This window comes from Pseudomonas sp. PD9R (assembly GCF_019200975.1).
GTDB lineage: Bacteria > Pseudomonadota > Gammaproteobacteria > Pseudomonadales > Pseudomonadaceae > Aquipseudomonas.
In genome coordinates, this window is the sequence record NZ_JAHTMR010000005.1 from 309,288 (window position 1) to 366,958 (window position 57,671).

At 58.6% G+C, this 57,671-nt stretch carries 47 protein-coding genes and 1 other RNA gene (2 of these 48 cut by a window edge); 33 read left to right on the top strand and 15 right to left on the bottom strand.

Features of this window, described 5'->3' with window-relative positions:
* A protein-coding gene (locus KUF73_RS13440) for an NADP(H)-dependent aldo-keto reductase (protein WP_218438508.1) crosses the window boundary here: on the bottom strand, positions 1-902 show its 5' portion. Its footprint begins 139 nt before the window's first position; 902 of the gene's 1,041 nt are visible here — the first part of the coding sequence; it begins with the start codon at positions 900-902; the stop codon falls past the left edge of the window.
* 245 nt (positions 903-1,147) lie between these two features.
* Here KUF73_RS13440 and rplM point away from each other — a divergent pair, with 245 nt between their 5' ends.
* The 7 genes from rplM to KUF73_RS13475 all read left to right on the top strand — a co-directional run bounded on the left by rplM (position 1,148) and on the right by KUF73_RS13475 (position 6,036).
* Entirely contained in the window at positions 1,148-1,576 is a 429-nt protein-coding gene (gene rplM, locus KUF73_RS13445; protein WP_007905295.1) for a 50S ribosomal protein L13, read from the top strand.
* A 14-nt stretch (positions 1,577-1,590) separates the two neighbouring features.
* Positions 1,591-1,983, top strand: a complete 393-nt coding sequence (gene rpsI, locus KUF73_RS13450) for a 30S ribosomal protein S9 (protein ID WP_003205364.1) — start codon at positions 1,591-1,593, stop codon at positions 1,981-1,983.
* Between the two features lie 268 nt (positions 1,984-2,251).
* On the top strand, positions 2,252-2,845 hold the full coding sequence (gene petA, locus KUF73_RS13455) for a ubiquinol-cytochrome c reductase iron-sulfur subunit (RefSeq protein ID WP_218438509.1): 594 nt from the start codon (positions 2,252-2,254) through the stop codon (positions 2,843-2,845).
* A complete protein-coding gene (locus KUF73_RS13460) occupies positions 2,845-4,056 on the top strand; it encodes a cytochrome bc complex cytochrome b subunit (protein WP_218438510.1) in 1,212 nt (403 codons plus the stop codon). Before petA ends, KUF73_RS13460 begins: the two co-directional genes overlap by 1 nt.
* Positions 4,056-4,838 (top strand): cytochrome c1, encoded by a 783-nt coding sequence (locus tag KUF73_RS13465; protein ID WP_218438511.1) that lies wholly within the window; start codon positions 4,056-4,058, stop codon positions 4,836-4,838. The genes KUF73_RS13460 and KUF73_RS13465 overlap by 1 nt, the downstream gene beginning before the upstream one ends.
* 150 nt (positions 4,839-4,988) lie before the next feature.
* Entirely contained in the window at positions 4,989-5,606 is a 618-nt protein-coding gene (locus tag KUF73_RS13470; RefSeq protein WP_218438512.1) for a glutathione S-transferase N-terminal domain-containing protein, read from the top strand.
* 16 nt (positions 5,607-5,622) lie between these two features.
* Positions 5,623-6,036 (top strand): ClpXP protease specificity-enhancing factor, encoded by a 414-nt coding sequence (locus tag KUF73_RS13475; RefSeq protein WP_218438513.1) that lies wholly within the window; start codon positions 5,623-5,625, stop codon positions 6,034-6,036.
* Positions 6,037-6,188: 152 nt separating this feature from the next.
* Here the strand turns inward: KUF73_RS13475 and KUF73_RS13480 are convergent, their stop codons facing one another.
* From KUF73_RS13480 to KUF73_RS13495, 4 genes are all read right to left on the bottom strand, one after another.
* Positions 6,189-6,767, bottom strand: coding sequence for a BON domain-containing protein (locus KUF73_RS13480; RefSeq protein WP_056853208.1), 579 nt, complete (start codon positions 6,765-6,767; stop codon positions 6,189-6,191).
* Positions 6,764-7,357, bottom strand: coding sequence for a phosphoheptose isomerase (locus KUF73_RS13485; protein WP_218438514.1), 594 nt, complete (start codon positions 7,355-7,357; stop codon positions 6,764-6,766). The genes KUF73_RS13480 and KUF73_RS13485 overlap by 4 nt, the downstream gene beginning before the upstream one ends.
* 101 nt (positions 7,358-7,458) lie before the next feature.
* Complete coding sequence (locus KUF73_RS13490; RefSeq protein WP_019582357.1) at positions 7,459-7,821, bottom strand: YraN family protein; 363 nt, start codon at positions 7,819-7,821, stop codon at positions 7,459-7,461.
* Positions 7,821-9,632 carry a penicillin-binding protein activator gene (locus tag KUF73_RS13495; RefSeq protein ID WP_218438515.1) on the bottom strand — a complete coding sequence of 604 codons (1,812 nt, stop codon included), beginning with the start codon at positions 9,630-9,632 and terminating at the stop codon, positions 7,821-7,823. Before KUF73_RS13495 ends, KUF73_RS13490 begins: the two co-directional genes overlap by 1 nt.
* 209 nt (positions 9,633-9,841) lie before the next feature.
* Here KUF73_RS13495 and rsmI point away from each other — a divergent pair, with 209 nt between their 5' ends.
* The 18 genes from rsmI (at position 9,842) to lpxC (ending at position 29,322) form a co-directional block, all read left to right on the top strand.
* Entirely contained in the window at positions 9,842-10,714 is an 873-nt protein-coding gene (rsmI, locus tag KUF73_RS13500) for a 16S rRNA (cytidine(1402)-2'-O)-methyltransferase (protein WP_218438516.1), read from the top strand.
* 75 nt (positions 10,715-10,789) lie between these two features.
* Positions 10,790-11,143, top strand: an RNA gene (gene rnpB / locus KUF73_RS13505) — RNase P RNA component class A.
* Between the two features lie 355 nt (positions 11,144-11,498).
* The gene (gene mraZ, locus KUF73_RS13510; protein WP_218438517.1) at positions 11,499-11,954 is read left to right on the top strand and encodes a division/cell wall cluster transcriptional repressor MraZ; all 456 of its coding nucleotides are present in this window, start codon (positions 11,499-11,501) and stop codon (positions 11,952-11,954) included.
* Positions 11,951-12,898, top strand: coding sequence for a 16S rRNA (cytosine(1402)-N(4))-methyltransferase RsmH (rsmH, locus tag KUF73_RS13515; protein ID WP_371135465.1), 948 nt, complete (start codon positions 11,951-11,953; stop codon positions 12,896-12,898). The genes mraZ and rsmH overlap by 4 nt, the downstream gene beginning before the upstream one ends.
* Positions 12,895-13,188, top strand: a complete 294-nt coding sequence (gene ftsL, locus KUF73_RS13520) for a cell division protein FtsL (protein WP_046041919.1) — start codon at positions 12,895-12,897, stop codon at positions 13,186-13,188. Before rsmH ends, ftsL begins: the two co-directional genes overlap by 4 nt.
* Positions 13,188-14,927 (top strand): penicillin-binding protein 2, encoded by a 1,740-nt coding sequence (locus KUF73_RS13525; RefSeq protein ID WP_218438560.1) that lies wholly within the window; start codon positions 13,188-13,190, stop codon positions 14,925-14,927. The genes ftsL and KUF73_RS13525 overlap by 1 nt, the downstream gene beginning before the upstream one ends.
* Positions 14,927-16,390 carry a UDP-N-acetylmuramoyl-L-alanyl-D-glutamate--2,6-diaminopimelate ligase gene (locus tag KUF73_RS13530; protein WP_218438518.1) on the top strand — a complete coding sequence of 488 codons (1,464 nt, stop codon included), beginning with the start codon at positions 14,927-14,929 and terminating at the stop codon, positions 16,388-16,390. The genes KUF73_RS13525 and KUF73_RS13530 overlap by 1 nt, the downstream gene beginning before the upstream one ends.
* A complete protein-coding gene (gene murF / locus KUF73_RS13535) occupies positions 16,383-17,750 on the top strand; it encodes a UDP-N-acetylmuramoyl-tripeptide--D-alanyl-D-alanine ligase (RefSeq protein WP_218438519.1) in 1,368 nt (455 codons plus the stop codon). Before KUF73_RS13530 ends, murF begins: the two co-directional genes overlap by 8 nt.
* The gene (gene mraY, locus KUF73_RS13540) at positions 17,750-18,832 is read left to right on the top strand and encodes a phospho-N-acetylmuramoyl-pentapeptide-transferase (protein ID WP_016773275.1); all 1,083 of its coding nucleotides are present in this window, start codon (positions 17,750-17,752) and stop codon (positions 18,830-18,832) included. Before murF ends, mraY begins: the two co-directional genes overlap by 1 nt.
* Positions 18,833-18,838: 6 nt before the next feature.
* Positions 18,839-20,185 carry a UDP-N-acetylmuramoyl-L-alanine--D-glutamate ligase gene (murD, locus tag KUF73_RS13545; protein ID WP_218438520.1) on the top strand — a complete coding sequence of 449 codons (1,347 nt, stop codon included), beginning with the start codon at positions 18,839-18,841 and terminating at the stop codon, positions 20,183-20,185.
* Complete coding sequence (gene ftsW / locus KUF73_RS13550) at positions 20,182-21,399, top strand: putative lipid II flippase FtsW (protein ID WP_371135466.1); 1,218 nt, start codon at positions 20,182-20,184, stop codon at positions 21,397-21,399. Before murD ends, ftsW begins: the two co-directional genes overlap by 4 nt.
* Entirely contained in the window at positions 21,389-22,459 is a 1,071-nt protein-coding gene (gene murG, locus KUF73_RS13555; RefSeq protein WP_218438521.1) for an undecaprenyldiphospho-muramoylpentapeptide beta-N-acetylglucosaminyltransferase, read from the top strand. Before ftsW ends, murG begins: the two co-directional genes overlap by 11 nt.
* Entirely contained in the window at positions 22,452-23,912 is a 1,461-nt protein-coding gene (murC, locus tag KUF73_RS13560) for a UDP-N-acetylmuramate--L-alanine ligase (protein ID WP_218438522.1), read from the top strand. The genes murG and murC overlap by 8 nt, the downstream gene beginning before the upstream one ends.
* Complete coding sequence (locus tag KUF73_RS13565; protein ID WP_218438523.1) at positions 23,909-24,889, top strand: D-alanine--D-alanine ligase; 981 nt, start codon at positions 23,909-23,911, stop codon at positions 24,887-24,889. The genes murC and KUF73_RS13565 overlap by 4 nt, the downstream gene beginning before the upstream one ends.
* 4 nt (positions 24,890-24,893) lie before the next feature.
* Positions 24,894-25,763 carry a cell division protein FtsQ/DivIB gene (locus KUF73_RS13570; RefSeq protein ID WP_218438524.1) on the top strand — a complete coding sequence of 290 codons (870 nt, stop codon included), beginning with the start codon at positions 24,894-24,896 and terminating at the stop codon, positions 25,761-25,763.
* Positions 25,764-25,778: 15 nt separating this feature from the next.
* Positions 25,779-27,038: a cell division protein FtsA gene (gene ftsA / locus KUF73_RS13575; RefSeq protein ID WP_218438525.1), complete on the top strand. Its 1,260-nt coding sequence runs from the start codon at positions 25,779-25,781 to the stop codon at positions 27,036-27,038.
* A 69-nt stretch (positions 27,039-27,107) separates the two neighbouring features.
* The gene (ftsZ, locus tag KUF73_RS13580; protein WP_218438526.1) at positions 27,108-28,298 is read left to right on the top strand and encodes a cell division protein FtsZ; all 1,191 of its coding nucleotides are present in this window, start codon (positions 27,108-27,110) and stop codon (positions 28,296-28,298) included.
* A gap of 112 nt (positions 28,299-28,410) precedes the next feature.
* Positions 28,411-29,322, top strand: a complete 912-nt coding sequence (lpxC, locus tag KUF73_RS13585; RefSeq protein ID WP_008060300.1) for a UDP-3-O-acyl-N-acetylglucosamine deacetylase — start codon at positions 28,411-28,413, stop codon at positions 29,320-29,322.
* Between the two features lie 155 nt (positions 29,323-29,477).
* Here the strand turns inward: lpxC and KUF73_RS13590 are convergent, their stop codons facing one another.
* The 7 genes from KUF73_RS13590 to KUF73_RS13620 form a co-directional block, all read right to left on the bottom strand.
* A complete protein-coding gene (locus tag KUF73_RS13590; protein WP_218438562.1) occupies positions 29,478-30,980 on the bottom strand; it encodes a sensor domain-containing diguanylate cyclase in 1,503 nt (500 codons plus the stop codon).
* Positions 30,981-31,179: 199 nt separating this feature from the next.
* A complete protein-coding gene (locus KUF73_RS13595; protein WP_218438527.1) occupies positions 31,180-31,404 on the bottom strand; it encodes a hypothetical protein in 225 nt (74 codons plus the stop codon).
* Between the two features lie 205 nt (positions 31,405-31,609).
* Complete coding sequence (locus tag KUF73_RS13600) at positions 31,610-32,974, bottom strand: heavy metal sensor histidine kinase (protein ID WP_218438528.1); 1,365 nt, start codon at positions 32,972-32,974, stop codon at positions 31,610-31,612.
* The gene (locus tag KUF73_RS13605) at positions 32,964-33,641 is read right to left on the bottom strand and encodes a heavy metal response regulator transcription factor (protein WP_218438529.1); all 678 of its coding nucleotides are present in this window, start codon (positions 33,639-33,641) and stop codon (positions 32,964-32,966) included. Before KUF73_RS13605 ends, KUF73_RS13600 begins: the two co-directional genes overlap by 11 nt.
* Before the next feature lie 9 nt (positions 33,642-33,650).
* Positions 33,651-36,752 (bottom strand): multidrug efflux RND transporter permease subunit, encoded by a 3,102-nt coding sequence (locus KUF73_RS13610; RefSeq protein WP_218438530.1) that lies wholly within the window; start codon positions 36,750-36,752, stop codon positions 33,651-33,653.
* On the bottom strand, positions 36,749-37,909 hold the full coding sequence (locus KUF73_RS13615; protein ID WP_218438531.1) for an efflux RND transporter periplasmic adaptor subunit: 1,161 nt from the start codon (positions 37,907-37,909) through the stop codon (positions 36,749-36,751). The genes KUF73_RS13610 and KUF73_RS13615 overlap by 4 nt, the downstream gene beginning before the upstream one ends.
* 297 nt (positions 37,910-38,206) lie before the next feature.
* Positions 38,207-39,175 carry a LysR family transcriptional regulator gene (locus tag KUF73_RS13620; RefSeq protein WP_218438532.1) on the bottom strand — a complete coding sequence of 323 codons (969 nt, stop codon included), beginning with the start codon at positions 39,173-39,175 and terminating at the stop codon, positions 38,207-38,209.
* A gap of 294 nt (positions 39,176-39,469) precedes the next feature.
* On the opposite strand from KUF73_RS13620, the gene KUF73_RS13625 reads away from it, so the two are divergent.
* The 4 genes from KUF73_RS13625 to KUF73_RS13640 all read left to right on the top strand — a co-directional run bounded on the left by KUF73_RS13625 (position 39,470) and on the right by KUF73_RS13640 (position 44,371).
* A complete protein-coding gene (locus tag KUF73_RS13625) occupies positions 39,470-40,969 on the top strand; it encodes an efflux transporter outer membrane subunit (RefSeq protein WP_218438533.1) in 1,500 nt (499 codons plus the stop codon).
* Between the two features lie 139 nt (positions 40,970-41,108).
* Complete coding sequence (locus KUF73_RS13630) at positions 41,109-43,319, top strand: FUSC family protein (protein WP_218438534.1); 2,211 nt, start codon at positions 41,109-41,111, stop codon at positions 43,317-43,319.
* On the top strand, positions 43,309-43,509 hold the full coding sequence (locus KUF73_RS13635; protein ID WP_218438535.1) for a DUF1656 domain-containing protein: 201 nt from the start codon (positions 43,309-43,311) through the stop codon (positions 43,507-43,509). Before KUF73_RS13630 ends, KUF73_RS13635 begins: the two co-directional genes overlap by 11 nt.
* A 10-nt stretch (positions 43,510-43,519) precedes the next feature.
* The gene (locus tag KUF73_RS13640) at positions 43,520-44,371 is read left to right on the top strand and encodes an HlyD family secretion protein (RefSeq protein WP_218438536.1); all 852 of its coding nucleotides are present in this window, start codon (positions 43,520-43,522) and stop codon (positions 44,369-44,371) included.
* 85 nt (positions 44,372-44,456) lie between these two features.
* Here KUF73_RS13640 and KUF73_RS13645 read toward each other — a convergent pair whose 3' ends face one another.
* The 3 genes from KUF73_RS13645 to KUF73_RS13655 all read right to left on the bottom strand — a co-directional run bounded on the left by KUF73_RS13645 (position 44,457) and on the right by KUF73_RS13655 (position 46,311).
* Positions 44,457-44,852, bottom strand: coding sequence for a DUF4440 domain-containing protein (locus KUF73_RS13645; protein WP_218438537.1), 396 nt, complete (start codon positions 44,850-44,852; stop codon positions 44,457-44,459).
* Between the two features lie 135 nt (positions 44,853-44,987).
* Positions 44,988-45,812 (bottom strand): SDR family oxidoreductase, encoded by an 825-nt coding sequence (locus tag KUF73_RS13650; RefSeq protein WP_218438538.1) that lies wholly within the window; start codon positions 45,810-45,812, stop codon positions 44,988-44,990.
* 34 nt (positions 45,813-45,846) lie between these two features.
* The gene (locus KUF73_RS13655; RefSeq protein WP_218438539.1) at positions 45,847-46,311 is read right to left on the bottom strand and encodes a multidrug transporter; all 465 of its coding nucleotides are present in this window, start codon (positions 46,309-46,311) and stop codon (positions 45,847-45,849) included.
* 176 nt (positions 46,312-46,487) lie between these two features.
* On the opposite strand from KUF73_RS13655, the gene KUF73_RS13660 reads away from it, so the two are divergent.
* The 4 genes from KUF73_RS13660 to KUF73_RS13675 all read left to right on the top strand — a co-directional run.
* Positions 46,488-49,277 (top strand): RHS repeat domain-containing protein, encoded by a 2,790-nt coding sequence (locus KUF73_RS13660; protein ID WP_218438540.1) that lies wholly within the window; start codon positions 46,488-46,490, stop codon positions 49,275-49,277.
* 120 nt (positions 49,278-49,397) lie between these two features.
* On the top strand, positions 49,398-52,262 hold the full coding sequence (locus KUF73_RS13665; protein WP_218438541.1) for an RHS repeat-associated core domain-containing protein: 2,865 nt from the start codon (positions 49,398-49,400) through the stop codon (positions 52,260-52,262).
* A gap of 360 nt (positions 52,263-52,622) precedes the next feature.
* Positions 52,623-55,352, top strand: a complete 2,730-nt coding sequence (locus KUF73_RS13670; RefSeq protein ID WP_218438542.1) for an RHS repeat-associated core domain-containing protein — start codon at positions 52,623-52,625, stop codon at positions 55,350-55,352.
* Between the two features lie 367 nt (positions 55,353-55,719).
* A protein-coding gene (locus KUF73_RS13675; RefSeq protein ID WP_218438543.1) for an RHS repeat domain-containing protein crosses the window boundary here: on the top strand, positions 55,720-57,671 show its 5' portion. Its footprint extends 826 nt past the window's final position; the window shows 1,952 of its 2,778 coding nt (coding positions 1-1,952); its start codon is at positions 55,720-55,722; the stop codon falls past the right edge of the window.

Consider the following 57,671-nt stretch of genomic DNA (forward strand, 5'->3'; position numbering starts at 1 on the left):
AACGGCTGCTGCGTGACGAAGGCCAGCGCCATCTGTGCCGGGTCCAGACCGTGCTCACGGGCTAAAGCGACATAACGGCTGCAGGCTGCTTCCGACTGCGGGTTGAAATAACGACTGAAGCGACTGTAGAGGCTCAGGCGACCCTTCGGTGGGCGTGCGCCCCCTTCGTATTTGCCCGACAGGAAGCCGAACGCCAGCGGCGAATAGGCCAGCAGGCCGCACTGTTCACGAATGGCGATTTCCGCCAGACCCACTTCGAAGCTGCGGTTGAGCAGGTTGTAGGGGTTCTGGATCGACACTGCACGCGGCCAGCCGCGCGCTTCTGCCAAAGCGAGGAAGCGCATGGTGCCCCATGGTGTTTCATTGGACAGGCCGATGTGGCGGATCTTGCCAGCCTTGACCTGCTCGTCCAGCGCTTCGAGGGTGTCTTCGAGTGGCGTCAGATTGGCTTCCGTCTGGTGCTTGTAGCCCAGCTGGCCAAAAAAGTTGGTGCTGCGTTCCGGCCAGTGCAGCTGGTACAAGTCGATGTAATCGGTCTGCAGGCGCTTGAGGCTGGCATCCACGGCTTCGGTGATGTGCTGGCGGTTGTGCCTCAGGTTTTTATCGCGAATGTAATCGATGGTGTTGCCGGGGCCGGCGATCTTGCTGGCCAGGATCCAGTCGGCACGATCGCCACGGCTTTTGAAGTAATTGCCGATATAACGTTCGGTAGTGGCGTAGGTTTCGGCCTTGGGCGGCACTGGGTACATCTCGGCGGTATCGATGAAATTGATCCCGGCGCTCTTGGCCCGCTCAATCTGGGCGAAGGCTTCAGCTTCGCTGTTTTGCTCACCCCAGGTCATGGTTCCGAGGCAGATGGCACTCACGTTGAGATTGGTCCGGCCTAGCTGGCGATAGTCCATCGGGTGCTCCTTGGGCAAAACAATCATAAAAGCAGGTTGAAATATTTTTCGCAATCTGCATAATTGCGCACCTCTTTCTGCAGTGGAAGTGATGCGCCGCCGCCGAAGAATCTTGCCGTTGAACGGACGCGCCGACCCGAGCCCCCGAAAGCGTCTGTATCCGGCTGCCTTTGACTTGTCAAAGTACGCACTATTCAGTAAGATCCGCCGTCTAATTTACAGGGCGGCCCCTGAGGCTATAAAGAATGAAAACTTTTACTGCTAAACCGGAAACAGTACAGCGCGACTGGTTTGTCGTCGACGCTGCAGGTCAGACCCTGGGTCGTCTGGCCACCGAAATCGCGAGCCGTCTGCGTGGCAAGCATAAAGCTGAGTACACTCCTCACGTTGACACTGGCGATTACATCGTCGTTATCAATGCCGAGCAGATTCGTGTAACCGGTGCTAAAACCACCGACAAAATCTACTACTCCCACTCCGGTTTCCCGGGCGGCATCAAGTCGATCAACTTTGAAAAGCTGATCGCTAAAGCCCCTGAGCGCGTGATCGAGACCGCGGTTAAAGGCATGCTGCCTAAGAACCCACTGGGTCGCGACATGTATCGTAAGCTGAAAGTCTATGCGGGCGCTGTACACCCTCATACTGCTCAGCAGCCCCAAGAACTGAAGTTTTAACGGAATAGTTCATTATGTCGGCGACTCAAAATTACGGCACTGGCCGTCGCAAGACCGCAACCGCACGCGTTTTCCTGCGTCCGGGTACTGGTAACATCTCCATCAACAACCGTTCGCTGGATAATTTCTTCGGCCGCGAAACTGCCCGCATGGTAGTTCGTCAGCCGCTGGAATTGACTGAGACTGTCGAGAAGTTCGACATCTACGTCACCGTGATCGGCGGTGGTGTAAGTGGTCAAGCTGGCGCAATCCGCCACGGCATCACTCGCGCTCTGATGGATTACGACGAAACCCTGCGTGGCGCTCTGCGCAAAGCTGGCTTCGTAACCCGCGATGCCCGTGAAGTTGAACGTAAGAAAGTTGGTCTGCGTAAAGCGCGTAAGCGTCCGCAGTACTCGAAGCGTTAATTCGCTTCCACGTTCAAAAAAGAACGCCCAGTCTCCTCACGGAGCTGGGCGTTTTTTTATGCGTGCGATTTCTCAAAGAATTGCGCTGTGACAACTTGCCACATCCGTAGAGCCCCTATACTACAAGGCTTGGGAGTGGGGCCCTTGGGTAATTACCTTGTCAGAATTGGGGCTTTTCATTACCATTCGGCAAAATTTTTATAAGTACATAGATTTACTTAGTAGATGCCTGATTTAACAGGCCACAAAGCTGATGGGAGAGGACTGAATGAGCAATGACGGCGTGAATGCAGGCCGGCGTCGCTTCTTGGTAGCAGCCACATCCGTGGTGGGTGCTGCAGGAGCGGTGGGGGCTGCGGTCCCGTTCGTGGGGTCATGGTTTCCCAGTGCCAAGGCGAAAGCCGCAGGTGCACCGGTGAAAGTGAATGTCAGCAAAATCGAGCCAGGCCAGCAGATGATTGCTGAGTGGCGCGGCCAGCCGGTGTTCATCGTCCGCCGTACGCCGGAAATCCTGGGGAATCTGAAGAAGATCGAGGGTCAGCTGTCCGACCCGACCTCCAAGAACTCGACTCAACCGACGTATGTCGATCCGGAAAACCGTTCGATCAAACCTGAGATTCTGCTGCTGATTGGTATCTGCACGCACTTGGGTTGCTCGCCGACCTTCCGTCCCGAAGTCGCCCCCGCAGATCTGGGCAAGGACTGGGTAGGTGGCTATTTCTGCCCTTGCCACGGCTCCCACTACGACCTGGCTGGTCGCGTCTACAAGTCGCAACCTGCGCCTTTGAACCTGCCAGTTCCCCCGCATTCCTATGAGACCGATGAGATTATTGTCATTGGCGTCGATACGGAGAAAGCGTGATGAGCAAGTTCATGGATTGGGTTGATGCGCGCTTTCCCGCCACCAAGATGTGGGAAGACCATCTCAGCAAGTACTACGCCCCGAAGAACTTCAACTTCTTCTATTTCTTTGGATCCCTGGCATTGCTCGTTCTGGTCAACCAGATCATTACCGGTGTCTGGCTGACCATGAGCTACACCCCATCGGCGGAGGAAGCGTTTGCCTCCGTAGAGGGCATCATGCGTGATGTCAGTTATGGGCCGATCTTGCGTTTGTTGCATGCTGTCGGTGCGTCGATGTTCTTCATTGTTGTTTACCTGCACATGTTCCGTGGACTGCTCTACGGTTCCTACCAGAAACCACGCGAGTTGGTGTGGGTCTTCGGTATGTTGATCTACCTGGCGCTGATGGCTGAAGCCTTCATGGGCTACCTGCTGCCGTGGGGCCAGATGTCCTACTGGGGTGCCCAGGTGATCATCTCGCTGTTCGGTGCGATCCCGGTCATTGGTAACGACCTGACCCAGTGGATCCGTGGTGACTACCTGATTTCCGGAATCACCCTGAACCGCTTCTTCGCCCTGCACGTGGTTGCCTTGCCGATCGTGATCCTCGGTCTGGTGGTGCTGCACGTTCTGGCGCTGCACGAAGTGGGATCGAACAACCCGGACGGCGTGGACATCAAGAAACACAAAGACGAAAACGGCGTACCGCTGGACGGCATTGCCTTCCACCCGTACTACACCGTGAAAGATATCGTCGGCGTGGTGGTGTTCCTGTTCATCTTCTGCTCGATCGTATTCTTCTTCCCGGAAATGGGTGGTTATTTCCTCGAAAAGCCGAACTTTGAAGTGGCGAACGCCTTCAAGACCCCAGAGCACATCGCTCCGGTCTGGTACTTCACCCCGTTCTACGCGATCTTGCGTGCGATTCCGGACAAGCTCCTTGGCGTTGTGGCCATGGGTGCTTCGATTGCCTTTCTGTTCGTTCTGCCCTGGCTTGACCGTAGTCCGGTCAAGTCCATGCGCTACAAGGGTTGGCTGAGCAAGATCTGGCTCTGGGTATTCTGCATCTCGTTCGTGATTCTTGGCTGGTTGGGTGTCATGGCGCCTACGCCTGAGCGGACGCTGCTGTCGCAGGTATGTACCTTCCTGTACTTCGCCTACTTCATTCTGATGCCGTTCTACACCAGGCTCGAGAAGACCAAACCGGTTCCGGAAAGGGTGACTGGCTGATGAAAAAACTATTTGCTGTATTGATGCTTGCAGCGTTGCCAGTGTTCGCTTTCGCAGCGGAGCACGGTGGCCCTGAGCTGGAAAAAGTCGACATCGACGTTTCCGATAAAGCGGCCATGCAGGATGGTGCGCGTACGTTCGCAAACTATTGCATGGGTTGCCATAGCGCCAAGTTCCAGCGTTACGAGCGTGTTGCCGATGACCTGGGTATCCCTCATGAACTGATGCTCGAGAAGCTGGTGTTCACAGGTGCCAAAATCGGCGATCACATGAGCATCGGCATGCAGCCGGTTGACGCCAAGACCTGGTTCGGTGCGGCACCGCCCGACCTGACCCTGGTCGCTCGCGTTCGCGGTACCGACTGGCTCTATGGTTACCTGAAGTCGTTCTACGAAGATCCGTCGCGCCCTTGGGGTGTGAACAACAAGGTCTTCCCGAACGTCGGCATGCCGAACGTCCTGGCGGGCCTGCAAGGTCGTCAGGTTATCGGTTGCAAGCAGGTTCAGATCGTTGAAGACGGAAAGAAGCAATATGACCCGCTGACCGGTACGCCGCTGACTCATGAAGCGTGCGATCAGATGACTATTGTGCCGAAAACAGGTGCGCTGACCGAAGAGCAGTTCGATGAGAAGGTCAAGAATCTGGTAACCTTCCTGGCTTACTCGGCTAACCCGGTTAAGCTGCAACATCAGCGCATTGGTACTTACGTATTGCTGTACCTGGCGTTCTTCTTCGTATTCGCCTACTTGCTTAAGCGCGAATACTGGAAAGATGTGCACTGATAAAGCTACAAGCTATTGCTGTTAATCGCGCGCGCCCAAGGGCGCCTCTGAAAATGTAACGAGTCTGGTAACCCAGGCGTTACGGGAGGCGCCCTCTGGGCGCGCTCGTTTTTCCGCTTTCGATAATTTCTACAAGCGAGGAGGACCGCCATGGGCGTGACCAATCGGTTGGCCTGTTACTCCGACCCCGCCGACCACTATTCCCACCGAGTGCGAATCGTACTGGCAGAGAAGGGTGTCAGCGCCGAGATCATCTACGTGGAAGCTGGCCGCCACCCGCCTAAACTGATCGAAGTGAACCCTTATGGCAGCTTGCCCACCCTGGTCGATCGTGACCTGGCGTTGTGGGAGTCTACGGTGGTGATGGAATATCTGGATGAGCGTTACCCGCATCCGCCACTACTACCGGTTTATCCGGTGGCGCGTGCCAACAGCCGTCTGCTGATTCATCGTATTCAGCGTGACTGGTGCGGGCTGGTGGATCTGATCCTGGATTCTCGGTCCAAGGAAGCGGCTCGTGCCGTGGCACGTAAAGAGCTGCGCGAAAGTCTGACCGGCGTGTCGCCGCTGTTCGCCGACAAGCCGTTTTTCCTCAGCGAGGAACAAAGCCTGGTGGATTGCTGCCTATTGCCAATACTCTGGCGATTGCCGATTCTGGGTATAGAACTGCCGCGGCCAGCCAAGCCGCTGCTTGATTACATGGAGCGCCAGTTTGCGCGTGAGGCTTTCCAGGCGAGTCTGTCTGGTGTCGAACGCGATATGCGCTAAGGCTTAAGGAGCCGCTATGAACTCCAGTCGACCTTATCTGGTCCGCGCGCTCTATGAGTGGATTGTGGACAACGATTGCACCCCGCACATGCTGGTCAATTCCGAGTATCCATCGGTACAGGTGCCGCAAGGTTTTGCCAGCGACGGACAGATTGTCCTCAACGTTTCGCCACAAGCCGTGCGTCATTTGCACATGGACAACGAGGCGGTCAGTTTTGAAGGCCGCTTCGGTGGTGTGCCGCACACGCTGTATGTGCCTATCGCATCGATCCTGGGTATCTACGCCCGTGAGAACGGTCAGGGCATGGTCTTCGATCTGGAATCGCCAGGGGAAGACGAGGAAGAGATCGAACCGGATGACGATCTGCCGCCACCAGGCAGCGAGCCGCCGCGTCCCAGCGGTCGGCCTAGTTTGAAAGTGGTGAAGTAATAAAAAAGGCGATCCGAAAGGATCGCCTTTTTTATTGCTGCGTAGGAGCTGCCGCAGGCTGCGATCTTTTGATCTTGCTTTTCAAGATCAAAAGATCGCAGCCTCGTTTCACTCGACAGCTCCTACAGTTCCTACAGCTCGATGGCGAAGTGTCAGTCGATGTATTCGAACAACTTCACAATCTTCTGCACGCCGGAAACGCCTTGAACCAGATTGGTCGCCTGAGCGGCTTCCTGTTTGGTCAGCAGGCCCAGCAGGTAAACGATGCCATTCTCGGTGACAACCTTGATGCGCGAACCCGGGATGTTCGGGTCGGTAAGCATCTGGGTCTTGATCTTGGAGGTCAGCCAGGTGTCGTTCTGGCGGGCAAGGAAGCCGGAGGGTGGCAGGATTTGCAGTTCGTTATGCACCGTCTTCACCCGCTGCACGGCGGCAGCGGCCTGTTCGGCCTTGGCCTTGAGGTCGGCGCGCGGGGTTTGCCCGGCGAGCAGTACGACACCGTTGAAGCTGGTGACGACGATGTGCGAGTCGTTGTCCAGGGCCGGATCAGCCTTGGCGATGTTTACGCCGACCTTGGTGTCAATCAGGGAGTCATCGATCTTGCTGCCGAAGGTGCGAGTGCCGCGGTCATCTTCAATCGGCGCTTCACGGCTGGCATTCACCACCGAGGTGCAGCCGCTGATGCCGAGGCACAGGGTCAGGGCCAGTAGGCCAAGGCGATTAGGGGTCATTCTTCACTCCCGAACAGTTGGCTGTCGATCAAATCGCAAAGGCAATGGATCGCCAGCAGGTGGACTTCTTGAATACGTGCGGTGACGTTGGCCGGTACGCGAATCTCGACGTCTTCGGGCAATAGCAGTGACGCCATGCCGCCGCCATCGCGACCGGTCAATGCTACGACAATCATTTCGCGATCATGTGCGGCCTGGATGGCTTGAATAATGTTTGCCGAGTTGCCGCTGGTAGAAATCGCCAGCAGTACGTCGCCCGGCTGGCCGAGGGCGCGGATCTGCTTGGAGAAGATTTCGTTGTAGCTGTAGTCGTTGGCGATCGAGGTGAGCGTCGAGCTGTCGGTGGTCAGCGCAATGGCTGGCAGGCTTGGGCGCTCGCGCTCGAATCGGTTGAGCAGCTCGGACGAGAAGTGCTGGGCATCGCCAGCAGAGCCGCCATTGCCGCAAGACAGCATTTTGCCTTCGTTGAGCAGGGCGTTGACCATCACCTGGCTGGCTTGCTCGATGTGCGGTGCAAGTACTTCCATCGCCTGTTGCTTGGTGTCGATACTGGCCTGAAAAAGCTGGCGAATTCGGGATTGCATGTCCATCTGTGTGACCTTAATGAGCGCGGCTGTCCGGCACGTAAATGTGCAGCCCGCAAAGCAAAGAGCAAAAGTGTTGGGTGTTGTCCGGTTCGGGGCGCAAGCAATCAGCTGTCAAAGGCATTCTGCAACCAGTTCAACTGATCGAGGTTGCTGTCGATGGCAACCACGTCGAAGCGGCAAGGGGAATTGGCCCAGCGCGACTCGCGCTGAAGAAAATACTGCGCGGCAAAAATCAGTTTCTGCCGTTTGCGCTCATCGATGCTATCGAGCGCGCCACCCCATTGAGTGTTTTTTCTGTAGCGAACTTCAACGAATACTACTGTATCGCCATCAAGCATGACCAGATCAAGCTCGCCGCGTTTACACAACCAGTTCTGCGCCAGCAGGCGCAGACCCTGTTGTTGAAGATGCTCGAGCGCATGGCGCTCGGCATCTTTGCCGCTTTGCTGGCGAGACCTGTCAGGCATTAGCGCGGGGTGTCCGGCAGACGCTGAACCTGGCCGTTGACGAATTGTGCCCACGGCAACTGACGCACGACGCGCTGATTTTGCGTCATGCCCAAGCTACCCGATTGACCTTCGACACGGCTGTCCGGCAGGGCCTTGAGTTGCCCCAGGCGCGGCGCCAGACGATAGGCGTCGACGCCCATGGCGTACAGGCGGCCAAGGCTGCCGGCCGCTTGTGGCCATTGCGCGGTCACTTGACGGCGCAGCGGATCGTTCGCATCCAGCAACCATGGGGTCTCGCAGAAGCGTATGCCGTTCATGTCGTTGTACTGATTCACATCGCCGCTGGCGCTGAAAACATGGGACGTGGCGTAAACCGGAACGTCACCGGCGTATTGGAAGTTCAGCGTCGGTTTGATCTGTTGAGCCTGTTGCGGCGTGGCGGCCAGGAAGATGAATTCAATGTCCTGACGACGAGAAGGCTGGGCTGCGACCTGTGAGCCTACGGTGCTTTGCAGGCTCTTGGCGCGACCTTCGCTTTGGCGCAGCTGGAACATGTCGGCAATCTGCTGGGCCAGTTGAACCGGCTGGTCAACGCGTTCGGTGGCGACAATGCTGCCACCGTTGGCTTGCCAGTCCTGGCTGAACGCCTTCAGTACGCGGTCGCCCCATTCGCCTTTCGGTACCATGATCGCGGCGCGGTGCAGGCCGTCGGCGCGAGCGCGGCGGGACACTTCACGAGCTTCGTCTTCCGCAGCAAGGCCAAACTGGAACAGTTGGGCCGGGCCTTGTTCGCCTTCGCTGTAGTTCAGCGCCAGGGTAGTGATCGGCAGTTGCGGGCGAGTGCTGAGCTGTTTGACCAGTGGCTTCTCTAGCGGGCCGACGACCAGTTGCACGCCATCGGCCTGGGCCTTGCGATAGAACTCGTCGAGGGACGTCAGTTTCGAGCTGTCATAGAACTCGATGGCTGGCGGTTTCTGCCCGGCCTGCTGTGCCTGGTAGTGAGCGGCCATGAAGCCTTCGCGCAATGCTTTGCCGACCGAGGCCAGCGGGCCGTCTTGCGGCAGCAGCAGGGCGATTTTGCCCAGGGGCTGGCTGGCCAGTTCCTTGAGGTTAGTCAGGGGCAGTGGCAACTGGATGGCAGCCGGGTGTTTTGGATTCTGTTTGCGCCAGTTGTCGATCGCGGCCTGCTGTTGTTCCAGGGTGCCGGCGGTTTTCACTGCAAGCGCCAGTGCCATCCAGCCGCCGAGGTCATCGGTGGTGGTCGGCTGCAATTGATCGGTCGGAAGCGAAGCGATCAGGGTCCAGATTGCTTCGTGATTCTTGCGGGCGGCGTCACCGCTCAGCATTGGCGCGATAAAAATTCGTTCCCGTGCGGCGGCCAGGGTCTGGCCATCGGCTTCCAGGGCGCGGGCGTGGACGGTGCCGGTGCGAACCTGCTGCTCGGCAGGCATTTCGCCCAACCGCTGCAGGCTCGGATGGCTCAAAGCCGTCAGCGCCGCTTTGGGCTGATTACGGGTCATGGCCAGTTCAGCTGTCAGCGTGCTGGCGAAGATCTGCTGGCCTGGCTTGAGTTGCTCAACCGGCACTTGTTGCAGAATCTGCGCGGACTGGCCGGGGTTCCCCTGGTGGTAGGCCAGGTCCGCTGCGCTCAGGCGCAACAGAGCGGCTTTTTCCGGATCCTTGCTTTGAGTGGCCTGTTCGAGCAATTGCTCGATACTGGCATCCGGGGTCCGTGGAAGGTCGCCAAGGCCGGAGGAGGGCGAGCTGGCGCAAGCCGCCAGCAAGGCAGCAAGGCAGAGGGCAGTGAACAGCCGCAGGCAAGCGATCATGTAAGCGTTCCTGATACTCGATCAAATTAGCGTGGAATTGTACCCAAGCACTGGCCGGGGCGCGATGTTACTGGCGTGAATCGATCAATTTAGCTCGTACAAATGTTGCGCCATGGCGTAAAAGGCCTCAAAAGCGTGTGTTCCATACGCGTATCGCAAACGTCGCTACGCGTTACAATGGCGGCTTTATTGATCATGAGGTGTGCGCTTTGACTGCTCCAGGTGCTTTGAATTCCGATGCTGGCTCGCTTTATGTGGTGGCGACGCCCATCGGCAACCTGGACGACATCAGTGCGCGTGCGCTGAAAATTCTGCGTGAAGTCGCCCTGGTCGCCGCCGAAGACACCCGTCACTCCCAGCGCTTGATGCAGCATTTCGGTATTGCAACGCCGTTGGCCGCTTGCCATGAACACAACGAGCGCGATGAGGGTAGTCGCTTTATTACCCGGCTGCTGGCAGGCGACGATGTGGCGCTGATCTCTGATGCGGGTACGCCGCTGATTTCCGATCCGGGTTATCACCTGGTGCGCCAGGCTCGTGCGGCAGGGATCAAAGTGGTACCGGTGCCGGGTGCCTGTGCCTTGATTGCAGCGCTGTCGGCGGCGGGGTTACCGTCGGACCGTTTTATCTTCGAAGGCTTTCTTCCGGCCAAGGCAGTGGGTCGCCGCGCACGTCTTGAACTCATAAAGGAAGAACCGCGCACGCTGATTTTCTACGAGGCGCCGCACCGTATCCTCGAATGCCTGCAGGACATGGAGTTGGTGTTCGGTCCTGAGCGTTTGGCGTTGCTGGCGCGGGAGCTGACCAAGACCTTTGAAACGCTCAAGGGTTTGCCGCTGGCCGAGTTGCGCGAGTTCGTCGAGTCGGACAGTAATCAGCAGCGTGGGGAGTGCGTGGTGCTGGTGGCGGGATGGACGGCTCCCGAAAGTGAAGACGCTGTCAGCAGCGAGGCAATGCGCATCCTCAATCTCTTGCTTGAAGAAATGCCGCTCAAGCGTGCCGCGGCATTGGCGGCGCAAATTACCGGTGAGCGCAAGAATGTTCTCTATCAGGTCGCGCTGGATAAACAGAAGGGCGAGTAAAACCCGACGTGCTGGCGCTGCTAGAGGCTTTTAGCGCTTGTTCTTCGGGCGCTCTGCCGTTAACCTTCGCGGCGGAGAGTCGATCGGACAGTCGCTGCCCTCTATGAAAATTAGGGGGGGGAGGAAAGTCCGGGCTCCATAGGGCGAAGTGCCAGGTAATGCCTGGGAGGCGTGAGCCTACGGAAAGTGCCACAGAAAATAACCGCCTAAGCGCTTCGGCGCCGGTAAGGGTGAAAAGGTGCGGTAAGAGCGCACCGCACGTCTGGCAACAGTTCGTGGCTAGGTAAACCCCACTTGGAGCAAGACCAAATAGGGTCCCAAGGCGTGGCCCGCGCTGGGACCGGGTAGGTTGCTAAAGATGTCCAGTGATGGCCATCGTAGACGAATGACTGTTCAAGACAGAACCCGGCTTACAGATCGACTCTCCACCTTTTTCTCCCCTCTGCTTAAATCATTGAGCAGGGTGCTGGTGATAGCAATTTCCCTCCTTTCAGAATCGTCAGCAGAAGCACTTTCGTAATACCGAAAAAATCTTACTCTTAATAAATTACTTTAACTTCCGAACGCAGCCATCTGTGCTGATTCAAGTTATCGGGCAGTTTCATCTGCCGGATTCTCGTTACCCCTCCCTTTATGCTCCTAAATCTCAGTTCTGTAAGGGTTTTCCTTTAATCCGCGCCTTGACGGTGTGGTGGGCGCATTCCTATAGTGTGCGCAAGTGGCGGAAAGTGGCATGAAGTGGGTTTTTTGAACTCAAAACGCTAGAATTTGGAGAAACGCTGACGTGTTTCGCGGAGCCAACGCTATCAGTCTCGATGCAAAGGGCCGTCTCGCCATGCCGAGCCGGTACCGTGACGAGCTCGTTTCGCGTAGTTCCGGTCAGTTAATCGTCACAATTGATGCCGTTGATCCGTGTTTGTGTGTTTACCCCCTCGATGAGTGGGAAATTATTGAAACCAAACTGCGCGCACTGCCTTCGCTTCGCGAAGAGAACCGCCGCCTGCAACGCTTACTGATTGGTAATGCCGTCGACCTCGAGCTCGATGGCAGTGGTCGTTTTCTGGTTCCGCCGCGTCTTCGTGATTATGCCAAGTTGGATAAGCACGCGATGTTGGTAGGCCAACTGAACAAGTTCCAGCTTTGGGACGAGGATGCCTGGAATGCGGTTTCTGCCGCTGACCTGGCTGCTATTCAACAACCGGGCGCGATGCCTGATGAACTGCGTGATTTGATCCTGTGACTATTGATAGCGGCTTTAACCACATCACCGTACTGCTTGACGAAGCCGTCGAGGCTCTCGCCGTACGTCCTGATGGCTGCTATCTGGACGGCACGTTCGGGCGCGGCGGGCATAGCCGGTTGATACTCAGTCAGCTCGGTCCCGATGGTCGGCTGCTTGGATTCGATAAAGATCCTCAAGCGATTGCCACCGGGCAGACGCTAGCGGCCGAAGACGGCCGCTTTGTCGTTGTGCAGCGCAGCTTTGCCGAGCTCGGTTCGGAAGTTGCCGAGCGCGGCATGAACGGCAAGGTCAGCGGCGTTTTGCTCGACCTGGGCGTGTCCTCGCCACAGCTCGACGACCCTGAACGTGGCTTCAGTTTTCTCAACGACGGTCCGCTGGACATGCGCATGGACCCGTCCCGCGGGATCAGCGCTGCCGAATTCGTAAACACCGCGCCGGTTGAAGAAATCGCCCGGGTTTTCAAGGAATACGGCGAGGAGCGTTTTTCCGGTCGCATGGCCCGTGCCGTGGCTGAACGTCGCGACATCAAGCCATTCGAGCGCACCGCCGACCTGGCCGAAGTCCTGAAAGTCGCCAACCCGGCGTGGGAAAAGGGCAAGAACCCTGCAACCCGTGCGTTCCAAGGGCTGCGCATACACGTCAATAACGAACTGGGCGATCTGGAAACCGGTCTCGAAGCCGCGCTGGAATCCCTGGAAGTCGGCGGTCGTCTGGTCGTTATCAGCTTCCATTCGCTGGAAGACCGCATCGTCAAACTGTTCATGCGCAAACTGGTGAAAGGCGAGGCCGACAACCTGCCGCGTAACCTGCCAGTACGTCACGTCGCCTTCGAACCCAAAATCAAAGTCCATGGCAAAGCGCAGTCCGCCTCCGAGGCCGAACTCAAAGCCAACCCACGTTCCCGTAGCGCCATCATGCGCGTGGCGGAGAAGCTGCGGTGAGCAAGCTTTTCGCCAAGCCACTTCCCGGCGGAAGCTTTTTCATGCTGCTGTTGTTTATCGGTGTGCTCGTATCGGCCATCGGCGTGTCCTACAGCGCGCACTGGAATCGCCAGTTGCTGAACTCGCTGTACAACGAGTTGAGCGTGCGCGACAAAGCGCAAGCCGAGTGGGGCCGTTTGATTCTTGAACAGAGCACCTGGACTGCCCACAGCCGTATCGAAGTGCTGGCAACCGAACAACTGAAAATGCACATTCCTGGTGCTGCCGACGTGAAGATGGTGGCGCCATGATGAAACTCGAAGGTGCACTGTTCCCGTGGCGTTTCCGCGTGGTGCTGGGTTTGCTCGGCGTCATGGTCGCCGCGATTTGTTGGCGCATCATCGACCTGCAGGTCGTCGACCGTGACTTCCTTAAAGGTCAGGGTGATGCGCGCAGTGTTCGTCATATTCCAATTCCGGCTCACCGTGGTCTGATCACCGACCGTAACGGCGAGCCGCTGGCCGTCAGTACGCCGGTCACCACCCTGTGGGCCAACGCCAAGGAAATGCAGCTGGCGAAAGAGAAGTGGCCGGCACTGGCCGCCGCGTTGGGCCAAGATCCCAAGGCCTTGGCGGAACGCCTTGAGGCTCAAGCCAATAAAGAATTCATTTACCTGGTGCGCGGGCTGACGCCTGAGCAGGGTCAGGCTGTGCTCGACCTGAAAGTACCGGGTGTCTACGGCATCGAAGAATTTCGTCGTTTCTATCCAGCCGGTGAAGTCACCGCCCATATGGTCGGCTTTACCGACATCGATGATCACGGTCGGGAAGGTGTCGAACTGGCTTATGACGAATGGCTGGCCGGAGTCGCCGGCAAGCGCCAGGTCATCAAGGACCGGCGCGGCAGGTTGATCAAGGATGTCCAGGTCACCAAAAACGCCAAGGCCGGAAAGCCCTTGGCGTTGTCCATTGACCTGCGCCTGCAATACCTGGCCAACCGTGAACTGCGCAACGCGATCATCGAGAACGGCGCCAAGGCCGGCAGCCTGGTGATCATGGACGTGAAGACCGGCGAGATCCTCGCCATGGTCAACCAGCCGACCTACAACCCGAACAACCGCCGCAACCTGCAACCGGCGATGATGCGTAACCGCGCGATGATCGACGTGTTCGAGCCGGGTTCGACGATGAAGGCGATCTCGATGAGCGCCGCCATCGAAACCGGCCGCTGGAAACCGAGTGACACCGTCGAGGTGTATCCGGGCAGCTTGCAGATTGGCAAGTACACCATCAAGGACGTATCGAAAACCGAAGGCCCAGTGCTCGACCTGACCGGAATTCTGATCAATTCCAGTAACGTCGGCATGAGTAAGGTCGCGTTCGATATCGGCGGCGAGACGATTTTCCGTCTGGCGCAGAAAGTCGGTCTTGGCCAGGATACCGGCCTGGGCTTCCCGGGCGAGCGCGTCGGCAACCTGCCGAACTACCGCGAGTGGCGCAAGGCTGAAACTGCCACGTTGTCCTATGGCTACGGTATTTCCGTGACGGCGATCCAGTTGGTCCACGCGTTCTCGGCCCTCGCCAACAACGGCCGAATCGCACCATTGACCCTGATCAAAACCGACAAGGCCCCGCAGACCACTCAGGTACTGCCGGAAGCCGTCGCGAAAACCATGCAAGGCATGCTGCAACAAGTGATCGAAGCGCCGCGCGGCGTGTTCCGTGCGCAAGTGCCGGCGTATCACGTGGCCGGCAAGTCCGGTACGGCGCGTAAAACTTCGGTCGGTACCAAAGGCTACGCCGAGAACTCGTACCGCTCGCTGTTCGCCGGTTTCGGCCCGATGAGCGATCCGCGTTACGCCATCGTGGTAGTGATCGACGAGCCGACCAAGGCCGGTTACTTCGGTGGTCTGGTTTCGGCGCCGGTGTTCTCCCGCGTGATGTCCGGCACCCTGCGCCTGATGAACGTCACCCCGGATAACTTGCCGCCGACACAACAAGCCAACGCCACCCCGGTCGTTCCGCTGAAAGCCAATGGAGGGCGCGGCTGATGTCATTAAGTCTGAACAAAATTTTCCCCCACGCCGGCCACGATCTGTTGATCCGTGAATTGGCGCTAGACAGTCGCAACGTGCGCGCGGGTGATCTGTTCCTCGCCGTGCCCGGCGGTAAATTCGATGGCCGTGCACATATTGCCGATGCGCTTGCGCGCGGTGCTGCTGCTGTTGCTTATGAAGTGGAAGGCGCGACCGTGCTGCCAATCACCGACGTGCCGTTGATTCCGGTCAAGGGCCTGGCGGCACAATTGTCGGACATCGCCGGGCGCTTTTACGGCGAACCGAGCCATCACCTGAACCTGATCGGCGTGACTGGCACCAATGGCAAAACCAGCGTGACCCAATTGGTGGCCCAGGCACTGGACCTGCTCGGCCAGCATTGCGGCATCGTTGGCACCCTGGGCTCCGGTTTCTACGGTGCTTTGCAAAGCGGCCTGCACACCACGCCAAACCCGATTGCCGTACAAGCCACCCTGGGCGACCTGAAAAAGGCCGGTGCCAAAGCAGTGGCGATGGAAGTTTCGTCCCACGGTCTGGACCAGGGTCGGGTTACCGCGCTCGCATTCGACGTGGCGGTGATGACCAACCTGTCCCGCGATCACCTGGATTACCACGGCACCATGCAGGCCTATGGCGAAGCCAAGGCCAAGCTGTTTGCCTGGAATGATTTGAAGTGCCGTGTGGTCAATCTCGACGACGAATTCGGTCGGCAACTCGCTGCCCAAAAACGTGAGTCGCGGCTGATCACCTACAGCCTGCTCGACAGCAGTGCCTACCTGTATTGCCGTGAATCGCAATTCGACGACGAAGGCGTGCGCGCCACATTGGTTACGCCGCAAGGCGAGCACCATTTGCGCAGCACCTTGCTCGGCCGTTTCAACCTGAGCAACGTGCTGGCGGCAGTAGGCGCTTTGCTCGGCCTGGATTATGCGCTGGACGAAATTCTCAAGGTGCTGCCGAAACTCGAAGGCCCGGCCGGTCGCATGCAGCGCCTGGGCGGCGGCACTCAGCCGCTGGTGGTGGTCGATTACGCCCACACCCCGGATGCCCTGGAAAAAGTGCTGACAGCCCTGCGTCCACACGTCAAAGGCCGTTTGCTCTGCCTGTTCGGCTGTGGCGGCGACCGCGATCGCGGCAAGCGCCCACTGATGGCGGAAGTGGTCGAGCGTCTGGCCGATGGCGTACTGGTCACCGACGACAATCCGCGCACCGAAGACCCTGCAGTGATATTCGACGACATCCGCGCCGGGTTCACGGCTGTGGATAAGGTGACGTTCGTTGCGGGCCGTGGCCAGGCGATTGCCCAGTTGATCGCCGGCGCTTCGGCGGATGACGTGATCGTGCTGGCCGGTAAAGGTCACGAGGACTATCAGGAAATCAACGGCGAGCGCCACGCTTTCTCCGATCTGGTCGAGGCTGATCATGCCTTGACCGCGTGGGAGGTGGCCCATGCTTAAAGCCTTGAAACTGAGCGAACTGGCCGGCGCATTGAATGCACGCCTGATCAGCACTGATGCCAGCTTCGACGGTGTCAGTATCGACAGTCGCGCTATCAAACCGGGCCAGTTGTTCATTGCCCTGACCGGTCCGCGCTTCGATGGTCATGACTATCTCCATGATGTAGCGGCCAAAGGCGCCGTGGCGGCGTTGGTCGAGCGCGAAGTGGCCGACAGCACATTGCCGCAATTGCTGGTCAGCGATACCCGTCAGGCCCTCGGTCAACTGGGCGCGCTGAACCGTGCTGCCTACACCTCTCCTGTTGCAGCAATCACTGGCTCCAGCGGCAAAACCACGGTCAAGGAAATGCTCGCAAGCATCCTGCGCACGCGCGGTCCGGTGCTGGCGACCCGCGGCAACCTGAACAATGACCTGGGCGTGCCGCTGACCCTGCTCGAACTGGCGCCGGAGCACACCGCTGCGGTGATCGAGTTGGGTGCTTCGCGCCTCGGCGAAATCGCCTATACCGTTGGCATGACCAAGCCGCACGTGGCCATTCTGAATAATGCCGGGACCGCCCATGTTGGGGAGTTCGGCGGTCCGGAAAAAATCGTCGAAGCCAAAGGCGAGATTATTGAAGGGCTGGATGCCGATGGCGTCGCCGTTCTCAATCTTGACGACAAAGCGTTTGAAATCTGGAAGACCCGTGCTGCCGGTCGCAAGGTGCTGACGTTTGCCCTGAGCAACAGCAGCGCCGATTTCTATGCCAGCGACCTGGCCACCGATGCTCGCGGTTGCCCAGCGTTCAACCTGCACACGCCTGAAGGTATGGAGCGTGTTCAGTTGAACCTGCTCGGCACTCATAACGTTGCGAACGCCATGGCCGCGGCGGCGGCCGCTCATGCTCTGGGCGTGTCGCTGTTCGGCATCGCCACTGGTCTGGGCGCGGTACAGCCGGTCAAGGGCCGCACCGTCGCGCAACTGGCCAGCAATGGCATGCGCGTAATTGATGACACTTACAACGCGAACCCCACCTCCATGTGCGCTGCCGTTGATATACTCGCCGGCTTTTCCGGTCGCACCGTTCTGGTGCTCGGGGATATCGGCGAGTTGGGCGATTGGGCGGAGCAGGGGCACCGCGACGTGGGCGAGTACGCCCGTGGCAAGGTTTCCGCGCTGTACGCCGTCGGACCCATGATGGTCCACGCCGTCAATGCGTTTGGCCCACAGGCCTTTCACTTCAGCACACAGGCTGAGCTGATCGAGGCGCTGGGTGCCGAGCAAGATACAAACACCACCATTTTGATCAAAGGCTCGCGCAGCGCTGCGATGGAAAACATCGTCGCCGCTTTGTGCGGGACCCGTTTGGAGAAACACTAATGCTGCTGCTGCTAGCGGAGTATCTGCAACAGTTCTACAAAGGCTTCGCGGTCTTCCAGTACCTGACCCTGCGCGGGATTCTCGGTGTGCTGACCGCGCTGGTTTTGTCGCTGTGCTATGGCCCGTGGATGATCCGCACCCTGCAGAACCGCCAGATCGGTCAGTCTGTTCGTAACGACGGCCCGCAATCGCACCTGTCCAAGTCCGGCACCCCGACCATGGGCGGCGCACTGATTCTTTCGTCGATTGGCGTCAGCACTTTGCTGTGGGCTGACCTGAGCAATCGTTATGTCTGGGTCGTGCTGCTGGTGACCTTGCTGTTCGGCGCCATCGGCTGGGTTGACGACTACCGCAAAGTGATCGAGAAGAACTCCCGTGGCTTGCCGAGTCGCTGGAAGTACTTCTGGCAGTCGGTGTTCGGCCTGGGCGCAGCGATCTTCCTTTATATGACTGCCGCGACGCCGGTGGAAACCACCCTGATCCTGCCGATGCTCAAGGATTACAGCATTCCATTGGGCGCTGGGTTCATCGTACTGACCTACTTCGTCATCGTCGGTTCGAGCAACGCAGTCAACCTGACTGACGGCCTCGATGGTCTGGCAATCATGCCGACCGTGATGGTCGGCGGTGGCCTGGGCATCTTCTGCTACCTGTCGGGTAACGTGAAGTTCGCCGAATACCTGTTGATTCCTTACGTGCCAGGCGCGGGTGAATTGATCGTGTTCTGCGGCGCGCTGATCGGTGCGGGCCTGGGCTTCCTGTGGTTCAACACCTATCCGGCGCAAGTCTTCATGGGTGACGTCGGTGCATTGGCGCTGGGTGCGGCGCTGGGCACCATCGCGGTGATCGTCCGTCAGGAAATCGTTCTGTTCATCATGGGCGGCGTGTTCGTGATGGAAACCCTGTCAGTCGTCATACAGGTCGCTTCTTTTAAGCTGACCGGTCGCCGCGTATTCCGCATGGCGCCGATACACCACCACTTTGAACTCAAGGGCTGGCCCGAGCCACGTGTGATCGTCCGTTTCTGGATCATCACCGTGATTCTCGTGCTGGTCGGCCTTGCCACCCTGAAGCTGAGGTAGAAACTCGTGTCTCTGATCGCTTCTGACCACTTCCGCATCGTTGTCGGCCTCGGCAAGAGCGGCATGTCCCTGGTTCGCTTCCTGGCGAACCGGGGCGTGTCATTTGCTGTGGCCGATACGCGGGAAAATCCACCGGAACTGGCCACGCTCAAGCGTGACTATCCGCACGTGGAAGTGCGTTGTGGCGAGTTGGACGTCGAATTCCTGTGCCGTGCCGACGAGCTCTACGTGAGCCCCGGCCTGGCGCTGGCGACCCCGGCCCTGCAGGCTGCCGCTGCCCGTGGCGTGAAGTTGTCCGGTGACATCGAGTTGTTCGCGCGTAATGCGAAAGCGCCGATCGTGGCCATCAGCGGTTCCAACGCGAAGAGCACCGTGACCACGCTGGTCGGCGAGATGGCGGCTGCGGCCGGCAAGCGTGTCGCCGTCGGCGGCAACCTCGGCACCCCGGCGCTGGACCTGCTACGCGACGATGTCGAGTTGTACGTGATGGAGTTGTCGAGTTTCCAACTGGAAACCACCGATCAACTCAACGCCGAAGTGGCCACCGTGCTCAACATCAGCGAAGACCACATGGATCGCTACAGCGGTCTGCCGGCCTATCACCTGGCCAAGCACCGGATTTTCCGCGGTGCCAAACAGTTCGTGGTCAACCGTCAGGATGCCCTGAGTCGTCCGCTGATGGGCGAAGGCCAGCCATGCTGGACCTTCGGCCTGACCAAACCGGATTTCAAGGCGTTCGGTATCCGCGAAGAAAACGGCGAGAAGTATCTGGCGTTCGAATTCCAGAACCTGATGCCGGTACGCGAGCTGAAAGTTCGTGGCGCGCATAACCAGTCCAATGCCCTGGCGGCACTGGCCCTCGGTCATGCGGTGGGCTTGCCGTTCGACGCCATGCTGTCGAGCCTGCGCACCTTCGCAGGCCTTGAGCATCGTTGCCAGTGGGTCCGCGATCTCGATGGCGTCGGCTATTACAACGATTCCAAAGCCACCAACGTCGGCGCCGCACTCGCTGCCATCGAAGGGCTGGGTGCGGACATCGACGGCAAAGTCGTGCTGATCGCCGGTGGCGATGGCAAAGGTGCCGAGTTCAAGGACCTGCGCGATCCGGTGGCGGCAAACTGCCGCGCCGTGATCCTGATGGGCCGCGACTCCGACAAGATTGGCGAAGCCATCGGCGACGCCGTGCAGCTGATCCGTGTTGGTTCGCTGGTGGAAGCCGTGGAACAATGCCGCGCCGCTGCCCAGCCGGGCGACGTCGTGCTGCTGTCGCCGGCCTGCGCCAGTTTCGACATGTTCAAGAATTACGAAGACCGTGGTCACCAGTTCGTCCGCGCTGTGGAGGATCTGGCATGAGCCTGTTGAACATCATCAAGCCTTATCCATCACCGCTCATTACCGGGCGCGGTATTGACCTCGACTTCCCTATGCTCGCCGGTTGCCTGGCACTGCTCGGCCTGGGGCTGATCATGATTGCCTCGGCATCGACCGAAGTGGGTGCCGTGCAGTCAGGCAGCGCCCTGTACTACATGATTCGACACCTTATCTACATCGTGCTGGGCCTGGGTGCCTGCATCGTCACCATGATGATTCCGATCGCGACCTGGCAACGCTTGGGCTGGTTGATGCTGATCGGTGCGTTCGGTTTGCTGGTGATGGTGATCGTCCCGGGGATCGGCCGCGAAGTGAACGGCTCGATGCGCTGGATCGGCTTCAGTTTCTTCAACGTTCAGCCTTCGGAAATTGCCAAGGTGTTCGTGGTGATTTATCTCGCCGGTTATCTGGTGCGTCGCCAAAAAGAAGTGCGCGAAAGCTGGATGGGCTTCTTCAAGCCGTTCATCGTGCTGCTGCCGATGGCAGGTCTGTTGCTGATGGAACCGGACTTTGGTGCCACCGTCGTAATGATGGGCGCTGCGGCGGCGATGCTGTTTCTCGGCGGGGTCGGGCTGTTCCGTTTCTCCTTGATGGTTGTGCTGGCGGTCGCGGCGGTGGTGTTGTTGATTCAAGTGCAGCCGTATCGGATGGCGCGTCTGACCAACTTCGCCGACCCGTGGGCCGATCAGTTCGGTGCTGGCTATCAGTTGTCGCAAGCATTGATTGCCTTCGGTCGTGGCGAATGGCTGGGCGTTGGCCTGGGCAACAGCGTGCAGAAACAGTTCTACCTGCCCGAAGCCCACACCGACTTCGTGTTCTCGGTGCTGGCCGAAGAGTTGGGTGCTGTCGGTTCCTTGTGCACCGTCGCACTGTTCGTCTTCGTTTGTATTCGCGGCATGTACATCGGTCTGTGGGCCGAGAAAGCCAAGCAGTTTTTCGCGGCTTATGTGGCCTACGGCTTGTCGTTCCTGTGGATCGGTCAATTCCTGATCAACATTGGGGTGAACGTCGGTCTGCTGCCAACCAAAGGTCTGACACTGCCGTTCCTCAGTTATGGCGGTAGTTCGCTGGTGATTTGCTGTGCCTGTCTCGGCTTGTTGCTGCGTATCGAGTGGGAGAGTCGAACCCACTTGGGCAGTGAGGAGATGGAGTTCCATGAGAGCGACTTTGCCGAGGAGTCGAACCATGGGCGCTAACGTCTTGATCATGGCGGGCGGCACCGGGGGGCATGTGTTCCCGGCACTGGCCTGCGCGCGTGAATTCCAGGCCCGCGGGTACACCGTGCATTGGCTCGGCACACCGCGCGGCATCGAGAACGATCTGGTGCCTGCGGCCGGAATCGAGCTGCACCGGATCAACGCCAGCGGCCTTCGTGGCAAGGGCAAATTGTCCCTGCTGAAGGCACCGTTCATGTTGCTCAAGTCGGTCTGGCAGGCGCGGGCGATCATTCGTCAGTTGCGGCCGGTCTGTGTGGTCGGCTTTGGTGGTTATGTGACCGGTCCTGGCGGCGTTGCAGCGAAACTGGCTGGCGTGCCAGTGATCGTTCACGAACAGAACGCCGTGGCCGGTACCGCCAATCGGTTGCTGGTGCCGTTGGCCGCCCGAGTCTGTGAAGCGTTCCCCGACACCTTTACCCTGTCGGGCAGCCGTCGGACCACCGGTAACCCGGTGCGCACCGAGCTGTTCCTCGAAACACTGCGACCAGCCCTGGCCGGTCGCAAGGCGCGTTTGCTGATCCTCGGCGGAAGCCTGGGCGCAGAACCGTTGAACAAGTTGCTGCCTGAAGCCCTGTCGCAAGTCGCCGTCGATTTGCGTCCGGAAGTGTTCCATCAGGCCGGCAAAAACCACGATGAAGTGACTGCAGAGCGCTATCGCGCGGCTGGCGTCGAGGCGCAGGTGCAGCCCTTCATCAAAGACATGGCCCAAGCCTATGGCTGGGCCGACCTGGTGGTGTGCCGCGCAGGCGCGCTGACCATCAGTGAACTGGCTGCCGCCGGTCTGCCCTCGATGCTGGTGCCTTTGCCCCACGCTATCGACGATCACCAGACCCGCAACGCCGATTATTTGGCCCGTGAAGGCGCTGCCTTCCTGATGCCGCAAAGAACGACTGGCGCAGCGGATCTTGCCGCGCGCCTGACAGAGGTCCTGATGCAACCACAACGTCTAAACGATATGGCCACTGCGGCCCGCCGCCTGGCCAAACCCGATGCCACCCGTAACGTGGTCGATACCTGCCTGGAGGTGGCCCATGGTTGAGAATCAGAAAGCCATGCCGCAACCGGAAATGCGCCGCATCCGTCGTATCCACTTCGTCGGTATCGGCGGCGTGGGCATGTGCGGGATCGCTGAAGTGTTGCTGAACCTGGGCTATGAAGTGTCCGGTTCCGACCTGAAAGCTTCGCCGGTGACCGAGCGCCTGGAATCGTTCGGCGCGCAGATTTTCATCGGCCACCGCGCCGAAAACGCCGCCGCCGCCGACGTGCTGGTGGTGTCGAGCGCCGTGAATACGTCCAACCCGGAAGTCGCTACCGCGCTGGAACGCCGCATTCCAGTAGTGCCACGCGCCGAGATGCTGGCTGAGCTGATGCGTTATCGCCACGGCATCGCCGTCGCCGGTACTCACGGCAAAACCACTACCACCAGCCTGATTGCTTCGGTGTTCGCCGCCGGTGGCCTGGACCCGACGTTCGTCATCGGTGGCCGTTTGAATGCTGCGGGCACCAATGCCCAGCTCGGCACCAGCCGTTACCTGATCGCCGAAGCCGACGAAAGCGATGCGAGCTTCCTGCACTTGCAACCGCTGGTGGCCGTGGTTACCAACATCGACGCCGACCATATGGCGACCTACGGGGGTGACTTCAATGTTCTGAAGAAAACCTTCGTCGAGTTCCTGCACAACCTGCCGTTCTACGGTTTGGCCGTGGTGTGCCTGGACGATCCCGTGGTGCGTGAAATCCTGCCGCTGGTGAAGCGTCCAACCGTTACCTACGGCTTCGGCGAAGACTGTGACGTGCGCGCCATCAATGTGCGCCAGCAAGGCATGCAGACCTTCTTTACCGTGCTGCGCCCTGATCGCGAGCCATTGGATGTCTCGGTGAACATGCCGGGCAACCACAACGTGCTGAACGCACTGGCGACCATTTGCATCGCCTCTGACGAAGGCGTCAGTGATGAAGCCATCGTCCAGGGCCTGTCCGGGTTCCAGGGTGTTGGTCGACGTTTCCAGGTCTACGGTGAACTGCCGGTAGAGGGCGGCAACGTCATGCTGGTGGACGACTACGGCCACCACCCGACCGAAGTCGCGGCCGTGATCAAAGCCGTGCGCGGTGGCTGGCCGGATCGCCGTCTGGTGATGGTTTACCAGCCGCACCGTTACAGCCGCACCCGCGACCTTTACGACGATTTCGTCAACGTATTGGCCGATGCCAACGTGCTGCTGCTGATGGAAGTTTACCCGGCCGGCGAAGAGCCGATTCCGGGCGCCGACAGCCGCAAGTTGTGCAACAGCATCCGTCAGCGCGGGCAGCTCGACCCGATCTACATCGAGCGTGGCGTCGACCTGGCCCCAATCGTCAAGCCGCTGCTGCGTGCGGGCGACATTCTGCTGTGCCAAGGCGCCGGTGATATCGGCGGTCTTGCGCCAAAACTGTTGAAAAGTGAGTTGTTCGCCGGCGCTGTTGTTGCGTCGGTCGAGGGGAAGTTGAAATGACTGCTGCCTACGCCAACCTCGTCTCCACTGTTGCGCCGAAGGACTTCGGCCGCGTCGCCGTGATGTTCGGCGGCAAGAGTGCCGAGCGCGAAGTGTCCCTGAAGTCGGGCAACGCTGTTCTCGATGCGCTGCAAAGCGCGGGTGTGGACGCGTTCGGCCTCGACGTCGGCGATGACTTGCTGCAGCGTCTGCTGAACGAAAAAATCGACCGCGCCTTCATCATTCTCCACGGTCGCGGTGGTGAAGACGGCAGCATGCAGGGCCTGCTCGAATGCCTGGGCATTCCGTACACCGGCAGCGGCATCCTCGCCTCGGCGCTGGCCATGGACAAGCTGCGCACCAAGCAGGTCTGGCACAGCCTGGGCATTCCGACGCCACGTCACGCGGTACTGAGCAGCGAGGCCGATTGTATTTCTGCTTCTGCGGAACTGGGCTTCCCTTTGATCGTCAAACCGGCCCATGAAGGTTCAAGTATCGGGATGGCCAAAGTGACTTCCGCGTCCGAATTGATCGACGCATGGAAAGCGGCCAGTACCTACGATTCGCAAGTGTTGGTCGAGCAATGGATTCAAGGTCCGGAGTTCACCATCGCCACCCTGCGTGACCAGGTATTGCCACCGATTGCCCTGGGCACGACGCACAGTTTCTACGACTACGACGCCAAGTACATCGCCAACGATACCCAGTACCGCATTCCGTGCGGGCTGGACAGTGCCAAGGAAAAGGAACTCATGGATCTCACGGCGAAAGCCTGTGAGGCGCTGGGTATCGCCGGTTGGGGCAGGGCGGACGTGATGCAGGACGCCGACGGGCAGTTCTGGTTCCTGGAAGTCAACACCGCACCGGGCATGACCGATCACAGCCTGGTGCCAATGGCGGCTCGGGCTGCCGGTCTGGATTTCCAGCAACTGGTCCTGGCCATTTTGGCCGAGAGCGTTGCCTGTAACGCTGCCGGTAATAAAGAGTCGCGAGGTTAAGACCATGCAAGGCGCACAGCTGAGACATCAGCCCCCCGCACCGCCCGGCCGCAAGCCGGTGCCGCGAGGTGCCAGCCGAATGGTGGCCAAAGAGCCGATGTCCGTGCGTCTGCCGAAAGCCAATTTTGGTTTTCTCAAAGCTTTGTTCTGGCCGGTGCTGCTGGTCGCGTTGGGGTTCGGTACTTACGAAGGCGCACAACGTTTGTTGCCGTACGCTGACCGACCGATCACCAAGATCAACGTGCAGGGCGACTTGAGTTACATCAGCCAGCAAGCGGTACAGCAGCGAATTGCCCCGTACGTGGCGTCGAGCTTCTTCACCATTGATCTAGCGAGCATGCGCACCGAGCTGGAACAGATGCCATGGATTGCCCACGCCGAAGTGCGTCGGGTATGGCCGGATCAAGTGGTGATTCGCCTGGAAGAACAATTGCCCGTAGCCCGTTGGGGCGACGAATCGCTGTTGAACAACCAGGGCCAGGCGTTCACTCCGCGTGAGTTGGCAAACTACGAGCACTTGCCTCAGCTGTTTGGCCCACAACGGGCTCAACAGCAAGTGATGCAGCAATACCAGGTACTGAGCCAGATGCTCCGGCCGCTGGGCTTCTCGATTGCACGCCTGGAGTTGCGTGAACGCGGCAGCTGGTTCCTGACCACCGGCCCCGGCAGTTCGGGACCCGGGATCGAGCTGTTGCTGGGACGCGGCAACCTGGTGGAAAAGATGCGCCGTTTTATCGCCATCTATGACAAGACGCTCAAAGAACAGATTACGAACATTGCGCGCATCGATCTGCGCTACGCCAACGGCCTCGCTGTTGGCTGGCGGGAACCTGTAGCGCCCACGACAGCCCAACCCGCTGTCGCGAAGAATTAAGAAGAGGCAGGACCCATGGCAAACGTGCAAAGCGGCAAAATGATCGTCGGTCTCGATATCGGCACCTCCAAGGTGGTGGCGCTGGTAGGCGAGGTTTCGGACGACGGCACGCTGGAAATCGTCGGGATCGGTACTCATCCGTCCCGTGGCCTGAAAAAAGGCGTGGTGGTGAACATCGAGTCCACCGTGCAGTCGATCCAGCGCGCGATCGAAGAAGCGCAGCTGATGGCGGGTTGCCGCATCCACTCGGCGTTTGTCGGCGTGGCCGGCAATCACATCCGCAGCCTGAACTCCCACGGCATCGTGGCGATTCGTGATCGCGAAGTCAGTGCTGCCGACCTTGAGCGCGTGCTCGACGCCGCCCAGGCTGTGGCAATCCCTGCTGACCAGCGCGTGCTGCACACTCTGCCGCAGGATTACGTGATCGATAACCAGGAAGGCGTCCGCGAGCCTTTGGGCATGTCCGGCGTACGCCTGGAAGCCAAGGTTCACGTGGTCACCTGCGCCGTCAACGCTGCACAGAACATTGAAAAATGCGTGCGTCGCTGCGGTCTGGAAATCGACGACATCATCCTGGAGCAGCTGGCTTCCGCGTACTCGGTTCTGACCGACGACGAGAAAGAGTTGGGCGTGTGCCTGGTGGACATCGGCGGCGGCACCACCGACATCGCGATCTTCACCGAAGGCGCGATCCGTCACACCGCGGTGATCCCGATTGCGGGCGACCAGGTGACCAACGACATCGCCATGGCGTTGCGCACCCCGACCCAGTACGCCGAAGAAATCAAGATTCGCTACGCCTGCGCCCTGGCCAAACTGGCCGGTGCCGGTGAAACCATCAAAGTCCCAAGCGTCGGTGATCGTCCACCGCGCGAGCTGTCCCGTCAGGCCCTGGCCGAAGTGGTCGAGCCGCGTTACGACGAGCTGTTCACGCTGATCCAGGCCGAACTGCGTCGCAGCGGCTACGAAGACCTGATCCCGGCCGGCATCGTGCTGACCGGCGGTACGTCGAAGATGGAAGGTGCCACCGAGCTGGCCGAGGAAATCTTCCACATGCCGGTACGCCTGGGCGTGCCTCACGGCGTCAAAGGCCTGGATGACGTGGTCCGCAACCCGATTTATTCCACCGGTGTCGGCCTGTTGATGTACGGCCTGCAGAAGCAATCCGACGGCATTTCGTTCTCGGGTATCGGCAGCCGCGACAGCTACAGCAACGAAGAACCGAAAGGCGCCTTGCTCGATCGCATCAAGAGCTGGGTCCAAGGCAATTTTTAAGATTCACCGCAATACCGTTGTAGATACAGGCAGTAGGCGAAAAACTAGAGAACGTAAAGGAGAGGGAAAATGTTCGAACTCGTAGACAACATCCCCGCAAGCCCGGTTATTAAAGTTATCGGTGTTGGCGGTGGCGGCGGCAACGCCGTGAATCATATGGTCAAGAGCAACATTGAAGGCGTTGAGTTCATCTGCGCCAACACTGATGCCCAGGCGCTGAAGAGCATCGGCGCGCGGACCATCCTTCAACTGGGTACCGGCGTGACCAAAGGTCTGGGCGCTGGCGCCAACCCTGAAGTAGGTCGTCAGGCCGCTCTCGAAGATCGTGAGCGCATTGCCGAAGTCCTGCAGGGCACCAACATGGTGTTCATCACTACCGGCATGGGCGGTGGTACCGGTACCGGTGCTGCGCCGATCATTGCTGAAGTGGCCAAGGAAATGGGGATCCTCACCGTTGCGGTGGTGACCCGTCCGTTCCCGTTCGAAGGTCGCAAGCGCATGCAGATCGCCGATGAAGGCATCCGTCTGCTGTCCGAAAGCGTTGACTCGTTGATCACCATTCCTAACGAGAAGCTGCTGACCATCCTCGGTAAAGACGCCAGCCTGCTGTCGGCTTTCGCCAAGGCTGACGATGTTCTGGCCGGTGCCGTTCGCGGTATCTCCGACATCATCAAGCGTCCGGGCATGATCAACGTCGACTTTGCCGACGTACGTACCGTGATGAGCGAAATGGGCATGGCGATGATGGGCACTGGCTGCGCCAGCGGTCCGAACCGTGCACGTGAAGCGACTGAAGCAGCTATCCGCAACCCGCTGCTCGAAGACGTTAACCTGCAAGGTGCACGCGGCATCCTGGTGAATATCACCGCCGGTCCTGACCTGTCCCTGGGTGAGTACTCCGACGTGGGTAGCATCATCGAAGCCTTCGCTTCCGAGCACGCGATGGTCAAGGTCGGTACCGTTATCGATCCGGACATGCGCGACGAGCTGCACGTGACTGTAGTTGCCACCGGTCTGGGCGCAAAAATCGAGAAGCCTGTGAAGGTCATCGACAATACCGTTCACACGTCGATGGCCTCCCAACCACAACAGGCCCCTGTTCGTCAGGAAGCTCCAGCGGTTAACTACCGTGACCTGGACCGTCCGACCGTCATGCGCAACCAGGCTCAGGCCGGTGCTGCGACTGCCGCGAAGATGAATCCGCAAGATGATCTGGACTACCTGGACATCCCGGCATTCCTGCGTCGTCAGGCCGATTGATGAAATGTATCAGGGCTATGAAGGTGATTGGTGTTCAGCAAAGGCGTGGTCTGCTATCATCGCCAGCCTTTGTTGATACCAGTTCGCAATTTGCGCTGAAGCGGCCCAAGCCATGATTAAACAACGCACACTGAAAAATATTATCCGTGCCACAGGTGTAGGTCTGCACTCCGGGGAGAAGGTTTACCTGACCCTCAAGCCTGCACCGATCGACACCGGCATTGTGTTTTGTCGTGCCGACCTCGATCCGGTCGTGCAGATCCCTGCACGCGCGGAAAACGTTGGCGAAACCACTATGTCGACCACACTGGTTAACGGTGATGTCAAAGTGGACACGGTTGAGCACTTGCTCTCGGCCATGGCTGGCCTGGGCATCGATAACGCCTACGTCGAGCTCTCCGCGTCCGAAGTTCCAATCATGGATGGTAGCGCTGGACCCTTCGTATTTCTGATTCAGTCGGCTGGCCTGGAAGAACAGGACGCCGCCAAGAAGTTCATCCGCATCCTGCGTGAAGTGACAGTGGAAGACGGCGACAAGCGCGCCACTTTCGTCCCTTTCGAAGGTTTCAAGGTGAGCTTCGAGATCGATTTCGATCACCCGGTTTTCCGTGACCGCACACAAAGTGCAAGCGTGGATTTTTCCAGCACTTCGTTCGTAAAAGAAGTCAGCCGCGCCCGTACCTTTGGTTTCATGAGTGACATCGAGTACCTGCGCAAGCACAACCTCGCACTCGGCGGCAGCGTTGAAAACGCTATTGTGGTCGACGCGGATGGTGTACTGAACGAAGACGGCCTTCGCTATGAAGACGAATTCGTGAAGCACAAGATCCTCGATGCAATTGGTGACCTCTACCTGCTGGGCAATAGCCTGATTGGTGAGTTCAAGGGCTTCAAGTCCGGACATGCATTGAACAACCAACTGCTGCGCAAGTTGATTGAGCAGACAGATGCTTGGGAAGTCGTGACTTTCGAAGACGCCAGCACTGCACCGATCTCTTACATGCGTCCTGTCGCGGCCGTGTAAGTAAAAAACCTCTCTAGTTTTTTAAAGGCTACCTTCGGGTGGCCTTTTTTTATGTCCTTTTAAAATCAAAAGATCGCAGCCTGCGGCAGCTCCTGCAGAGAACGCATTCCAAATGTAGGAGCTGCCGAAGGCTGCGATCTTTTGATGTTCTGCTTTCAGGTGGCACTCACCACCCGATTACGGCCCCCTTCCTTGGCCTGATACAACGCCTTGTCCGCCGCAAACAGCAACTGCTCCAGGCTCATCTCGCTCGACGTCGTCCAGGTGCTGATCCCGATGCTCACCGTCATCGGCAATTCATCGCCTCCCACCAACGGCAACTGTTCCACGTCCGCCCGAATGCGTTCGGCAATCTGCCGTGCACCGTCATTGTCGGTTTCCGCCAGGATCACCGAAAATTCCTCGCCACCGTAGCGGGCCACGAGGTCCGTTGGGCGATGGACATTGGCGAGTATTACCCCGGCCAATGCACGCAGGGCTTCGTCCCCGCCCTGATGGCCATGGCGGTCATTGAAGGCCTTGAAGTGGTCGGCATCGATCATCAGCACCGACATTGGTTTGCCGGAGCGTTGTGCGCGAAACCACTCATGACGCAGGGTTTGGTCGAGGGTCCGGCGGTTGGCCACGCCAGTCAATGCGTCAGTGGCGGCCAATTGCGCCAATTCCTGCTCGGCGGTATGACGCAAGCGCAGCTCGCGGCAGAGCAGCCAGGTCAGCCAAAACAAGGCAATGCACAAAACACCAGTGGCACCGCTGATGACGATGGCCGTGCGCCGCCAGGTCGCGAATACCTCGTCGATAGACAGTGCAACGATAACCGTCAACGGCAGGTTGCCCACTTTGCTGAACGTGTACAGGCGCTGCTGTTGGTCGGCACTCGACTCGCCGTTGAAGCTGCCGCTGCCCTCGCGCAGCATTCGCACGACGTTAGGCCGGCCGGCGAGGTTTTTCCCGAGGGAGTTGTCTTCCAGAAACGGTTTCTGCGCCAGCAAGATGCCGTCATCGTTGATGATGGCCAGCGTGCTGTCGGTGCCGATGTCCAGGCTGTTGAACAATTGATCGAAGTAAGCCATGCGCATTGACGCGACGGCGACACCGAGAAACTCTCCCGTGGACGATGAGAGACGGCGGCTGAAACTGATTCGCCATTCGTCCTTGTCGTCGCAGTCGCACCGGGGTTTGAACGGCCGGCTGATGAACATGCCGGTGTCGCGATTGAAGGCGTGGGCGATGAAATAATCGCGGTCGGCGAAGTTCCCCGGCTTGGGGTCGGTCAATGACGAATCGGCGAGTACATCGCCATGCTTGTCCAGTAACAGGATGTCGCCCTTGTAGCGCGCTGTGACGGAGCGGTCGAAGAGCACCAGGTGGCGGATCTGCGCAGAAACCTGTTTGAGGTCGTCACGCTGCGCGGCAGCGATCAGCCCTTGCAAGGTCAGGTCGTAGAGCTCCACTGTGCGTAAGACATCGGCGTCGATCAATTGCGCGATGGTGGTCGCGCTGCGAGTTGCCGCTTGATATGCGTTCGCGTGTTCGCGGATCAGCAGGAAGGTCACGATGCTCAGAATCGCAAAGACCGTCAGGCTGCTGCCGAGGATCACCAGAATCTCAGGTCGACCGGCGATGCCTGAACGATGTGGAGTACGGCGTACGGTCATAGGACTGATGTCTGCTGGAATGACTTGTAAGCGTAGTTCCATAACCGCGCAAGCCTTAAAAAAGCCGGCGAAACGGGTTAATACCTATCAGGAAAAAATAATCGAAAAAAAGCCGCTGATAGCAGCGGCTTTGAAGACAACTTTTCAAAGGGAAGAGCCGATGAAAAGTGTCGAGGGAAACAGGAGCTATGCGCAGAAATCAGCTGTCTTTCAGAGCCTGAGGCTGGGCTGGAATGCTGGATGCTTGCGGGGCCTGGGTGGCTTCCTGAGCTTTAGCCGTCATCTCGATCTGATGCTCTTCGTACGCGGTGGCGCGTGCGGAATTTTGTGCGACAAAGGCGTGCGACTCTTCAGCCATGGCGAACGGAGACAGAAACAAAGAGGACAAAACGAAAGCGCTGGCAATACCCATAGTGTTGGACATCTTTAAAACCTTCTTGCTTGGCAAGTGCTGTTTGGTGCGGCAAAGATAGAGATCTTGCGCGACGGGAAACAGACTTCATTCAAGAAAGGACTGTTGCTGAAAAAGCAAAGATCGCAGCCTTCGGCAGCGCCTACATGTGAACGCATTCCATATGTAGGAGCTGCCGAAGGCTGCGATCTTTTGATCTTTTGACTTTAAAGGCCGATCAAACAGGCAAATGAATCCCGAAAGTATTCATCCCATGATCACTGCGCACAAACACATCGCCGCCATGCATCAGCGCAATGGCTTTAACGATCGCCAGCCCCAATCCATGGTTGTTGCCGCTGTTACTGCGCGAAGCATCGACGCGGTAGAAGCGCTCGAACAATCGCGACAAGTGCTCGCTGGCAATCGGTGAGCCAGGATTGGCAACACCGATGCTGACCTGATGCTCCTCGACTTCGATTCGCACCTCAATCACTTGCCCGGGCTCGGTGTGCTGCACCGCATTGCTCAACAGGTTGATCAAGGCCCGGCGCAGATGCGCGATCTCGATTCGTACCTGGGCATCGCCGCTGACCTGCACCTGAACCTGGGCGTCTTCAAGGATGAAATCCAGGTATTCAAGGGTCGTCGCCACTTCATTCGCCAGCGAAGTAGACGTCAGTTTGGTGGCCTTGCTGCCCTGATCGGCGCTGGCGAGGAACAGCATGTCGTTGATGATCGAGCGCAGGCGTTCCAATTCTTCAAGGTTCGACTGCAGCACCTCGAAATAATGCTCCGCCGAGCGCCCACGGGTCAGCGCGACCTGGGTCTGGCCAATCAGGTTGGTCAGGGGCGAGCGCAGCTCATGGGCGACGTCAGCGTTGAACGATTCAAGACGTGAGTAAGCCTGCTCGACCCGCTCCAGCGTGGAGTTGAACGAGTTGACGAACTGATTCAGTTCCGGTGGCAGTGATGACATTCGCAAACGCCCGGAACGCAAGGGCGGAGCCAGGCGCTGGGCTTCATGAGACAGCTTGATCAACGGCTTGAGCCCGATCCGCGCCACCCAGTAACCCAGCGCCGAGGCTAACAGCACGCCGATAATTGCCAGGCTGATCAGGGCGATCAGCAAATGGTGTTGCGTCTGGTAAAACGTCTCGGTGTCGATGCCGATCATGAAGCGCAGCGGCGGGCGCTGATCCTTGGCCGGGAATTGGCTGACCAGCACTTTCAGCGGGTAGGGTTGATCCGGCAGTTGCATGTCGCGCATGCCCAGCGGCCCATCGGCAAAGGCGCGGATCTGCGGCGTCAGGTTGCCGTATTCGTACTCCGGATCGCCACTGGTGATCCAGAAACTGATGCGTTTGTCTTCTTCGCCGAGCAGCTTGAGTTTGTTGTTGATCTTCACCCAATGCTCGGGCGTGCCGTAACGGCCGACGGTGGATTCGAGCACGCTGTAACGCGCGTCGAGTTCGGCTTCGGGCAGCAAACCAAGGCCTTTGTCGACTTGCTGATAAAGCGCCCAGCCGATCAACAGGAACACCAACAGCGCCACCAGCGTGAACATCCCACTGAGGCGCAGGGCTATGGAGTTACTGGACACCGCGGCTCTCCAGCACATAACCCATGCCGCGAATGGTGTGCAGCAGTTTCTGGTCGAACGGCCCGTCGAGTTTGGCGCGCAGGCGTTTGATCGCGACCTCGACGACGTTGGCGTCGCTGTCGAAATTGATGTCCCAGACCATCTCGGCAATCGCCGTTTTCGAGAGGATTTCACCCTGGCGGCGGGCCAGCACGCTGAGCAGCGAGAACTCCTTGGCGGTCAGGTCCAGACGAGTGCCGGCGCGGGTCGCTTTACGGCTGATCAAATCTATCCACAGGTCGGCGATGCTCACTTGCACCGGTTCATGGCCGCCACTGCGACGGGTCAGCGCTTGCAGACGTGCCACCAGTTCGAGGAAGGAAAACGGTTTTCCGAGGTAATCGTCAGCACCGTCGCGCAGGCCCCGGATGCGATCTTCGACACGCTCGCGGGCGGTGAGCATGATCACCGGGGTTTGCTTGCGCGCACGCAAGGCGCGCAGTACGCCGAAGCCGTCGAGGCCCGGCAACATCACGTCGAGGACGATCACCGCGTAGTCGCTTTCCAGCGCCAGGTGCAGGCCTGACACGCCATCGCGGGCCAGGTCCACGGTGTAGCCCTGTTCCGTCAGGCCGCGGTGCAAATAGTCCGCGGTTTTTTCTTCGTCTTCGATAATCAGAACGCGCATGACCCCGCCTCAGTCTGTGGTCGCCAGCGCCGGAAGGGGAGCTGGTTCAGGTCGATGGAATAACCGCTCAAGCCACAAGTATATGACCGGCGTGGTGAACAGCGTCAGCGCCTGGCTCACCAGCAAACCGCCAACCACCGCGATCCCCAGCGGTTGGCGCAGTTCGGCGCCGGTGCCGTAGCCGAGCATCAGCGGCAGGGCGCCGAGCAGGGCGGCGAGGGTGGTCATGATGATCGGTCGGAACCGCGTAATACAGGCCTGGAAAATCGCCTCTTCGGGCGGCAAACCACCGTTGCGTTGTGCGTCGAGGGCGAAGTCGATCATCAGGATGCCGTTTTTCTTGACGATCCCGATCAGCAACACCAGGCCGATCAGCGCCATGATCGAAAAGTCCTGGCCGCAGATCCACAGCATGATCACCGCGCCGAGGCCCGCTGAGGGCAGCGTCGAAATGATCGTCAGCGGATGCACGAAACTCTCGTAGAGCACGCCGAGAATGATGTACACCGCCACCAGCGCCGCCAGGATCAGCCATGGCTGACTGGCCAGCGAACTCTGGAATGCCTGCGCCGCGCCCTGGAAATTCCCGCTGATGGCCGCCGGCATGCCGATCTCGGCCTTGGCCTGGTTGAGCATGATCACCGCATCGCCCAACGCCACGCCGGGCGCCAGGTTGAACGACAGGTTGGCGGCCGGGAACATGCCGTCGTGAGCGATGGACAGCGGACCGATGGTCGGCGCATCGAATTTCGCCAACGCCGACAGCGGCACCATTTCCCCGCTCAGTGGCGAACGCAGGTAGAAATAGTTGAGGCTTTCGGCCTTGCCGCGTTGCTTGGTGTCCAGTTCCAGGATCACGTTGTACTGGTTGATCTGGGTCTGGAATTCGTTGATCTGCCGCTGTCCGAAGGCATCGTACAGCGCTTCGTCGACATCACTGGCAGTCAAGCCGAAGCGTGCGGCGGCGCTGCGGTCGATGCTGATGTGAGTGATGCTGCCGCCCAGTTGCAGGTCGTTGGAAATGTCGCGGAACGCAGGATTGGTTCGCAGTTTTTCCGTCAGGCGCTGGGTCCAGGTGCTGAGCGTCGGGCCGTCGTTACTCTTGAGTACGTATTGGTACTGGGCACGGCTGGGGCCGGAACTGAGGTTGATGTCCTGCCCGGCGCGCAGGTACAGCACGATGCCCGGCACCTTCATCAGTTTTGGCCGGATGCGGTCGATGAACTGACTGGCGGACACGTCGCGTTCACCGCGTGGTTTCAAGGCGATCCAGAAACGGCCGTTGGCGATGGTCTGGTTGCTGCCCGAGACCCCGACCGAGTGGGAAAACGCCTGGACGGCCGGGTCGGCGGCGACGATTTCGGCCATGGCCAGGTGCTTTTTCACCATGTCGCTGTAGGAAATGTCGGCCGCTGCTTCAGTGGTGCCGAGGACGAAACCGGTGTCCTGGATCGGGAAGAAACCTTTGGGGATCAAGATGTAACCGGTGATGGCCAGGCCCAGGGAAAGGCAGAACACGCCGATCATCAATTTCTGGTGGGCGAGTGCCCGACGCAGGCCTTTTTCATAGCCTGCCAGCAAGCGCTCGCCAAACGTCGGTTTGCTGTGGGCATGATGCACCGGCGCGCGCATGAACAACGCAGCCAGAGTCGGGGCCAGCGTCAGCGACACCACCACCGAAATCATGATGGTCGAGGTCGCAGTCAGGGCGAATTCCTTGAACAACCGGCCAACCACGCCACCCATGAACAGTAAGGGAATAAACGCCGCCACCAGCGAGAAACTGATCGAAACCACGGTGAAGCCAATCTCGCCGGCACCCTTGATCGCGGCTTCACGCATGCCGTCGCCGGCCTCCAGGTGTCGGTGGATGTTTTCCACCACCACAATCGCATCGTCGACCACAAACCCCACGGCGACCACGATCGCCACCAGGGTCAGGTTGTTCAAGCTGAAGCCCATGATGTACATCAGGGCGAAACTGGCAGTCAGTGAAACCCCGAGCACTGCCGAGACAATCAGGGTTGCCGACAATTGGCGCAGGAACAGCGCCATGACCGCCACCACCAGCATGATCGCGATCAGCAGGGTGATTTCCACTTCATGCAAGGACGCACGAATGGTCTGGGTTCGGTCGATCAATACCTTGACCTGCACCGAGGCCGGCAACATGGCTTCCAGGCCGGGCAGGGCGGCTTGAATGCGGTCCACCGTCTCGACGATGTTCGCGCCGGGCTGGCGGGATATCACCAGGTTCACCCCGGGACGATCACCAGACCAGGCTTGGACGTAGGCATCTTCCGAGCCATTGACGACTTTGGCGACATCCTTGAGGTGAACCGGGGCGCCGTCCTTGTAGGAAACAATGAGCTGGCTGTACTCCTCGGGGTGGAACAACTGGTCGTTGGTGGACAAAGTCGAGATGCTCGACTCGCCATACAGTGCGCCCTTGGCCAGATTGAGGCTGGTTTGCTGGATCGCCTGGCGAATGTCCGCCAGGGTCAGGCCGATGGCGGCGAGTTTGTCGGCTGAAGCTTGTACGCGGATTGCCGGACGTTGCTGACCGGTGATGTTGATTTGGCCTACGCCATCGATCTGGCTGATCTGACGCGAGAGCAGGGTTTCGACCAGGTCGCTGAGTTCGGTGCCGGGCATTTGCGTGGAGCTGACACTGAGGATCAGTACCGGGCTGTCGGCCGGGTTGACCTTTTTCCAGGTCGGCAGCGTCGGCATGTCCTTGGGCAGCTTGCCAGCGGCGGTATTGATCGCCGCTTGTACTTCCTGGGCGGCAGTGTCGATGCTTTTATCGAGGGTGAATTGCAGGGTCAGCAGGCTTGAGCCCAAGGCACTGCTGGAGGTCATTTGGGTCATGCCGGGAATGGCGCTGAATTGCACCTCAAGCGGCGTGGCTACCGATGAAGCCATGGTGTCGGGGCTGGCGCCGGGCAGTTGCGCAGACACCTGAATGGTCGGGAACTCCGCTTCCGGCAGCGGCGCGATTGGCAACCTCGGGAAGGCAATTACACCCAGCAGCACCAAGGCGAAGGTCAGCAGAATGGTGGCAACCGGGCGATCAATGCACCAGGCTGAAACCGAACCATGGCCCTTCATGGTTGAGCCTCCGTTTGTACCACTTGTGGCGGGTCAGTCAGCACTTGCACGGTTGAACCCGGTTTGAGCCGCGACTGGCCGTCGCTGACCAGTACATCACCCGGGTTAACGCCTTTGATGATGTCCTGGCCGCTGCCTTGGTAAACCATTTGCACCTGGACGGCTTCGACTTTGTCGCCATTGACCCGATACACGAAGTGTTGGTCGAGGCCGCGCTGTACGACCGTCGGCGGCACCACCAGCGCATCTTTATCCAGCGCTGTCTGAATTTTTACCGTCACCAGCAGGCCAGGCCAAAGTTTCTGTCCGGGGTTGTTGAATTCGGCTTTGGCGCGAATGGTCCCGGTGTTGGCGTTGATCTGGTTGTCGATCAGGGTCAGGTGTCCTTCGCCCAGCAAATTGCCGGTTTCGCCGTCGGTGTCGGCACCGATGTAAGCCTTAACCTGTGCACGCTCGGGGTCGCCGATCAGGCCTTGCAAGGTCGGCAGCATTTGTTGCGGCAGGGAGAACTCCACGGCAATCGGGTCGATCTGGGTCACGGTGAACAGGCCCTGGGCGTCGGTCATGCGCAGGAAGTTGCCTTCGTCGACTGTGCGAATACCGACGCGGCCGGTGACCGGGGAGCGAATCTGCGTGTAGGACAGTTGCACCTTGGCCGCATCGATCGAGGCCTGATTGCCTTGGGCGGTGGCCTTGAGTTGGTTGACCAGTGCCTGTTGCTGGTCGTAAGTCTGTTTGGAGACACCGTCGTCGACGCTCAGCAGCTTGTAGCGCTTGAGGTTGACCAGCGCGACTTGCAGTTGCGCCTGGCTTTCGCCCAGTTGCGCCTGGGCCTGGTCGAGGTTGGCGCGGATCGTGCGGTCGTCGATGGTGGCCAACAAGTCGCCTTGTTTCACCAGTTGGCCTTCTTTGACCAGCAGTTTGGTGAGGATGCCGTCGATTTGCGGACGGACCACCACGCTGTGCAGGGACAGGACCGAGCCGATACCGCTGACATAGCGCGGGACGTCTTTTTCGGTGACGTTGATCACGCGAACGGGGATGGCGGTCGAGGTGACGAGTTTGGTCTTGGCGGGCTTGCTGGCGTACCACAGGCCCAGCGCTGCCAGGATGATCAGGAGGGCGACGAGCAGGGCGGGTTTTTGCTGGATTCGCATGGGAGTGGGGTGCCGGGGCTGGGTGGTCGTTAGTTTGGTACTTTCCTTTATAAACCTGTTTGGCGGTCAGGAAGGTGACTGCTAACTGACGGCGCTGTCAGTTTGGGCCGAGGTGGCGCTCCACAAAGCAAGATCAAAAGATCGCAGCCTGCGGCTGCTCCTACAGGAGGTACGTGAATGATGTTCGCCGCTTCTGTAGGAGCAAGGCTTGCCCGCGATGAGAACCGGACAGCCGACCTGGATTTAGAGTGGCCCTATGTAGGCGCAGCCTGCGGCAGCTCCTACAGGGGGGATGTGTCAGTTTGCGACCCGCGCCCCGGCCAGGCTCCCGCTCAGCTCATACGCCGCCAGTTCCGCCTGGTGCGCCGCCAATATTTCCGGCAGCGAGCCGCGCAGGTATTCGACCCAGGTCTTGATCTTCGCATCCAGATACTGCCGGGACGGGTAGATCGCGTACAGGTTCAGTTCCTGCGAACGGTATTTGGGCATCATTCGTACCAGCGTGCCATTACGCAGGCCTTCGATGGCGGCGTACAGCGGCAGGACGCCGACGCCCATGCCGCTGGTGATCGCGGATTTCATCGCGTCGGCGGAATTCACCAGGAATGGTGAACTGTTGATGGTGACCATTTCCTGGCCGTCGGGGCCGTCGAAGGCCCATTTTTCCAGGGGGATGACCGGGCTCACCAGGCGCAGGCAGGCGTGGTTGAGCAGGTCGCTGGGTTTCTGTGCGCAGCCGTTGGCTTTGACGTAGGCCGGCGACGCGCAAACGATGCTGAAAGTGATGCCCAGGCGCTGGGAGACGAAGCCCGAGTCCGGCAGTTCTCTGGCGAGGACGATGGACACGTCGTAACCCTCGTCGAGCAGGTCTGGCACGCGGTTGGCCATGGTCAGGTCGAAGGTTACGTCCGGATGGGTTTTGCGATAGCGGGCGATGGCGTCGATCACGAAGTGCTGGCCGATGCCGGTCATGGTGTGCACTTTCAACTGCCCGGCCGGTCGGGCATGGGCGTCGCTGGCTTCGGCTTCGGCTTCTTCGACGTAGGCCAGGATCTGTTCGCAGCGCAGCAGGTAGCGCTTGCCGGCTTCGGTCAAGGCGATGCGTCGGGTCGTCCGGTTGAGCAGACGGGTTTGCAAGTGGGCTTCCAGGTTGGAGACCGCGCGCGAAACGTTGGCTGTGGTGGTGTCCAGTTGCACGGCGGCGGCGGTGAAGCTGCCGGCCTCGGCCACGTAACTGAAGGCGCGCATGTTTTGCAAGGTGTCCATGGGGTGCTCTCGGGTTCGATGGCAAATTGTGACACGAAGTTTCCGGGGCTGAGACCCCCGACTTACGGATTATCTCGTTAACGGTAACAAAGATTCACAAGAATCCCAGCTTATCGCCATCAAAGCCCACCCCTAGAATTGCGCCACCCCTGTAGGAGCTGCCGCAGGCTGCGATCTTTTGATTTTTGTTTTTAAGAGCAAGATCAAAAGATCGCAGCCTGCGGCAGCTCCTACAGGGACCGGGTTTCAATCGGTCCATACATGGGATCTCCCTCACCTCAGGAATTCGCAGCAGTGCCGCGTCGTGTCGCAGTAGAGTTCAAGGCTCTCAGTGTTCTGGTTTTATCGTCAATTATCAGCGGCTGCATCGGAACCGGAGGTATTGCCCCGCAGGGCAAGGCGCTGGAGGCCAATTCACTGGCCACCGACGAAGCCATCCAGAGCGCCGCTCAGGATGCGCATTGGCCCACTGCCCAGTGGTGGCAGGCTTATGGCGACCCGCAACTGAACCGCTGGATCGACCTCGCCGTGCAGGGCAGCCCGACCCTGGCCATGGCCGCTGCGCGGGTGCGTCAGGCCAAATCCATGGCCGGCGTGGCCGAATCGGCTGAGTCGTTGCAGGTCAATGGCGAATCCACCCTCAAGCGCCACAACTGGCCCACCGATCAGTTCTATGGCCCCGGTGACCTGGCCAACACCACCACCTGGGACAACAACGCCGCACTGGGCTTCAGCTATGCCCTCGACCTCTGGGGCCGCGAAAGCAATGCCACCGAGCGCGCCGTGGACATGGCCCACATGACCGTGGCTGAAGCGCGCCAGGCCCAGCTCGAATTGCAGAACAACATCGTGCGCGTCTATATCGAGTTGTCGTTGCATTACGCACAGCGGGACATCGTCGAAGCGACATTGAAGCAGCAACAGCAAATTCTCGACCTGGCGCAAAAACGTTTGAACGGCGGCATCGGCACGCATTTCGAAGTCAGTCAGGCCGAGACGCCGCTGCCGGAAACCCATCGCCAGATCGACGCGCTGGACGAAGAGATCGCCTTGAGCCGCAATCAACTGGTCGCCCTGGCCGGTAAAGGCCCGGGGGAGAGTGCGCAGTTGCAGCGACCGACGCTGTCGCTGGGTGCGGCGCTGAAATTGCCGTCGTCGCTTCCCGCGCAATTGCTCGGTCAACGTCCGGACGTGGTTGCCAGTCGCTGGCAAGTGGCGGCACAGGCGCGCGGTATTGATGTGGCCCACGCCGGTTTCTATCCCAACGTCGATCTGGTGGGCAGCCTCGGCTACATGGCCACTGGCGGCGGGATGCTGGAGTTCTTGACCGGCAAGAAACTCAACTACAGCGTCGGTCCGGCGATTTCCTTGCCGATCTTCGATGGCGGGCGTTTGCGCGCGGAATTGGGCGAAGCGTCGGCCGGTTATGACATCGCCGTGGCCAAGTACAACCAGACGCTGGTCAATGCGCTGAAGAACATCTCCGATCAGTTGATCCGCCGCGAGTCGATGGACAAGCAGCAATCCTTCGCCGCCGAGTCGGTGGCCACGGCGCAGAAGACCTACGACATCGCGATGATCGCCTACCAGCGTGGGCTCACCGACTACCTCAACGTACTCAACGCCCAAACGCTGTTGTTCAAGCAGCAGCAAGTGCAGCAGCAGGTACAGGCCGCGCGATTGAGTGCGCATGCCGAACTGGTGACAGCACTCGGTGGCGGACTGGGGGCGGGCAATGATGTGCCGAAAGACAGCCAGACTGCTGCACCGAAAACCCCGAGCCTTTTGCGTTGAATACAAAACCTGTGGGAGTGAGCCTGCTCGCGATGAGGGCGGCACATTCAACAAGGATGTCGACTGATATTCCGCTATCGCCAGCAGGCTGGCTCCCACAGATTCTGAACCGTGTCTGGATTTCACTGAGCAGGATTTCATGACTCCCTTGCCCGCACCTTTGCGCTGGCTGTATTCCCTGGAATGGCGTCGGGGTTTCTTTGACTGGGCACGCAGCGACGGCGTGACCTGGGTCTACATCTTCAAGGTGCTGATCGCGGCGTTCCTGACCTTGTGGCTGGCCATGCGCCTGGAGTTGCCGCAACCGCGTACGGCGATGATTACCGTGTTCATTGTCATGCAGCCGCAGAGCGGTCATGTGTTCGCCAAGAGCTTTTATCGTTTCCTCGGGACATTGACCGGCTCGGCGGTGATGGTGGCGTTGATTGCCTTGTTTGCGCAAAACACTGAACTGTTTCTGGGCGCGCTGGCGATCTGGGTCGGTGTCTGTACAGCGGGTGCGGCGCGCTGCCGCAACTTCCGCGCCTATGGTTTTGTGCTGGCCGGCTACACCGCGGCGATGGTCGGTTTGCCTGCACTGGCGCACCCGGACGGGGCGTTCATGATGGCGGTCTGGCGGGTGCTGGAAATTTCCCTGGGGATTCTCTGCTCGACCCTGGTCAGCGCCGCGATTCTGCCGCAATCCGCCAGTGCCGCGATGCGCAACGCTTTGTATCAGCGCTTCGGCGTGTTCGCGCTGTTTGTCACCGATGGTTTGCGCGGGCGCAGTCAGCGCGAGGCCTTCGAGGCCGGCAACGTGCGCTTCATTTCCGAGGCGGTCGGCCTGGAAGGGTTGCGCAGCGTCACCGTGTTCGAAGACCCGCACATGCGTCGGCGCAACGGTCGGCTCAGCCGCTTGAACAGTGAGTTCATGGGCGTCACCACGCGGTTCAACGCCTTGCACCAATTGCTGGAACGCCTGCGCAGCAGCGGTAGCGATCATGCGGTGGCGGCGATCAAACCGGGTTTGCAGGATCTCGCCGAATTGCTCGACGGCTTCAGTGGCCGGGCGCTGACCAGTGCCGATGCGGCGCGTCTGGTCATGGTTCTGACGGCTTACAAGGAAGGCTTGCCAGCGCGGGTGCGCAGCCTGCGGGCGATTTTCCAGCAGAGCAATCCGAGCGACGCCGAGCAACTGGATTTCCACACCGCGTACGAACTGCTCTATCGCTTCGTCGACGACCTGCACAGTTATGCCCAGACCCACGCGTCCCTGGCCGATCACAGTCACGAACGGGAGCGTTGGGACGAGCCGTTCACTCCGCAAACCAATTGGCTGGTGTCGGCGGCCTCGGGGATTCGCGCGGCATTCATTCTGGTGGTGCTGGGCAGCTACTGGGTAGCCACGGCCTGGCCGAGCGGGGCGACCATGACCCTGATCGCTGCCGCCACCGTCGGTTTGTCCGCCGCCACGCCGAACCCGAAACGCATGTCCTTCCAGATGGCCTGCGGCACATTTCTTGGGGCATTGATCGGCTTCGTCGAGATGTTTTTCATCTTCCCGTGGATCGATGGTTTTCCATTGCTGTGCGTGATGCTCGCGCCGGTGATCGTGCTCGGATCATTCCTGGCGTCGCGGCCGCAGTACGCCGGGGTCGGGCTGGGGCTTTTGATTTTCTTCAGCACCGGTTCAGTGCCGGACAACCTGACGGTCTACAACCCGTACACCTTCATCAACGACTACATCGCCATGGTGCTTGGCATGCTGGTGTGCGCGGCAGCGGGGGCGATCATTCTGCCGCCGAACAGCCGCTGGTTGTGGCACCGTTTGGAGCAGGATCTGCGTGGTCAGGTGGTGTACGCCATCAGCGGCAAACTCAAAGGCCTGGCGTCGAGTTTCGAAAGTCGCACTCGCGACCTGGTGCATCAGGCTTATGGCTTCGCGGCGGGGCAGCCGTTGGTCCAGCGCAACTTGCTGCGCTGGATGTTCGTGGTGCTGGAAGTCGGCCACGCGATCATCGAGTTGCGCAAGGAGCAGGCGACGCTGCCGGTGCATCCGGCGTACGCCGAATCCCAGCCGTGGCGTCAGTCCATCCGCGTGATGGGGCGTTCGCTGGTGCGGCTGTTTCTGCGGCCGGGCCAAAGCAATCTGGAACGCGCGTTGATCGCCGTCGACCATGCCATCAGCCGCGTGCAAGCCACCGACGAACCCTTCGCCCCGCACTTCGATACCTCGGCATTGCGTCGGGTGAAGAGCTATCTGCACTTCATCCGCACCTCGCTGCTCAACCCGCAATCGCCGCTCGCGGGCTACACACATGCCATTGCCATTGCCACTGCCACGCCGCAAGGACTTGAACATGCCTCGTGAAATCGCCTTCCACGGCGTGTACATGCCGACCATGACCTTGATGTTTCTGATTGCGGCGGTGCTGGCCTGGGCATTCGACCGATTCCTGTCCGGCTTCGATCTGTACCGCTTCTTCTGGCACCCGGCGCTGCTGCGCCTGAGTTTGTTTACCTGTCTGTTCGGCGTTCTCGCGCTGACTGTTTACCGTTGAGATCGTCCTGATGAAAAAGCTGTTCAGCCTGATCGCCACCTTGCTGGTACTGGCCCTCGCGATAGGGATTGGCCGGACCCTGTGGGTGCATTACATGGAAACCCCGTGGACCCGTGACGGCCGCGTGCGCGCCGACATCATCAACGTCGCCGCCGACGTAACCGGCGAAGTGGTGGATGTGCCGGTGCGCGATAACCAGCTGGTGAAGAAGGGCGACCTGTTGATGCAAATCGATCCCGAGCACTACCGCCTCGCGGTCAAGCAGGCGCAGTCGATGGTGGCTTCGCGCAAGGCGACGTGGGAGATGCGCAAGGTCAACGCCCACCGCCGTGCCGACATGGACGCGATGGTGATCTCCAAGGAAAACCGCGACGACGCCAGCAACATCGCCGACTCGGCCCTGGCCGATTACCAGCACGCCCAGGCACAACTCGAATCGGCCGAACTCAACCTCAAACGTACCGAAGTGCGCGCGGCGGTGGACGGCTACGTGACCAACCTCAACGTCCATCGCGGCGACTACGCGCGCATCGGCGAAGCGAAAATGGCCGTGGTCGATATGAACTCGTTCTGGGTTTATGGCTTCTTCGAAGAAACCAAACTGCCCCACGTGCGGGTCGGCGATAAAGCTGACATGCAGTTGATGAGCGGCGAAGTGCTGAAGGGGCATGTGGAGAGTATCTCTCGCGGCATCTACGACCGTGATAACCCGGAAAGCCGTGAGCTGATTGCGGATGTGAATCCGACGTTCAACTGGGTGCGTCTGGCGCAGCGGGTGCCGGTGCGGATTCACATTGATGAAGTGCCGGAAGGGGTACTGCTGGCGGCGGGGATTACGTGTACGGTTGTGGTTAAGCAGTAAATCAAGATCAAAAGATCGCAGCCTGCGGCAGCTCCTGCACGGGCCATGTAGGAGCTGCCGCAGGCTGCGATTTCTAGGCGTTTATTCAGCTGCAAAACGTCTCATGCAGATGCCGCCAGATCACTCGGCTATCGGCCCGTTTCTCAAACACCACGGTCGAGCGCCGATCTGTTCGCAACCCCGTCGCATCGGTCTGCTGCTCGCGATAACTCACGGTCGCGCCGCCGTCGTACAACGCGATGCCCCGCAACTCGCTGAGCTCGATCCTGAACCCCAGCTTTTTGCCGCCCGCTTGCAGGAACAGCTCATTCAGTTCGTCGAAATCGAGTACCCGGCCCATCGGCGAGACCATGGAAAACTGCGGCGAAAAACGCGCCAGCAATTGTTCCAGTTCGGACTCGTCTCTCTCCTCGGCGAGCCATTTTTCGATGGCCACATGGGCCTGGATGACTTCGTCAAAATATTGGGTGTAGTCGGTCATTTTGATTCCTGAAATTCTGTGGAGTCTGTTTTGACGACTTCGCGGGCAAGCCTCGCTCCTACAGGTACGCGCAGATTTTGAATTGCGCAAAACCTGTAGGAGCGAGGCTTGCCCGCGAAGAACGATAACTCGGTCTTAAAGCTGCCCACGCAATCCAAACCGCTTCATCAACCCCGATTCCAGCAACCCTTTGGGCAACAAGCCTGCGAGTAAAGGCAGCGCCCGGCTGCCATTCCCCAGACGCACCAATCTCGGCGGCTTGCTTTGCTGCACAGCCTTGAGCAACCCGGCAGCAAATTCGCTGGCTGGCGTCGGGTTGTCCTGGGATGCCTTGGCCCGCGCACGAATGCCTTCACGCAGCGGAAACCACGGCGATTGCTCGTTGATCAATTGCTCCGCCTCATGCCCGGCATTCCTGGCGAAGCTGGACGCAATGGCTCCCGGCTGAACTTCCATGACCCGCACACCAAACGGCGCCAATTCCATGCGCAAGGCATCGCTCAAGGCATGCACGGCGGCTTTCGAGGCGCAGTAGGCACCGGCGAATGGCGTGACCAAAACACCGGAGACGCTGCCGATATTGACCACGATCCCTTTGGCTCGGCGCAGCACCGGAAACAGTGCGCGGGTCACGCCGACAACGGCGAACACATTGGTTTCGAACTGGCGCTGCATCGCCGGCACGCCGCCATCGAGCAACGGCCCCATGGCGCCATACCCTGCGTTGTTGATCAGCACATCGAGGCCGCCGGTTTGTTGGTTGATTCGCTCGCTCAAGGCTTCAAGCGCAGCAGCGTCGTTGACATCCAGCTGCACGGCGGCAAACCCCGCGGCAGTGAGTGCCGCGACATCTTCGGCCTTGCGGGCACTGGCCCAGACTTCATAGCCGGCGACCTTGAACACATCAGCCAGGGCGCGGCCAATGCCGCTGGAACAACCGGTAATCAACGCAACGGGCATGGCGCATTCCTTGTGCAACAAATGGGGGAGGGGATCAGTCGGAAAAGCTGCCCTGCAAGCGCTCGGCGCGAAACTCCAGGGTTTCCGGCCGGTATCCGGGACGCAGGGGTGGCATGGGCAAACAGTCTTCCCAGTTGCCACCCGCCTGCAATTCACCGGGGCCACGATAACGCGGGGCGGTGTATTGATTGTCGGCGAGGTTGACCGTGTCACCCGGCGCGTAAGCCGCGACGCGCCAACGCAATTCGGTCAGGGGCACGTCGTTGCCGTTGTTCAGGGTCAATTGCAGCGGCCGATCAGCCGGGCAGTGTTGCGGTGCATAGATGATGCGCAATTCCAGGCGTTGCAGCTGCTTGAGTTCGCGATGGTCCATCCAGATCACCCAGGTCGCGACGATGCCCAGCCCCACGGCGGCTGCCAGGGAGACCGGCAAGGCCTTGGCCGGATAACGCAGCAACAGGATCAGCCAGGTGATGACCAGCAGGATGCCGATGAACATGAAGCGCAACCTCGGGGGTAGAGACGGTCATCCTACCTAAGCTCAGGTGGAATTGGCGATGGGCGAGGGCTGGTCCAGGTGATAACGACCGTTGGTCTGCCCTGTAATTTCTGACAGTAGTCAGGCGTACGCCGGGCTGGGTTAGATGGGGGGCACTGTTCGAGGATGGTCTGCCTGTGCCCACAACGTTGTCTGTCCACCGCCATACACCGAACCTGACGGCGATTGATCCTCGGGGGCTGGCGGTGCGAGCCGTGGGCTACTGGCGTAATGACGACGTGTCCCCTCAGGTGCGGGTTAATCGCTCGATGCACGATTGGGCGGGGCGTGTGATTGCGCAGTGGGATCCGCGATTGTTTCTGGACGCGTCGGCACCGGCCAATCTGCTCAGCATTCATTCTCTGTCCGGAAATATTTTGACTACGAACAGTGTCGACGCCGGGCTGCGTATCGGTCTATTCGGCGAGATCGGTCAACCGGTTTGTAGCTGGGATGGCCGGGGTTCTCAGCGCTGGATGCACTACGACGCGCAGTTGCGACTGACTGCGCTGTTCGAGCAGGCGGCGGGTGACGAGGCGGTTTGTGTGGAGCGATTGGGTTATGGCGAGAGTGATCAATCTTTCGCCGGGTACAACCAATGCGGGCAATTGATTCGTCACGATGATCCGGCGGGTGTTCAGTTGATCGCGGAATTTGGATTGCTCGGTGGAGCGCTGGAGCAGATTCGGCATTTTCTGAACGACCTGGCGACGCCCGACTGGCCCGAGTCGATTGCAGATCGTCAGCGATTGCTGGAACCGGGCGAGGGTGCCACCAGCCGTTCGCATTTCAATGCGCTGGGCGAGGTGATCGACCAGACCGATGCCAAAGGCAACCGACAGTTTTTCAGCCAGACCATCGACGGCCAATTGCGCGAAGTTCGTTTGCAGCTGGCGAACGACAATACGCCGACAACCCTGGTCAGTGCCATCCACTACAACGCCCACGGCCAGACCGAACGGGAAGTCGCGGGCAATGGTGTGATTACCCTATTGGAATATGGTTTGGAGGATGGTCGCCTGATCCGCCTTCAGGCCAAACGTGATAACGAAGCCCTGCAAGATCTGCGGTACGAATACGACCCTGTGGGCAATGTGCTTAGCATCGAAGACGCCGCCCTGCCCATTCGTTACTTCGCCAACCAGCGTATCGAACCGGTCAGCCACTATCGCTACGACAGCCTTTATCAACTGATCGAAGCCACGGGTTGGGAGGCGGGAGGTGCCAACAAAGGCCCGCAGTTTTCGACCTTCGACGACCCCGCGCCCTGCGCTAATTACCGCCAGCATTATCACTACGACGCGGGCGGCAATTTGTTGGAGCTGATCCACGAAGGTCCGCAAAGCCATGGTCATCGGCTGCTCGCGGCGCGGCACAGCAACCGTTGTTTGCCGGTGCTGGACGGGGTGGAACCGGGTGAGCAGGATTTCATTAATGGTTTCGACGCCAACGGTAATCTGCTCAATCTGCAACCGGGGCAAACGTTGCGTTGGGACGTGCGCAATCAGTTATCCGAGGTTCGCCCCGTGGAGCGCGCCAGCGAACGCTACATCTACGGCGCCAGCGGCATGCGCTTGCGCAAAGTCCGCTTGGCGCAAACCAATGCACGGTCGCTGGTTTCCGAAGTCCGTTATCTACCGAATCTGGAACTGCGCAGCCACAGCGGCACGGGTGAAGTGCTGCAGGTGATCAGCGTCCAGGCCGGGCGCAGCAGCGTGCGGGTGTTGCATTGGGAGTCGGTGCCACCCAGTGCGAATGACCAATATCGTTACAGCCTGAATGACCATCTGGGCTCCTGCGCCCTTGAACTCGACAATAAGGGTGAAGTAATCAGCCAGGAGCGGTATCACCCGTTTGGCACCACGGCGTGGTTCGCAGGACGAGGGGAAGTTGAAGCGAGTTACAAAACCGTGCGCTATTCAGGGAAAGAGCGAGATGCAACGGGGCTTTATTATTTTGGGTTCAGATATTACCTGCCTTGGTTGCAGCGGTGGTTGAATCAGGATCCTGCGGGGTACATGGATGGGACCAATCTGTTCGCTTTCGTCAGTGGTAACCCACTTAGATATAAGGATATACAGGGAGAGCACGGAGTTGACATAAACGCACTCACCCCAGAACAGGCGCAGGCTGCTGCAATAGATGAACCACAGTTAGCATTTTCCGTGGAACTCTATACATCCGGGTTGCTGGAAACTTCACCTCCTGAGGAAGTTAAAGAGGTAGGCGAAGAGCTATTAACTTCTATTCAACAAGCAAAAACAGCAAATATTTTGACAAAAATATTCTTGATGCACGGTGCGTCAAATCAAATGATTGATTTATGGAAGTCTCCTTTGGATCCGCGATCAATGAAGCGTAAGGTGGTCTTTAGTCGTATGCAAGGTGAGGATAAGCATTTAAGCAGTGTACTAAAGTCTAGCGTCGGAAACTGCGGAGAGCATGCAATGGTTAACTTTCATCTATTGGCAAGTACAAAAACCCGGCAGCCAGTTTTTTGGGTCGCCGCAGAGGGTTTTGATCACGCCTTTGTCACCATTGGCGATCCGCGTGAGTTGCCGTTGAAAGAAATTGTTATTGCAGATGGATGGGTAACATTTCCCCGGGCCCATACAGCAGAATTTGGGTGTTTTGGCATTGGCGATATTAAAAAATCTGCTTCAGCGGATGCTGATCCAAAGTATCAACTGGATGATGAAATGTTATTGAAAAACAGTCAGGTCTTAATTCCAGACATGCCACCCTCGGGGCGTGGAGAATCAATCAGAGCGCAGAAAGGAAACTACGAACATCTATTTTCTATGGGCGATGAATACTTAGCACTGGATTATTCGTCGCAGGGACGACGCGCGGGGGCAGATAAGCTTCCTGAAAGTTTCGTTCGTTCACAAGTCTGGCATTCGTGGAATTGGCGTTTCAAATCGTAAAATAAGTCCCATAGGCGAGTGGCCGATATTTCGAATTCTAATCGCTACTGTGAATTCTGACAGCGGCGAAAACATAAACCTCCAGCATTAGCGTGACGTAACTCGACAGGACGATCGGCCATGCAGCTTCGAGTATCGGCAAGTAGCCTCCACACTCCAACGCTGGTCGTCACTGATCCGCGGGGTTTTGGTGTGCGTTCGTTGGATTATTGTAGGGTCAAACCTGACGAGATCCCTGAGGTTCGGGTCAGTCGCACAGTACATGATCGATTGGGACGGGCGATTGCGAAGTGGGACCCTCGGCTGTTTTTGGATACATCGGCTCTAGCCAATCTCTCTACAATTTACGGCTTGTCCGGTACGGTGTTGTGTGCGAGCAGCGTCGATGCCGGGTGGCGAATTGGGCTGTTTGGCGAAGTGGGTCAACCGATACAAAACTGGGATAGTCGAGGTTCTCGGCAGTGGGTGAAGTACGACGAGCAACTGCGAATTTCCGCGCTGTTCGAGGCGTCCGAGAATGGCGAAGGGATTGGTGTGGAACGATTGAGTTATGGCGCAAGCGATCAATCTTTCGCCAAGCACAACCAATGCGGGCAATTGATTCGTCACGATGATTCGGCCGGCACGCAGTTGTTCACGGAGTTTGGTTTGAACGGTACGGCGCTGGCGCAAAAACGGAATTTTCTGCAGGAACTGGCGATGCCCGACTGGCCCGAGTCGATAGCGGATCGCGAGCAAATGCTGGAGCCAGGTGAGGGCGCCATTACCCTCTCGCGCTTCAACGCACTGGGCGAGGTGATCGAACAGACCGATGCCAAAGGTAGCCGACAGTTTTTCAGTCAGACCATCGACGGCCAGTTACGCGAGGTTCGCCTGCAATTGGCGCACGACAGCGCTCCGACAACTCTGGTCAGCGCCATCGACTACAACGCTCATGGCCAAACCGAACGGGAAGTCGCCGGCAATGGTGTGATCACCGCACTGAAATACGACGCGGCGAACGGTCGCTCGACCCGGCTTCAGTCCCATCGCGGCAATGAAACCCTGCAAAACCTGCATTACGAATACGACCCCGTGGGCAATGTGCTCAGCATCGAAGACGCCGCCCTGCCGGTCCGTTATTTTGCCAATCAGCGTATCGAGCCGGTCAGCCACTATCGCTACGACAGCCTTTATCAACTGATCGAAGCCACGGGTTGGGAAGCCGGAAGCGCCAACAAAGGCCCGCAGTTTTCGACCTTCGACGACCCCGCGCCCTGCGCTAATTACCGCCAGCATTATCACTACGACGCGGGCGGCAATTTGTTGGAGCTGATCCACGAAGGTCCGCAAAGTCATGGCCATCGACTGGTCGCGGCAGCACATAGCAACCGCTGCCTGCCAGTGCTTGATGGTGTGGAGCCGGGTGATGAGGACTTCCGCAAAAGCTTCGACGGCAACGGCAATCTGCTCAATCTGCAACCAGGGCAAACGTTGCGCTGGGACCTGCGCAATCAGTTATCCGAAGTTCGACCCGTGGAGCACGACAGCGAACGCTATATCTACGGCGCCGATGGCATGCGCGTGCGCAAAGTGCGTTCGATGCACACCAATGCGCGGATGCTGATCTCCGAAGTCCGCTATCTGCCGAACCTGGAGATCCGCAGCCACAGCGGCACGGGTGAAGTGTTGCAGGTGATCAACGTTCAGGCCGGGCGCAGCAGTGTGCGGGTGTTGCATTGGGAGTCGACGCCGCCCAATGCGAATGACCAGTACCGTTACAGCCTGAATGATCATCTGGGTTCTTGCGCTCTGGAACTCGACGATGTGGGCGAGGTAATCAGCCAGGAGCGCTATCACCCGTTTGGCACAACCGCATGGTTTGCCGGCAGAGGGGAAGTTGAGGCAAGTTATAAAACTGTGCGCTATTCGGGCAAAGAGCGCGATGCAACGGGGCTTTATTATTATGGGTTCAGGTATTACGTGGGGTGGTGGCAGCGGTGGTTGAATCCGGATCCGGCAGGGAGCGTGGATGGGTTGAATCTCTATGTGATGACTCTGAATAATCCCGTCAGTTTTATTGATAGAGCTGGCACCAATAGCGAAGTACCTCAACAGCTCAATTGGATATGGTTGGGAGCACCTTTGCCCGTAGAGGCGGCGATTAACATCAATAATTTTGCGAATACCGTCCCGGAATACAGCGCCACGCTGTGGGTCGATAATCAGGCTTGGTCCAGTGGGCACGGGGCTGCACTTGAAAATCTCAGCAAACGGATTCGCATTGCGAACGTTTCGGATGTTTTTCAGGAACTGAATCCAAAAGTGCATGCGGCTTTTGAGCGGGAACGCTCAGGGCCAATGAAAAATTATCCGGCGGCCAGCGATATCGCACGACTTGCAGTGATTTCAAAAGGAGGAGTTTACTTTGACGTAGACGTATCGTTAGCGCGGAGTTTTCCTGCGTCGTTAAACGCGCCAGCGGGAATGCGTTTATATGTGGATGGAAATGATAATTTTGGCAACGCAATTTTAGCGGCCGGGAAGAGTTCTCCGGTCGTTACCAGAGCTTTGACCAAGATTGCCAATGAATACTCGAATCCAGCTTCAATCACATGGATGGAAAAACGAGCTTATCCAGGGAGCGCTGAAAGGGCCGCTCAGAATAAAGCCAAAGCTGCCTATTTGGAGGGTATGAGAAGCGAGATGTTGGCAATGGTCCCCGCTATCAACAACAGTTCACCTACTGAGCGTTCTTCCCTGCTTACACTGCTCAATCAAAGACGTACCGATTACGAAGATGCAAAAGGTGCAGCCCCGGAGGTTTTTTCCCGTTCCTCTCGTGTTGACGAAACGGTAATGATTACCGGACCGGGGTTGGTGTACTACGCCATGGATAATGCGGATCCCGATACCTTTGAGTCCGGGCAATTTGAGCCGGTCGACGGCAGTGGTGAATCCATTTTCCGCCGACCGCCAGTATTGCGAAGGGCATCATTTAGTTAACGTTTATAAAGAGCTCCACCCAACCCACTGCGGATAGGGGCGCAGCGGACTGGATGGGGCTTTTTTGTTCTACGAATGGCCTACTGTCCAATAGTCCTCACCGAATCCATGCGCTCAATCTGCGTCTAACGAACATAGTTATCGTCATACCGCTTGATATTGCCTTCTCCTAAATACCCTCCCGATTGCACTTGAAATTTCATCGCAAGTCACTTCAGCCGCATCGCTCTACGATTCAGTGGTCGGCGCTCTGGTGGCATCAGCCTATCTACGTCTCCATTGGTCTGGACTGTAATTTCTGACAGTAGCCATGTGTCAGTTTTCGGTATTAGCTCTCCTAAACCCGACAGACTCCGTGCTATGTATTTTCAACGACGAACCATTCATAGCCACACCCCAAGGCTGACAGTCATTGATCCGCGCAGTTTGGCTGTGCGTTCGGTGACTTATTGCCGAGACGCAGAAAGTGAATCGGTCAACGCGCGGGTTAACCGTGCGGTCCACGACCCCGTGGGGCGTGCGATTGCGCAGTGGGATCCACGGTTGTTTCTGGATGCGCCGGCCTCGGCCAATCTGCTCAGCATTTATTCGCTGTCCGGAAATATTTTGACTACGAACAGCGTCGACGCCGGGCTGCGTATCGGTCTATTCGGCGAGGCCGGTCAACCGATTTGTAGCTGGGATGGCCGGGGTTCTCAGCGCTGGATGCACTACGACGCGCAGTTGCGACTGACGGTAATGTTCGAGCAGGCGGCGGGTGACGAGGCGGTTTGTGTGGAGCGATTGGGTTATGGCTCCAGTGATCAATCTTTCGCCGGGCACAACCAATGCGGGCAATTGATTCGTCACGATGATCCGGCAGGTGCTCAGTTTTTCACGGAGTTTGGATTGAATGGTGGAGCGCTGCAGCAGACTCGGCATTTTCTGAACGACCTGGCGACGCCCGACTGGCCCGAGTCGATTGCAGATCGTCAGCGATTGCTGGAACCGGGCGAAGGTGCCACCAGCCGTTCGCATTTCAATGCACTGGGCGAGGTGATCGAMCAGACCGAYGCCAAAGGCCACCGACAGTTTTTCAGCCAGACCATCGACGGCCAATTGCGCGAAGTTCGTTTGCARCTGGCGAACGACAATACGCCGACAACCCTGGTCAGTGCCATCCACTACAACGCCCACGGCCAGACCGAACGGGAAGTCGCSGGCAATGGCGTGATCACCMYAYTKGAATACGGTCTGGAGGATGGTCGMCTGAYCCGRCTTCAGGCCAAACGTGATAACGAAGSCCTGCAAGATCTGCGGTACGAATACGACCCTGTGGGCAAYGTGCTYAGCATYGAAGACGCYGCCCWGCCCATTCGKTACTTCGCCAACCAGCGTATMGAACCGGTCAGCCACTATCGCTACGACAGCCTTTATCAGCTGATCGAAGCCACGGGTTGGGAGGCGGGAGGTGCCAACAAAGGTCCGACATTTTCCTCCTTCGATGATCCTGCGCCCCGGGCCAATTACCGTCAGCGCTACCACTACGATGCGGGCGGGAATTTACTGGAGCTGATCCACGAAGGTCCGCAAAGCCATGGTCATCGACTGGTCGCGGCGCAGCACAGCAACCGTTGTTTGCCAGTGCTGGATGGGGTGGAGCCGGGTAATGAGGACTTSCGCAAAAGCTTCGATGCCAACGGTAATCTGCTCAATCTGCAACCTGGGCAAACGTTGCGTTGGGACCTGCGCAATCAGTTATCCGAGGTTCGCCCCGTGGAGCGCGCCAGCGAACGCTACATCTACGGCGCCAGCGGCATGCGCTTGCGCAAAGTCCGCTTGGCGCAAACCAATGCGCGGATGCTGATTTCCGAAGTCCGTTATCTACCGAATCTGGAACTCCGCAGCCACAGCGGCACGGGCGAAGTGCTGCAGGTGATCAGCGTCCGCGCCGGGCGCAGCAGCGTGCGGGTGTTGCATTGGGAGTCCGCGCCACCGAAAGACAGTGCCAATGATCAGTACCGTTACAGCCTGAATGATCATCTGGGTTCCTGCGCTCTGGAACTCGACGATGTGGGCGAGGTGATCAGCCGGGAGCGGTATCACCCGTTTGGCACCACGGCCTGGTTCGCAGGACGAGGGGAAGTTGAAGCGAGTTATAAAACCGTGCGCTATTCGGGCAAAGAGCGCGATGCAACGGGGCTTTATTATTACGGGTTCAGGTATTACGTGGCGTGGTGGCAGCGGTGGTTGAATCCGGATCCGGCAGGAAATGTGGATGGTCTGAACCTCTTTTGCATGGTTCGAAACAATCCGACCAGTCTTAAGGACGCTGACGGAAGACAAAGTGATTTCAAGAGGTTTTTCAAGCCTGAACAAGGTGATCTGATTTTTGGACTGGCAAAGGTTTTGGACAGGGGATATTTGAGTTTGTGGGCAGCGATGACCAGTCGCGGTGATTACTTGGCGAAGTATCTCAATGGCGATGACATTGCGCGCCTAGAAGAAAATTTGAACTCTAAACGTCATAGCTATAGTTCGATTCGGGACTCAAGCAGAATGATGGCCATCTATTCTCAAGGTCGGAGCGCAAGCAATAGCAATGATCGATTTTGGGAGGGGCAATATACGCCGATCGCCAAACTTGTTTTTAGAATGGAAGAAAAATACTACGAAAATATAAGGGTTCGTTATGGGGGGCGAACGGCGAGTAGCGCTAATAGGCAATTTGCAGAAAGCTATACGACTGAACTTGCCAGTGGTCATTATTCGGTACGTAAGACTTTTGAAAAGTATGTTGATGCTGATGATAAATTTGGCCAGAAACTTATAAGTCGAGCGAGTAAAGCGGGTTTGTCAACGATACTGAACTCAGGGCACATGGATGTTATTCATTTCACGATTGATGATTTGGATATGGAGCAGGTGGTGCTGAAAACCCGACCCTCCGCAACCTCGTCAGAGCTGCGTTATCTTTTTCGAAATCGCGAGAAATTGGTGGATAAGGTGTTGTTTTATAAGGAAGGCAGGCTTGTTGATGCGCCTTGGCGCACGGACCGTGCGAGATGGAGCAAGTACAAGCCAAAAGGCAGTGCTGCGATATCAAACTGATAGTTGCAGCTAAGTAGGAAGCAACAAAAAATCCCCCACCCAACCCACTGCGGATAGGGAACGCAGCGGACTGAATGGGGGCTTTTTTCTACCAATCGCTTACTGCGCGATTGTCTTCACCGAAACCCCACGCTCAATCGGCGTAGACCGGCCATAGATATCGTCATACCGATCGATATCGTCTTCACCTAAATACCCTCCCGATTGCACTTGAAATTTCATCGCCAGCCGTGTCGCTCTACGATTCAGTGGTCGGCGCTCTGGCATCAGCCTATTCACGTCTCCATGGATCGGGACTGTAATTTCTGACAGTAGCCAGGCATCAGTTTTCGGTATTAGCTCTCCTAAACCCGACAGACTCCGTGCAATGTATTTTCAACCACGAACCATTCATAGCCACACCCCAAGGCTGACAGTCATTGATCCGCGCAGTTTGGCCGTGCGTTCGGTGACTTATTGCCGAGTCGCAGAAAGTGAATCGGTCAACGCGCGGGTTAACCGTGCGGTCCACGACCCCGTGGGGCGTGCGATTGCGCAGTGGGATCCACGGTTGTTTCTGGATGCGCCGGCCTCGGCCAATCTGCTCAGCATTCATTCTCTGTCCGGAAATATTTTGACTACGAACAGCGTCGACGCCGGGCTGCGTGTCGGTCTATTCGGCGAGGCCGGTCAACCGATTTGTAGCTGGGATGGCCGGGGGGCTCAGCGCTGGATGCACTACGACGCGCAGTTGCGACTGAGGGCAATGTTCGAGCAGGCGGCGGGTGACGATGCGGTTTGTGTGGAGCGATTGGGTTATGGCGAGAGTGATCAATCTTTCGCCGGGCACAACCAATGCGGGCAATTGATTCGTCACGATGATCCAGCGGGTGCTCAGTTTTTCACGGAGTTTGGATTGAATGGTGGAGCGCTGCAGCAGTCTCGGCATTTTCTGACCGACCTGGCAGTGCCCGACTGGCCCGAGTCGATTGCAGACCGTCAGCGATTGCTGGAGCCGGGCGAGGGTGCCACCAGCCGTTCGCGTTTCAATGCGCTGGGCGAGGTGATCGAACAGACCGATGCCAAAGGCCACCGACAGTTTTTCAGCCAGACCATCGACGGCCAATTGCGCGAAGTTCGTTTGCAACTGGCGAACGACAATACGCCGACAACCCTGGTCAGTGCCATCCACTACAACGGCCACGGCCAGACCGAACGGGAAGTCGCGGGCAATGGTGTGATCACCCTATTGGAATACGGTTTGGAGGATGGTCGCCTGATCCGCCTTCAGGCCAAACGTGATAACGAAACCCTGCAAGATCTGCGTTACGAATACGACCCTGTGGGCAATGTGCTTAGCATCGAAGACGCCGCCCTGCCCATTCGTTACTTCGCCAACCAGCGTATCGAACCGATCAGCCACTATCGCTACGACAGCCTTTATCAACTGATCGAAGCCACCGGTTGGGAGGCGGGAGGTGCCAACAAAGGTCCGCAGTTTTCGACGTTCGATGACCCTGCGCCCTGCGCCAATTACCGCCAGCGCTACTACTACGATGCGGGCGGGAATTTACTGGAGCTGATCCACGAAGGTCCGCAAAGCCATGGTCATCGACTGGTCGCGGCAGCACATAGCAACCGCTGCCTGCCAGTGCTTTATGGCGTGGAACCGGGTGATGAGGACTTCCGCAAAAGCTTCGATGCCAACGGTAATCTGCTCAATCTGCAACCGGGGCAAACGTTGCGTTGGGACCTGCGCAATCAGTTATCCGAGGTTCGCCCCGTGGAGCGCGCCAGCGAACGCTACATCTACGGCGCCGACGGCATGCGCGTGCGCAAAGTCCGCTTGGCGCAAACCAATGCGCGGATGCTGATCTCCGAAGTCCGTTATCTACCGAATCTGGAACTGCGAAGCCACAGCGGTACGGGTGAAGTGCTGCAGGTGATCAGCGTCCGCGCCGGGCGCAGCAGTGTGCGGGTGTTGCATTGGGAATCGGTGCCACTCAGTGCGAATGACCAATATCGTTACAGCCTGAATGACCATCTGGGCTCCTGCGCCCTTGAACTCGACAATAAGGGTGAAGTAATCAGCCAGGARCGSTATCACCCGTTTGGCACTACGGCGTGGTTCGCAGGACGAGGGGAAGTTGAAGCGAGTTACAAAACCGTGCGYTATTCGGGSAAAGAGCGSGATGCRACGGGGCTTTATTATTATGGGKTMAGGTAYTACTTACCGTGGTTGCAGCGCTGGCTGAATACGGATCCGGCGGAGGATGTCGATGGATTAAACTTGTACTGTATGGTGAAAAACAATCCTTCAATATATGTGGATAAAAGGGG

Excerpts from the sequence above, each read along its gene's own strand:
- mraY (WP_016773275.1), top strand. The coding sequence starts at position 17,750 with ATGCTGCTGCTGCTAGCGGAGTATCTGCAACAGTTCTACAAAGGCTTC.
- KUF73_RS13565 (WP_218438523.1), top strand. The coding sequence starts at position 23,909 with ATGACTGCTGCCTACGCCAACCTCGTCTCCACTGTTGCGCCGAAGGAC.
- KUF73_RS13490 (WP_019582357.1), bottom strand. The coding sequence starts at position 7,821 with ATGCCTGACAGGTCTCGCCAGCAAAGCGGCAAAGATGCCGAGCGCCAT.
- murC (WP_218438522.1), top strand. The coding sequence starts at position 22,452 with ATGGTTGAGAATCAGAAAGCCATGCCGCAACCGGAAATGCGCCGCATC.
- KUF73_RS13590 (WP_218438562.1), bottom strand. The coding sequence starts at position 30,980 with ATGACCGTACGCCGTACTCCACATCGTTCAGGCATCGCCGGTCGACCT.
- petA (WP_218438509.1), top strand. The coding sequence starts at position 2,252 with ATGAGCAATGACGGCGTGAATGCAGGCCGGCGTCGCTTCTTGGTAGCA.
- KUF73_RS13635 (WP_218438535.1), top strand. The coding sequence starts at position 43,309 with ATGCCTCGTGAAATCGCCTTCCACGGCGTGTACATGCCGACCATGACC.
- ftsZ (WP_218438526.1), top strand. The coding sequence starts at position 27,108 with ATGTTCGAACTCGTAGACAACATCCCCGCAAGCCCGGTTATTAAAGTT.
- KUF73_RS13645 (WP_218438537.1), bottom strand. The coding sequence starts at position 44,852 with ATGACCGACTACACCCAATATTTTGACGAAGTCATCCAGGCCCATGTG.
- KUF73_RS13470 (WP_218438512.1), top strand. The coding sequence starts at position 4,989 with ATGGGCGTGACCAATCGGTTGGCCTGTTACTCCGACCCCGCCGACCAC.
- lpxC (WP_008060300.1), top strand. The coding sequence starts at position 28,411 with ATGATTAAACAACGCACACTGAAAAATATTATCCGTGCCACAGGTGTA.
- KUF73_RS13495 (WP_218438515.1), bottom strand. The coding sequence starts at position 9,632 with ATGATCGCTTGCCTGCGGCTGTTCACTGCCCTCTGCCTTGCTGCCTTG.
- KUF73_RS13665 (WP_218438541.1), top strand. The coding sequence starts at position 49,398 with ATGCAGCTTCGAGTATCGGCAAGTAGCCTCCACACTCCAACGCTGGTC.
- KUF73_RS13605 (WP_218438529.1), bottom strand. The coding sequence starts at position 33,641 with ATGCGCGTTCTGATTATCGAAGACGAAGAAAAAACCGCGGACTATTTG.
- KUF73_RS13650 (WP_218438538.1), bottom strand. The coding sequence starts at position 45,812 with ATGCCCGTTGCGTTGATTACCGGTTGTTCCAGCGGCATTGGCCGCGCC.
- KUF73_RS13475 (WP_218438513.1), top strand. The coding sequence starts at position 5,623 with ATGAACTCCAGTCGACCTTATCTGGTCCGCGCGCTCTATGAGTGGATT.
- rpsI (WP_003205364.1), top strand. The coding sequence starts at position 1,591 with ATGTCGGCGACTCAAAATTACGGCACTGGCCGTCGCAAGACCGCAACC.
- rplM (WP_007905295.1), top strand. The coding sequence starts at position 1,148 with ATGAAAACTTTTACTGCTAAACCGGAAACAGTACAGCGCGACTGGTTT.
- KUF73_RS13615 (WP_218438531.1), bottom strand. The coding sequence starts at position 37,909 with ATGCGAATCCAGCAAAAACCCGCCCTGCTCGTCGCCCTCCTGATCATC.
- KUF73_RS13655 (WP_218438539.1), bottom strand. The coding sequence starts at position 46,311 with ATGTTCATCGGCATCCTGCTGGTCATCACCTGGCTGATCCTGTTGCTG.
- KUF73_RS13460 (WP_218438510.1), top strand. The coding sequence starts at position 2,845 with ATGAGCAAGTTCATGGATTGGGTTGATGCGCGCTTTCCCGCCACCAAG.
- ftsA (WP_218438525.1), top strand. The coding sequence starts at position 25,779 with ATGGCAAACGTGCAAAGCGGCAAAATGATCGTCGGTCTCGATATCGGC.
- KUF73_RS13530 (WP_218438518.1), top strand. The coding sequence starts at position 14,927 with ATGTCATTAAGTCTGAACAAAATTTTCCCCCACGCCGGCCACGATCTG.
- murF (WP_218438519.1), top strand. The coding sequence starts at position 16,383 with ATGCTTAAAGCCTTGAAACTGAGCGAACTGGCCGGCGCATTGAATGCA.
- KUF73_RS13570 (WP_218438524.1), top strand. The coding sequence starts at position 24,894 with ATGCAAGGCGCACAGCTGAGACATCAGCCCCCCGCACCGCCCGGCCGC.
- KUF73_RS13595 (WP_218438527.1), bottom strand. The coding sequence starts at position 31,404 with ATGTCCAACACTATGGGTATTGCCAGCGCTTTCGTTTTGTCCTCTTTG.
- KUF73_RS13630 (WP_218438534.1), top strand. The coding sequence starts at position 41,109 with ATGACTCCCTTGCCCGCACCTTTGCGCTGGCTGTATTCCCTGGAATGG.
- KUF73_RS13620 (WP_218438532.1), bottom strand. The coding sequence starts at position 39,175 with ATGGACACCTTGCAAAACATGCGCGCCTTCAGTTACGTGGCCGAGGCC.
- KUF73_RS13465 (WP_218438511.1), top strand. The coding sequence starts at position 4,056 with ATGAAAAAACTATTTGCTGTATTGATGCTTGCAGCGTTGCCAGTGTTC.
- KUF73_RS13640 (WP_218438536.1), top strand. The coding sequence starts at position 43,520 with ATGAAAAAGCTGTTCAGCCTGATCGCCACCTTGCTGGTACTGGCCCTC.
- KUF73_RS13525 (WP_218438560.1), top strand. The coding sequence starts at position 13,188 with ATGAAACTCGAAGGTGCACTGTTCCCGTGGCGTTTCCGCGTGGTGCTG.
- KUF73_RS13485 (WP_218438514.1), bottom strand. The coding sequence starts at position 7,357 with ATGGACATGCAATCCCGAATTCGCCAGCTTTTTCAGGCCAGTATCGAC.
- murG (WP_218438521.1), top strand. The coding sequence starts at position 21,389 with ATGGGCGCTAACGTCTTGATCATGGCGGGCGGCACCGGGGGGCATGTG.
- ftsW (WP_371135466.1), top strand. The coding sequence starts at position 20,182 with ATGAGCCTGTTGAACATCATCAAGCCTTATCCATCACCGCTCATTACC.
- KUF73_RS13480 (WP_056853208.1), bottom strand. The coding sequence starts at position 6,767 with ATGACCCCTAATCGCCTTGGCCTACTGGCCCTGACCCTGTGCCTCGGC.
- KUF73_RS13610 (WP_218438530.1), bottom strand. The coding sequence starts at position 36,752 with ATGAAGGGCCATGGTTCGGTTTCAGCCTGGTGCATTGATCGCCCGGTT.